Source organism: Pseudogulbenkiania sp. MAI-1 (genome assembly GCF_000527175.1).
Lineage (GTDB): Bacteria > Pseudomonadota > Gammaproteobacteria > Burkholderiales > Chromobacteriaceae > Pseudogulbenkiania.
This window is the reverse complement of sequence record NZ_AZUR01000001.1, coordinates 3,125,001-3,180,771: the sequence shown is the minus strand read 5'-3', so window position 1 is coordinate 3,180,771 and position 55,771 is coordinate 3,125,001. Positions and strand designations below refer to the sequence as shown.

47 protein-coding genes and 5 tRNA genes (1 of these 52 running past the window's edge) are annotated in these 55,771 nt (G+C 64.3%); 33 read left to right on the top strand and 19 right to left on the bottom strand.

Going from position 1 to position 55,771, the window contains the following annotated elements; genetic code table 11:
* Both PSEMAI1_RS0114810 and PSEMAI1_RS0114805 read left to right on the top strand, forming a co-directional pair.
* A protein-coding gene (locus tag PSEMAI1_RS0114810) for an EF-hand domain-containing protein (protein ID WP_024303630.1) crosses the window boundary here: on the top strand, nt 1–251 show its final stretch. It extends 394 nt beyond the left edge of the window; 251 of the gene's 645 nt are visible here — the last part of the coding sequence; its start codon lies beyond the left edge, outside the window; its stop codon occupies nt 249–251.
* A 114-nt stretch (nt 252–365) separates the two neighbouring features.
* Nucleotides 366–740, top strand: coding sequence for an oxidoreductase (locus PSEMAI1_RS0114805; protein WP_024303629.1), 375 nt, complete (start codon nt 366–368; stop codon nt 738–740).
* A gap of 132 nt (nt 741–872) precedes the next feature.
* Here the strand turns inward: PSEMAI1_RS0114805 and PSEMAI1_RS0114800 are convergent, their stop codons facing one another.
* Together PSEMAI1_RS0114800 and PSEMAI1_RS0114795 are read right to left on the bottom strand one after the other, a co-directional pair.
* Nucleotides 873–2,678, bottom strand: coding sequence for a putative nucleotidyltransferase substrate binding domain-containing protein (locus PSEMAI1_RS0114800; protein WP_024303628.1), 1,806 nt, complete (start codon nt 2,676–2,678; stop codon nt 873–875).
* A 156-nt stretch (nt 2,679–2,834) separates the two neighbouring features.
* A complete protein-coding gene (locus PSEMAI1_RS0114795; RefSeq protein WP_024303627.1) occupies nt 2,835–3,629 on the bottom strand; it encodes a class II glutamine amidotransferase in 795 nt (264 codons plus the stop codon).
* 319 nt (nt 3,630–3,948) lie between these two features.
* Between PSEMAI1_RS0114795 and PSEMAI1_RS0114790 the strand changes: the two genes are divergently transcribed.
* The 5 genes from PSEMAI1_RS0114790 to PSEMAI1_RS0114770 all read left to right on the top strand — a co-directional run bounded on the left by PSEMAI1_RS0114790 (nt 3,949) and on the right by PSEMAI1_RS0114770 (nt 7,894).
* Nucleotides 3,949–4,545 carry an MFS transporter gene (locus PSEMAI1_RS0114790; protein ID WP_024303626.1) on the top strand — a complete coding sequence of 199 codons (597 nt, stop codon included), beginning with the start codon at nt 3,949–3,951 and terminating at the stop codon, nt 4,543–4,545.
* Entirely contained in the window at nt 4,542–5,423 is an 882-nt protein-coding gene (gene hslO, locus PSEMAI1_RS0114785) for an Hsp33 family molecular chaperone HslO (RefSeq protein ID WP_024303625.1), read from the top strand. Before PSEMAI1_RS0114790 ends, hslO begins: the two co-directional genes overlap by 4 nt.
* Nucleotides 5,424–5,546: 123 nt before the next feature.
* Entirely contained in the window at nt 5,547–6,254 is a 708-nt protein-coding gene (locus PSEMAI1_RS0114780; RefSeq protein WP_024303624.1) for a GAF domain-containing protein, read from the top strand.
* Nucleotides 6,255–6,409: 155 nt separating this feature from the next.
* The gene (gene ribA, locus PSEMAI1_RS0114775) at nt 6,410–7,036 is read left to right on the top strand and encodes a GTP cyclohydrolase II (RefSeq protein WP_024303623.1); all 627 of its coding nucleotides are present in this window, start codon (nt 6,410–6,412) and stop codon (nt 7,034–7,036) included.
* 210 nt (nt 7,037–7,246) lie between these two features.
* Complete coding sequence (locus PSEMAI1_RS0114770; RefSeq protein WP_232219926.1) at nt 7,247–7,894, top strand: hypothetical protein; 648 nt, start codon at nt 7,247–7,249, stop codon at nt 7,892–7,894.
* 52 nt (nt 7,895–7,946) lie between these two features.
* Here the strand turns inward: PSEMAI1_RS0114770 and PSEMAI1_RS0114765 are convergent.
* The 5 genes from PSEMAI1_RS0114765 to PSEMAI1_RS21860 all read right to left on the bottom strand — a co-directional run bounded on the left by PSEMAI1_RS0114765 (nt 7,947) and on the right by PSEMAI1_RS21860 (nt 9,265).
* A tRNA-Ala gene (locus PSEMAI1_RS0114765) sits at nt 7,947–8,022 on the bottom strand.
* A 4-nt stretch (nt 8,023–8,026) separates the two neighbouring features.
* Nucleotides 8,027–8,102: transfer RNA gene (locus PSEMAI1_RS0114760), tRNA-Glu, on the bottom strand.
* Between the two features lie 9 nt (nt 8,103–8,111).
* Nucleotides 8,112–8,187, bottom strand: a tRNA-Ala gene (locus tag PSEMAI1_RS0114755).
* 156 nt (nt 8,188–8,343) lie between these two features.
* On the bottom strand, nt 8,344–8,988 hold the full coding sequence (locus tag PSEMAI1_RS0114750; protein ID WP_024303621.1) for a phosphoribosyltransferase: 645 nt from the start codon (nt 8,986–8,988) through the stop codon (nt 8,344–8,346).
* A 136-nt stretch (nt 8,989–9,124) separates the two neighbouring features.
* The gene (locus PSEMAI1_RS21860; protein ID WP_156943153.1) at nt 9,125–9,265 is read right to left on the bottom strand and encodes a hypothetical protein; all 141 of its coding nucleotides are present in this window, start codon (nt 9,263–9,265) and stop codon (nt 9,125–9,127) included.
* A gap of 320 nt (nt 9,266–9,585) precedes the next feature.
* On the opposite strand from PSEMAI1_RS21860, the gene PSEMAI1_RS20685 reads away from it, so the two are divergent.
* The gene (locus PSEMAI1_RS20685; RefSeq protein ID WP_024303620.1) at nt 9,586–15,867 is read left to right on the top strand and encodes an EAL domain-containing protein; all 6,282 of its coding nucleotides are present in this window, start codon (nt 9,586–9,588) and stop codon (nt 15,865–15,867) included.
* Between the two features lie 149 nt (nt 15,868–16,016).
* Here the strand turns inward: PSEMAI1_RS20685 and PSEMAI1_RS0114740 are convergent.
* Together PSEMAI1_RS0114740 and PSEMAI1_RS0114735 are read right to left on the bottom strand one after the other, a co-directional pair.
* A tRNA-Glu gene (locus PSEMAI1_RS0114740) sits at nt 16,017–16,092 on the bottom strand.
* 18 nt (nt 16,093–16,110) lie between these two features.
* Nucleotides 16,111–16,186, bottom strand: a tRNA-Ala gene (locus tag PSEMAI1_RS0114735).
* A 118-nt stretch (nt 16,187–16,304) separates the two neighbouring features.
* Here PSEMAI1_RS0114735 and hpnC point away from each other — a divergent pair.
* From hpnC to PSEMAI1_RS0114695, 8 genes are all read left to right on the top strand, one after another.
* The gene (hpnC, locus tag PSEMAI1_RS0114730; RefSeq protein WP_024303619.1) at nt 16,305–17,117 is read left to right on the top strand and encodes a squalene synthase HpnC; all 813 of its coding nucleotides are present in this window, start codon (nt 16,305–16,307) and stop codon (nt 17,115–17,117) included.
* A gap of 83 nt (nt 17,118–17,200) precedes the next feature.
* The gene (gene hpnD / locus PSEMAI1_RS0114725) at nt 17,201–18,046 is read left to right on the top strand and encodes a presqualene diphosphate synthase HpnD (RefSeq protein WP_024303618.1); all 846 of its coding nucleotides are present in this window, start codon (nt 17,201–17,203) and stop codon (nt 18,044–18,046) included.
* A complete protein-coding gene (gene hpnE, locus PSEMAI1_RS0114720; protein ID WP_024303617.1) occupies nt 18,043–19,329 on the top strand; it encodes a hydroxysqualene dehydroxylase HpnE in 1,287 nt (428 codons plus the stop codon). The genes hpnD and hpnE overlap by 4 nt, the downstream gene beginning before the upstream one ends.
* Nucleotides 19,329–20,090 carry an SDR family oxidoreductase gene (locus PSEMAI1_RS0114715; RefSeq protein WP_029770744.1) on the top strand — a complete coding sequence of 254 codons (762 nt, stop codon included), beginning with the start codon at nt 19,329–19,331 and terminating at the stop codon, nt 20,088–20,090. The genes hpnE and PSEMAI1_RS0114715 overlap by 1 nt, the downstream gene beginning before the upstream one ends.
* A 12-nt stretch (nt 20,091–20,102) precedes the next feature.
* Nucleotides 20,103–20,639 (top strand): hypothetical protein, encoded by a 537-nt coding sequence (locus PSEMAI1_RS0114710; RefSeq protein ID WP_024303615.1) that lies wholly within the window; start codon nt 20,103–20,105, stop codon nt 20,637–20,639.
* Between the two features lie 17 nt (nt 20,640–20,656).
* Nucleotides 20,657–22,018, top strand: a complete 1,362-nt coding sequence (gene radA / locus PSEMAI1_RS0114705; RefSeq protein ID WP_024303614.1) for a DNA repair protein RadA — start codon at nt 20,657–20,659, stop codon at nt 22,016–22,018.
* Nucleotides 22,019–22,046: 28 nt separating this feature from the next.
* Nucleotides 22,047–22,607, top strand: a complete 561-nt coding sequence (locus PSEMAI1_RS0114700; RefSeq protein WP_024303613.1) for a sigma-70 family RNA polymerase sigma factor — start codon at nt 22,047–22,049, stop codon at nt 22,605–22,607.
* A complete protein-coding gene (locus tag PSEMAI1_RS0114695; RefSeq protein ID WP_024303612.1) occupies nt 22,604–22,783 on the top strand; it encodes a zf-HC2 domain-containing protein in 180 nt (59 codons plus the stop codon). Before PSEMAI1_RS0114700 ends, PSEMAI1_RS0114695 begins: the two co-directional genes overlap by 4 nt.
* A gap of 230 nt (nt 22,784–23,013) precedes the next feature.
* Here PSEMAI1_RS0114695 and PSEMAI1_RS0114690 read toward each other — a convergent pair whose 3' ends face one another.
* Together PSEMAI1_RS0114690 and PSEMAI1_RS0114680 are read right to left on the bottom strand one after the other, a co-directional pair.
* Complete coding sequence (locus PSEMAI1_RS0114690) at nt 23,014–23,361, bottom strand: DUF2325 domain-containing protein (protein ID WP_024303611.1); 348 nt, start codon at nt 23,359–23,361, stop codon at nt 23,014–23,016.
* A 161-nt stretch (nt 23,362–23,522) separates the two neighbouring features.
* On the bottom strand, nt 23,523–25,205 hold the full coding sequence (locus PSEMAI1_RS0114680; RefSeq protein WP_024303610.1) for an AarF/ABC1/UbiB kinase family protein: 1,683 nt from the start codon (nt 25,203–25,205) through the stop codon (nt 23,523–23,525).
* 61 nt (nt 25,206–25,266) lie between these two features.
* Between PSEMAI1_RS0114680 and PSEMAI1_RS0114675 the strand changes: the two genes are divergently transcribed.
* From PSEMAI1_RS0114675 to PSEMAI1_RS0114615, 12 genes are all read left to right on the top strand, one after another.
* Complete coding sequence (locus tag PSEMAI1_RS0114675) at nt 25,267–26,175, top strand: C40 family peptidase (protein WP_024303609.1); 909 nt, start codon at nt 25,267–25,269, stop codon at nt 26,173–26,175.
* Nucleotides 26,176–26,254: 79 nt separating this feature from the next.
* Nucleotides 26,255–26,467 (top strand): hypothetical protein, encoded by a 213-nt coding sequence (locus tag PSEMAI1_RS0114670; RefSeq protein WP_024303608.1) that lies wholly within the window; start codon nt 26,255–26,257, stop codon nt 26,465–26,467.
* A 144-nt stretch (nt 26,468–26,611) separates the two neighbouring features.
* Nucleotides 26,612–27,859 carry a lipoprotein-releasing ABC transporter permease subunit gene (locus PSEMAI1_RS0114660; RefSeq protein ID WP_024303607.1) on the top strand — a complete coding sequence of 416 codons (1,248 nt, stop codon included), beginning with the start codon at nt 26,612–26,614 and terminating at the stop codon, nt 27,857–27,859.
* A complete protein-coding gene (lolD, locus tag PSEMAI1_RS0114655) occupies nt 27,852–28,559 on the top strand; it encodes a lipoprotein-releasing ABC transporter ATP-binding protein LolD (protein ID WP_024303606.1) in 708 nt (235 codons plus the stop codon). Before PSEMAI1_RS0114660 ends, lolD begins: the two co-directional genes overlap by 8 nt.
* Before the next feature lie 16 nt (nt 28,560–28,575).
* Complete coding sequence (locus PSEMAI1_RS0114650) at nt 28,576–29,868, top strand: mechanosensitive ion channel family protein (protein ID WP_051460232.1); 1,293 nt, start codon at nt 28,576–28,578, stop codon at nt 29,866–29,868.
* Nucleotides 29,869–29,884: 16 nt separating this feature from the next.
* Nucleotides 29,885–30,511: a response regulator transcription factor gene (locus tag PSEMAI1_RS0114645; protein ID WP_024303604.1), complete on the top strand. Its 627-nt coding sequence runs from the start codon at nt 29,885–29,887 to the stop codon at nt 30,509–30,511.
* A complete protein-coding gene (nudB, locus tag PSEMAI1_RS0114640) occupies nt 30,511–30,954 on the top strand; it encodes a dihydroneopterin triphosphate diphosphatase (protein ID WP_029770742.1) in 444 nt (147 codons plus the stop codon). Before PSEMAI1_RS0114645 ends, nudB begins: the two co-directional genes overlap by 1 nt.
* A 209-nt stretch (nt 30,955–31,163) precedes the next feature.
* The gene (locus tag PSEMAI1_RS0114635; RefSeq protein WP_024303602.1) at nt 31,164–31,577 is read left to right on the top strand and encodes a hypothetical protein; all 414 of its coding nucleotides are present in this window, start codon (nt 31,164–31,166) and stop codon (nt 31,575–31,577) included.
* Between the two features lie 342 nt (nt 31,578–31,919).
* Nucleotides 31,920–32,669: an endonuclease/exonuclease/phosphatase family protein gene (locus tag PSEMAI1_RS0114630; protein ID WP_024303601.1), complete on the top strand. Its 750-nt coding sequence runs from the start codon at nt 31,920–31,922 to the stop codon at nt 32,667–32,669.
* Between the two features lie 266 nt (nt 32,670–32,935).
* Nucleotides 32,936–33,673 carry a methionine ABC transporter ATP-binding protein gene (locus PSEMAI1_RS0114625; protein WP_024303600.1) on the top strand — a complete coding sequence of 246 codons (738 nt, stop codon included), beginning with the start codon at nt 32,936–32,938 and terminating at the stop codon, nt 33,671–33,673.
* Nucleotides 33,673–34,359, top strand: coding sequence for a methionine ABC transporter permease (locus PSEMAI1_RS0114620; protein ID WP_024303599.1), 687 nt, complete (start codon nt 33,673–33,675; stop codon nt 34,357–34,359). The genes PSEMAI1_RS0114625 and PSEMAI1_RS0114620 overlap by 1 nt, the downstream gene beginning before the upstream one ends.
* A gap of 42 nt (nt 34,360–34,401) precedes the next feature.
* Nucleotides 34,402–35,211, top strand: a complete 810-nt coding sequence (locus tag PSEMAI1_RS0114615; protein WP_024303598.1) for a MetQ/NlpA family ABC transporter substrate-binding protein — start codon at nt 34,402–34,404, stop codon at nt 35,209–35,211.
* Nucleotides 35,212–35,328: 117 nt separating this feature from the next.
* Here PSEMAI1_RS0114615 and PSEMAI1_RS0114610 read toward each other — a convergent pair whose 3' ends face one another.
* Entirely contained in the window at nt 35,329–35,538 is a 210-nt protein-coding gene (locus PSEMAI1_RS0114610; RefSeq protein ID WP_024303597.1) for a glycine zipper 2TM domain-containing protein, read from the bottom strand.
* 306 nt (nt 35,539–35,844) lie between these two features.
* Here PSEMAI1_RS0114610 and PSEMAI1_RS0114605 point away from each other — a divergent pair, with 306 nt between their 5' ends.
* The 4 genes from PSEMAI1_RS0114605 to PSEMAI1_RS0114590 all read left to right on the top strand — a co-directional run bounded on the left by PSEMAI1_RS0114605 (nt 35,845) and on the right by PSEMAI1_RS0114590 (nt 42,159).
* On the top strand, nt 35,845–36,066 hold the full coding sequence (locus PSEMAI1_RS0114605; RefSeq protein ID WP_024303596.1) for a sigma factor-like helix-turn-helix DNA-binding protein: 222 nt from the start codon (nt 35,845–35,847) through the stop codon (nt 36,064–36,066).
* A gap of 377 nt (nt 36,067–36,443) precedes the next feature.
* Nucleotides 36,444–40,277 carry a cadherin-like domain-containing protein gene (locus PSEMAI1_RS0114600; protein ID WP_024303595.1) on the top strand — a complete coding sequence of 1,278 codons (3,834 nt, stop codon included), beginning with the start codon at nt 36,444–36,446 and terminating at the stop codon, nt 40,275–40,277.
* A gap of 210 nt (nt 40,278–40,487) precedes the next feature.
* Complete coding sequence (locus PSEMAI1_RS0114595; RefSeq protein ID WP_024303594.1) at nt 40,488–40,958, top strand: YbhB/YbcL family Raf kinase inhibitor-like protein; 471 nt, start codon at nt 40,488–40,490, stop codon at nt 40,956–40,958.
* Nucleotides 40,959–41,139: 181 nt separating this feature from the next.
* Entirely contained in the window at nt 41,140–42,159 is a 1,020-nt protein-coding gene (locus tag PSEMAI1_RS0114590) for an AI-2E family transporter (protein ID WP_024303593.1), read from the top strand.
* A gap of 83 nt (nt 42,160–42,242) precedes the next feature.
* On the opposite strand, the gene dnaE is transcribed toward PSEMAI1_RS0114590, so the two are convergent.
* The 6 genes from dnaE to PSEMAI1_RS0114560 all read right to left on the bottom strand — a co-directional run bounded on the left by dnaE (nt 42,243) and on the right by PSEMAI1_RS0114560 (nt 51,501).
* Nucleotides 42,243–45,686 (bottom strand): DNA polymerase III subunit alpha, encoded by a 3,444-nt coding sequence (gene dnaE, locus PSEMAI1_RS0114585; RefSeq protein ID WP_024303592.1) that lies wholly within the window; start codon nt 45,684–45,686, stop codon nt 42,243–42,245.
* An 87-nt stretch (nt 45,687–45,773) separates the two neighbouring features.
* Nucleotides 45,774–46,019, bottom strand: coding sequence for a PhaM family polyhydroxyalkanoate granule multifunctional regulatory protein (locus PSEMAI1_RS0114580; protein WP_024303591.1), 246 nt, complete (start codon nt 46,017–46,019; stop codon nt 45,774–45,776).
* Nucleotides 46,020–46,093: 74 nt separating this feature from the next.
* Nucleotides 46,094–48,376, bottom strand: coding sequence for an NADP-dependent malic enzyme (locus PSEMAI1_RS0114575; RefSeq protein WP_024303590.1), 2,283 nt, complete (start codon nt 48,374–48,376; stop codon nt 46,094–46,096).
* Nucleotides 48,377–48,534: 158 nt separating this feature from the next.
* On the bottom strand, nt 48,535–49,818 hold the full coding sequence (locus tag PSEMAI1_RS0114570; protein WP_024303589.1) for a TRAP transporter large permease: 1,284 nt from the start codon (nt 49,816–49,818) through the stop codon (nt 48,535–48,537).
* Complete coding sequence (locus tag PSEMAI1_RS0114565; protein WP_024303588.1) at nt 49,815–50,429, bottom strand: TRAP transporter small permease; 615 nt, start codon at nt 50,427–50,429, stop codon at nt 49,815–49,817. Before PSEMAI1_RS0114565 ends, PSEMAI1_RS0114570 begins: the two co-directional genes overlap by 4 nt.
* Before the next feature lie 70 nt (nt 50,430–50,499).
* A complete protein-coding gene (locus PSEMAI1_RS0114560) occupies nt 50,500–51,501 on the bottom strand; it encodes a TRAP transporter substrate-binding protein (protein ID WP_024303587.1) in 1,002 nt (333 codons plus the stop codon).
* A 153-nt stretch (nt 51,502–51,654) separates the two neighbouring features.
* Between PSEMAI1_RS0114560 and PSEMAI1_RS0114555 the strand changes: the two genes are divergently transcribed.
* Nucleotides 51,655–53,976: a PAS domain S-box protein gene (locus tag PSEMAI1_RS0114555; RefSeq protein WP_024303586.1), complete on the top strand. Its 2,322-nt coding sequence runs from the start codon at nt 51,655–51,657 to the stop codon at nt 53,974–53,976.
* Between the two features lie 19 nt (nt 53,977–53,995).
* Here the strand turns inward: PSEMAI1_RS0114555 and nadB are convergent, their stop codons facing one another.
* A complete protein-coding gene (nadB, locus tag PSEMAI1_RS0114550) occupies nt 53,996–55,570 on the bottom strand; it encodes an L-aspartate oxidase (protein ID WP_024303585.1) in 1,575 nt (524 codons plus the stop codon).
* Between the last annotated feature and the right edge of the window lie 201 nt (nt 55,571–55,771).

Below are 55,771 nucleotides of genomic sequence, written 5' to 3'. Positions count from 1 at the left end.
CCAAGCTCGATCTGAACCACGACGGCCAGCTCAGCCGCGACGAGCTGCGCCAGGCGATGCGCGAGCGCTTCCGTCACGGCCCGGGACACGAGCACAAGCCGTTCCTGGCCAAACTCGACACCAACAACGACGGCAAGCTGAGCATGGACGAGGCCAAGGCGGCGTTCGAGCGGGCCGACGCCAACAAGGACGGCTTCGTGACCGGGGACGAGCTGCGCGCCGCAGCCGGTCCGCGCGGCTGCGGTCACTGAGCTGGCGGTGTGCCAGGATGAATGAACTTGGCTTGATGTGGCTCAAGAAAGGGGGGCAGGGATTATTTTACAGTAACGGCCTGCATGATCTTGGCATGACCACGGAGGGGCATAATGAAGAAAATCACGCTGGGAGTGATCGGGGCTGGCGAGACCGGGACGCCGTTGTTGCAGCAGTTGCTGAGCGCTCCCTTTGTCGAGGTGGTAGGGGTGGCGGACCTCAACCTGGACCTGCCCGGCATCGCCCTGGCGCGTCGACATGGCGTGCCGGTCACCCACAATTTCATCGAGATCGCCGAGCAGGGCAGCCGCGTCGACATCATCATCGACATGACCGGCTCGCGTAAGGTGCGCGACGATTTGCGGCGCTTCATGCAGTTTTCCGGCAATCAGCACACGGTTATCGTGCACGAGCGAGTGGCTTTGCTGATGCTGTCGTTGTGCGCGGGGGAGTACGTCGAGACCCGCCACGGCGAGCAGGCCTACTGAGCGAGGGCCATCCGCCCGGACGAGGGCGCGAATTTGCAGGAACGAGAGCTTGGCCGGGAGATCGAACGATCCCCGGTCTTTTTTTGCTCAGCCGAAGCCGCGTCGCCATCCGGCACGGCCAGCGTTTCCGTATCAGAAGCTGGCCAGCCGGAAATGATGGCGCAGCATGCCCTTGAAGCGCTTGACCACGCCCAGCGCGTCCTTCAGCAAGTCCCGCTCCATCGTCGAGAGGCGCGCCGGGCTGATCAGGTTGCCGGCCGGACGGCCTTCGGCCAGGGCCGTGAGACCCTGGCTCAGGCGCAGCTGGAACAGGAAGGAGAGCGCCTCGGCCGTGTCGTTGGCCAGCTCCCGGTCGAGCCGGCCAATTTCGACCAGGCGCGCCAGCCGCTCGAAGGTGTTGCGCTCCTGCAGGCCGTACTGCAGCGCCAGCGCGCGCGCGCCGTGCACGATGGGGAAGATGCCGCCCTTTTTCAGGTCGAGCATGGCTTGGCCGTCCTTTTCCTTGGTCAGCAACTGGGAGAACAGCCCCAGCGGGGTGTTGAACTGTTCGATGGCGCGGGCAAAGCGGTGATAGAAGCTGTCATCGTCGCGCAGCAGCTGCTGCAGGTAGTCGTGGCAGCGTTCGAGCAGGATGGCGTCGCCGGCCACGGCCTCGGCATCGACGAAGATGGCGAGATTCAGCTGCGCATCGTTTTCCGGCAGGTAGACCCAGTGGTAGAGGCGGTCGCGCATGGCGGCCTCGGACAGGCGCCAGTCCGGGTTGTTCACCATGATGCGGCCGGGGCAGGGCGGGTAGCCGAAGCGGGCCAGCGCCTCGGAGAAGGCCTGGCAGGCGCGGTCCAGCTCCAGGCTGGTGTAGCCGTCGCGCAGGATCAGGGCGTTGTCCTGGTCGGTCTTGAGGACCTGTTCGCCGCGTCCCTCCGACCCCATGACCAAGAGACAGCTGTTGGCGATCAGCTCGGGCGGGGCGAGCAGGCGCCAGGCGCGTTCGAACAGCCGCGCGTTCAGCGTCTGCACCAGCCGCCCCAGCTGGACGGCCTTGACGCCGTGGCCGGTCAGAATCTCCACCAGCCGGGTGATCTGCGCGGCGATGTCGGCCAGCTCGTCGAGCGAGCCGGCCCGCTCCAGACGCTGGGCGATCAGGTGCGAGTGGTTGGAGAAATAGGACAGCAGGTCGACCTGTTCCAGGATGCCGACCGGGCTGCCGCCCTCGGTGACCACCACGCGCTGGATGTTCTTCTGCGTCATGGTCAACAGGGCGTTGAACAGGTAGTCGTCGATATCGCAGCAGATCAGGTCGAAGCGGCACAGCGTCCCCAGCGCCGTGTCGGACCGGGTGCCGTCGATGATCAGGTCGCGAAAGTCGCTGGCGGTGAAGATGCCGACGCGCCGGCCGTGGCGCACCAGGATCGACTTGGCCTTGTGCTGCTTCATCAGCCGGGCGGCGTCCAGCACACTGTCCTCGCTGTCGAGGAACAGCGGCTTCTTCGCGTAGACGTCGCGTACCCGCGCGGTGAGCAGCGTCTGCCATTCGCGGTTGCCACCGCGTTCGGCCAGGGCGCCGAATTTCTGCGATATGCTGGCGTAGAAGAACGCGCCGAAGCGCGCGTTCAGTTCGGTGAGCGCCAGCACCGCGGTGCGCGGCAGCGCGTAGACCAGCGCCTCCTCGTGGACGACGAAACGGTGAGCGGTGTGTCCGGCCACCAGGGCGCGGGCGTCGAAGGTGTCGCGTTCGCGGTAGACGGCGATGACTTCGTCGCCGGCCATCTCGCGCACCAGGCCCTTGATCATCACGAACAGCGTGTCGACCGGGGTGCCCGGTTCCATGATCAGTTCTTCGTCGCCGTAGAACACGATGTCGGCAGCGGCTTCCAACGTGTCCCGCTCGCTACTGGTGAGACTGTCGAAAGGCGGGTGGGTGAAGTCGAAACGGCTCATGCTGGCTCCGCGGTCAGGGCGCTGGCTGCGGCCAGCGTGCCGTCCTGTTTGTCCACATTCATGGCAGGGCTATAGCAACAGCATAACGCCTTGTCGCGGTCACGTGTTGGTTACGCGGCGGCGCGTGACACGCGAGGGGCGAGGGCACGCCGGGCGTCACGTGGCCGCCACGTGGTGGGCCGTCGTCGTCAGCAGCGGTGCGCCGTCGCGGAACAGCACCAGCTGACCCGGCGCCAGCGGTGTCCAGTGCTCGTTGTCGGTCAGCGGCAGGGTGGCGATGATCGCCACGCGGTCGCGCGGGGTGGTGACGGTGGAGAAGTCGACCGTCACGTCGTCGTCCACCAGGTGGGCGGTGGGAAACGGCGCTTGGCGCACGATGTAGTGCAGCTTGGTGGAACAATGGACGAACAGCATCTCGCCGTTGCTCAGCATGAAGTTGAACACGCCCTTGGCATGGAGTTCTGCGGCCAACCGGGCCACTTCGGCAAACAGCTCTTCCAGCGCCGGCGGCTGGCACCATTTCTGGCGCAAGGATTCCAGGATGTAGCAGAAGGCTCGTTCCGAGTCGGTGCTGCCCACCGGGTTGTAGTAGCAGCCGGGGGGCGTAGTGAAGTTCTCCAGGTTGCCGTTGTGGGCGAAAATCCAGTACTGACCCCACATCTCGCGCATGAAGGGGTGGGTGTTGGCCAGGCTGATCACGCCCTGGGTCGCCTTGCGGATGTGGGCGATGACGTTTTCCGACTTGATCGGATACTGGCGTACCAGCGCCGCCACCGGGGATTCGACCGAGGGCTTGTCGTCCAGGAACAGCCGGCAGCCCTTGCCCTCGAAAAAGGCGATGCCCCAGCCGTCGGCATGATGGTCGGTCAGGCCGCCGCGGCGGTGAAAGCCCTCGAACGAGAAGATGATGTCGGTGGGGGTATTGCAATTCATCCCCAACAGCTGGCACATGGCGGTCGATCCGAATTAAGCGTTGATTGCGGTGTCTGACCCTTGCGGGACGGTGTAACAAGATGGAAGTCATTGTTTCATGTTAGGCCGCGCCACACCAGACGCTGGGTTAAGCGGGCGGCATGGCGGTTTTCGACCCTGCCAGGCGGGATGGCGTGGCCTGGCTAGGGGAGGAAACCGGAGGGCATTCCGCCATCGACCCTCGTGGTCCGCCCGGCAGCGCGGTTTTGTCCCGCCCTGCGCCGCTGGAGAGCACCGGTGGCCTTGCGTTTTGTGAGAAAATCCCCATTTGTGCTGTTTTCCCGGAAAAGACGCAAACATGACGACGATCGTGGTGGTAAAAAAGGGCACGCAGATCGCCATTGCGGCCGACAGTCAGACCACCTTCGGCGACGACCAGAAACTGCTCGCCGGCTACGACCCGCATCACAACAAGATCTTCCGCCAGGGCGACAGCTATCTGGCGATCGCCGGTTCGGCGGCGCACGACCTGGTGCTGCAGAGCGTGCTCAAGGGGGTCCACAACAAGGATTTCAGCTCGCGCCAGGGGCTGTTCGATACCTTCCGCAAGCTGCACCCCAAGCTCAAGGAGCAGTTCTTCCTTCGCCCGGAGGAAGAGGAGGACGACCCGTACGAGTCGAGCCAGATGATGGTGGTGGTGGCCAACGTGCACGGCATCTTCGGCGTCTACCCGATGCGCGAGGTGTATGAATTCTCGCGCTTCTGGGCCATCGGCTCGGGGCGCAAGTTCGCCATGGGCGCCATGTACGTGGCCTACGACCAGGACCTGAGCGCCGAACAGATCGCCCGCATCGGCATCGCGGCCGGCTGCGAATTCGACGTCAGCTCCTCGCTGCCGATGACTCTTTACACGATTGATACGGCCGGACACGCGGCCAAGGACGGAACCGCATGACCCAACACGATACCCTGCAACGCTTCCTGTTCGACGGCGCCCCGGTGCGCGGCGCGCTGGTGCGGCTCGACGGCGCCTGGCAGCAGGTGCTGGCACGCCGCCGTTACCCGCTGCCGGTGCGCACCGTGTTGGGCGAAATGATGGCCGCCGCGGTGCTCCTGGCCGCCAACCTCAAGTTCGACGGCACGCTGATCCTGCAGATGCACGGCACCGGCCCGCTGCGGCTGGCCGTGGTCGAATGCAACAACGACCGCACCGTGCGCGCCACCGCCAAGTTCGACGAGGCGCTCGACGAGCGGCTGACGCTCGCCCAGATGCTGGGCGAGGGTGGCAAGTTCGTGCTGACGCTGGAACCGCGCGTCGACAAGGCGCAGACCTGGCAGGGCATCGTGGCGCTCGAGGGCGACAGCGTCGGGCAGATGCTGGAAAACTACATGCGCCGCTCCGAGCAGCTCGACACCCGCCTGATCCTGGCCGCCAGCGACGCCACCGCCGCCGGCCTGCTGCTGCAGCGGCTGCCGGATGGCCATGGCGACGCCGAAGGCTGGCCGCACGTGCTGACCCTGGCCGAGACCCTGCAGCGCGAGGAACTGCTGACGCTGTCGGCCGACGACATCCTGTATCGCCTCTACCACGAGGAAGCGGTACGCGTGTTCGACGCCGAATCGGTGTCGTTCGCCTGTACCTGCAGCCGCGAGCGCGTCGGCGGCATGCTCAAGATGCTGGGCGGCCAGGAGGTGGGCGAAGTGATGCTGGAACAGGGCAGCGTCGAAATCGCCTGCGATTTCTGCAACCAGCACTATGTCTTCGACGAGGACGACGTCAACGCCCTGTTCGAATACGACGTGATGGCGGCGGTGCGCGAAGCGCGCCACTGAGCCGTCACCGCCTCCACCCGGTCGCCGAGGGAGTGTGGCCGGGCGCGGGGCGGATGTGCCCTGATTTACCGGCTTTTGCCGTTTTACGGCGCCCGCCCCGGGCCGGCGCCGCGAGGAGTATCCATGATTCCAGCCAGTCGTCTGGCCGCCTATCTCAAGGAACAATCGCTGTCGCTCGACAAGGTGGAGCTCCAGATCGCCGCGTTGACGCTGGGCGCCGTGCTGAGCGTCGACAAGCCGGCGCCGCGCACCGACCTGTTCCGTTACCCGGTGCCGCTCTTGAGCGACGACGGCGCCTGCTCGCTGGTCGACGAGCTCGCCGCCGAGCCCTACGACCTGTCGCCGCTGTTCGGCGGCGAAAGCGCCGAGGCCCGCGCCTCGCTCACCGATCTCAATGCCTTGGTCGATTCGACCAACAGCCGGGTCGGCGCCGACTGGCTCGGCATCTACTGCGCGATCGGCAGCAAGGAGCAGGCCCGCCTCGTCAAGCTGGCCTATCGTGGCGCCCCCAGCCGGGCCGAGTTCCCGCTGACCGAGTGTTTCGCCGCCGGCAGCAACAACAGCCGGGTCGGCCTGACCGGCTGGGGCGTGGTGATCGACGATGTTGCCGCGTGGCGCGACATGGGGGGCAGCTACTACGAATGCGATCCCAAGGTAAAGAGCGAGGTCTGCCTGCCGGTGCTGGACGAAGAGGGGCGGGTGCTCGGCATCATCGATGCCGAATCGGCCGAGGCCGGCTTCTTCACGCCGGAGCGCCAGGTGTGGCTGGCGGCGCTGGCGCTGGTGCTGGCCGCCCCGCTCGCCGCGCTGCCGCTTGTTGAAGAAAATTGATTAGATCGATTAAAACCTTTTACTTTCTCTTGTAGAGTGGGCGGAGTAGCATCCCACCATCTGGAGAAGGATCCTGGCCTGTCGCGCCCCCGCGCCCGGGCCTGCCGGCGGGCTCAGCCATGGGTGAGGCGACCGGTTTTTGATGCGGAGTAACCATGTCGATTGAAGCAAGCGCACCGCCCCGCCTGGCGGCGGTTGCGCACGTGGCGAGTTGTCGCCTGCCCACGCCGTGGGGCGAATTCACCATGCACGGCTTCGAGGAAGTGGCGGGCACGCGCGAGCATGTGGCGTTGACCATGGGCGACATCGCCGACGGCCAGCCGGTACTGGCGCGCCTGCATTCGGAATGCCTGACCGGCGACGGCCTGTTTTCGCTGCGCTGCGACTGCGGTTTCCAGCTGGAGGCGGCACTGGAGGCCATCGCCCGCGAAGGCCGCGGCGCGCTGCTCTACCTGCGTCAGGAAGGGCGCGGCATCGGCCTGATCAACAAGATTCGCGCCTACCGGCTGCAGGATGGCGGGGCCGATACCGTGGAAGCCAACGAGCAACTGGGGTTTCCGGCCGACATGCGCGACTTCGGCATCGCTCGCGACATGCTCGATGAGTTGGGCATCGACCGGGTGCGCCTGATGACCAACAACCCGCGCAAGCTGCAGACGCTGCGCGACACCGGCATTGAAATCATCGAGCGGGTGCCGCTGATGGTCGGTCGCAACCCTCACAACGACGGTTATCTGGATACCAAGGCCGCCAAGCTGGGACACCTGTTCCACGGACTCTGAGCCGGCTTGCCCGATGTAGAGACAGGGCCGCGCCTGGATGGCGCGGCCCTGTCTTTTTTGTCTGGTCTCCCGTACTGGTGGGCTATGTTTCAAAAGGGAAGGGCGACCGACAAACGATTGAGAACACGTCGGGATAGGGGCAGTCCAAGGGGAAGTGGCAAGGGAGGACGCGACATGAAGGTCACCCCGAAGATGAGCGTGCATTTTGATGTGCCGCATGGTGCTCGTGAGCAGGACGTCTACCTGCCGCCGCGCCCCGGCGGGGCGAGTGTGGCGGCCATGCCGCCGGAGGCCTTCAGCCAGGCCGTCGCGGAGTACCGGCAATGGGCGCACTACCTGGACGAACTGGCGCAACGGGCCAGGCAGGGCCAGGACGAGGAGGCGCGCGCGCTGGCGCGGGGCAAGCTCAAGTTCCTGCGCCGGCGGGTGGAACTGCTGCGGGAAGAGGCGTTGCTGTCGGCGGTGCGGGATCGCCTGCCCCTCGTCCAGGCGCTCTATCGGCTGACGGAAGAGTTGGAGCAGGTGGTGATGGAGCTGACCGGACGGGTGGTGACGGCGGTGGACGAATGGCCGCTGCCTTACCGGCTCTACAGCCGGGGCCGGCAGGCGATGGCGGATGGCACGGCGACGCCGGCTGCGCAGGAAAGCCAGCCTGCCGCCCCTGCGGTGGAGCGTCGGGCCGCGGCGCGCAAGGAAGGCAACCGTCTGGCCGAGGAGGAACGGCAGGACGTGGGCTATATCGTCGCCGGCGTACGTTTCATTCATGCCCTGGTCCAGGGCTGGCACGGTGTGGAGCAGGCGGCCGGCATCGGCGATATCGAGCAGAGTCTGCTGCGGATCGAGCAGTTGGCCGCCTGAGGAATGGGCCGGAAAGCAAAAAACCGACGTCGATGACGTCGGTTTTTTGTCTTGGTGGAGGTAAGCGGGATCGAACCGCTGACCTCTTGCATGCCATGCAAGCGCTCTCCCAGCTGAGCTATACCCCCAAAATGGCGTCCCCACGGGGATTCGAACCCCGGTTACCGCCGTGAAAGGGCGATGTCCTAGGCCTCTAGACGATGGGGACAGGAAATCGTGGTGGAGGTAAGCGGGATCGAACCGCTGACCTCTTGCATGCCATGCAAGCGCTCTCCCAGCTGAGCTATACCCCCACTGAACAACCTGTCTCGTTCTGCTTGAAGCATCGCGAGAGAAACGAACTATACCGATAGACTTTTGGCGCGTCAAGCGACAAGTGAATATTTTTTGCCGGACGACTCGCCGCGCCGTGTGTCCGATCGGCTGGGACCTGGCCCCAGACTGAGTTGTCAGCCGTCCTTCCGTGGCCCCCGGTTCTCCAGTATCTCGATCACCTCCTCGTCGCTGACCTGAGGGAAGTGCTCGTAAAACTGCCCGACTGCGCCGAAGTTGAGCGGCGCCTCCAGGCATACCATCTCGTCGGCATAGGCAGAGACCTGTTCCAGGGTGTCCGGTGGCGCCACGGGTACTGCGCAGACCAGCTTCTTGGGGTGTTTCATGCGAATCGCACGCAGTGCGGTGATCATGGTCGCGCCGGTGGCCAAGCCATCATCGACGACGATCACCACCCGCCCGGCCGGGTCGGCCGAGGGGGCGATGCCGGTATAGCGCTGGCGGCGCTGGCGCAACAGTTCGAGCTGGGTCTCTTTTTCCCGTTCGATGTAGTCGGCGGAGGCTCCGGCCAGCCTGGCGACCTCGGAAATGTAGGTCCAGCCGGACTCGTCGATCGCGCCGATCGCTAGCTCGGGCTGGAACGGCGCGCCCAGTTTGCGCACCAGCACCACGTCCAGTTCGCCCTCCAACGCCTCGGCAATCACGTCGGCCATCGGGACGGCTCCTCGAGGAATGGCCAGGATTAAAGGGTTCTGGCCGCGGTAGCCGGCCAGTTGCGAGGCGAGCCGTGTCGCTGCCTGCTCTCGATCACTAAACCGCATGATGATCTCCATCGTCGAGGCTAGAGCGCGATCCTCAGGCGGCTGTGGCGTGGGAATGGCGCCTTTGGGGACAACCGGGCGGCACCGGTCGGTCGTGGCGAGGGGGCTGGGAGCGTCGAACCAGACACCGCCATCGTCATTCAACATAGACCGTTTTACGGTGCTCGGCGTTCCATCCGCCGCACCACGAACGGCTGGTGATGCTGCAATATGCCTGAACTGTTTCATGAGCCGTGATGGCAAACGTGATAATTGTCAATGCTGATTGCATCAGCATGGATTATGCTTCAAGTGGGCAGGGACGTCGGAGCTGATCGTCCATATCACTGAAATATCGCCGAAATAGGATATGTTTGTTGATGAAATCGCCCTTTGGCCATTTTTTATTGCCGTTTTTCATCGCATGACGTTGTGCTTGCCCAGGTTTGCCAAGGGATGGTGTGGGTGCAGTTGGCAGCAAATTGTCAAAAGCCATAGAATGACTTCGTCATCGTTTGTGCCGCAAGTTGTGCTGACAAGAACCGGCTAAGGGGCGTTTGGGGAGGTTCCGGTTGCTGTCGCCCGGCTTAGTGCGTCAATCGCCCATAAGGGGGGTTCATGCTTGCCATTCCTGGCCTCAGGATTCACGAAAAGCTGTATGACAGCCCGAGCACCCTCGTCTATCGTGCCCGCCGGGAAGAGGATGGCAGTCCCGTCATCTTGAAAATCCTGAAGGAGGATTTTCCCCATCCGGCGGAAATCACTCGCTACAAGCGGGAGTATGAGATCACCCACCGCCTCGACCTGAAGCAGGTGATCCATTCGTACCAGCTCGAGTACCTGCGGAATACGCCGCTCATTGTGCTCGAGGACATCGGCGGAATCTCGTTGCAGCAGCTGATGGCGTCCCGCGACCTGCCATTGAATGAGCGTCTGGAACTGGCCATCGCCATCGCCGAAGGCCTGGCCGAAATCCATGCGGCGCATATCATCCACAAGGACATTTCGCCGTTCAACATCGTCGTCAACCCCGAGACCGGCGAGCTCAAGATCATCGATTTCGGCATCTCCTCGGTGCTGTCGCGGGAAAACCCGTCGTTGCGCAATCCGGAGGTATTGGAGGGTACCCTGGCCTATCTCTCCCCGGAGCAGACCGGGCGCATGAATCGGGCGGTCGATTTCCGCAGCGACTTCTATTCCTTCGGGGCGACGCTGTACGAACTCTTCACCGGCGAGCCGCCCTTTACCGGCAGTGACCCCCTTGAGCTGGTCCACCGCCACCTGACCCAGGCTCCCGTACCGATGCATGAGCTCGATGCGCGGATTCCCCCGGCGCTGTCGGCCATCGTGGCCAAGCTGCTGGCCAAGACCGCGGAGGAGCGCTACCAGAGCGCCTGGGGGATCAAGGCCGATCTGGAAACCTGCCTCGACGAATGGCGCCGCCATGGCCGGATCGAGTCGTTTCCGTTGGCGCGGCAGGATGTTCCCAGCCATTTCCAGCTGCCGCAAAAGCTATACGGCCGCGAGCAGGAGGTCGCCCTGCTGCTGGAGGCGTTCGAGGGCGTCAGCAAGGGGGCGCGGCAACTGGTGCTGGTCGGCGGCTATTCGGGCATCGGCAAGACCTGCCTGGTGCGGGAGCTGTTCAAGCCGCTGACCAAGTCGCGTGGTTACCTGATCAGCGGCAAGTTCGACCAGTTCCAGCGCAACATTCCTTACAGCGCCCTGGTGAACGCCTGTCAGGAACTGGTCAGGCAACTGCTGACCGAGAACGAGGCCCGGCTCCAGCACTGGCGGGCCGAGCTGGCGGCGGCGCTGGGGCGCAACGGCCAGCTCATTGTCGACGTGATACCCGAGGCCGGCCTGATTCTCGGTCCCCAGCCCGCCGTGCCGGAGCTGCCGCCCCGTGAGGCGCGCAACCGGTTCAACCTGGTGTTCCAGGCGTTCATCCGGGTGTTCTATCGGGAGGAGCATCCGCTGGTGATCTTTCTGGACGACCTGCAGTGGGCCGACGCGGCGACCCTCAGTCTGCTGGAGGCGCTGCTGGGCGACGAGGGCGCGCGTTATCTGCTGCTGATCGGCGCCTATCGCGACAATGAGGTCGGCTCAGGCCATCCGCTGGCGCTGGCGCTCAACAGCCTGGGCCGGCAGGGAGCCCCGATCCGCCACATCATGTTGTCGCCGATGACGCTGGCCCACACCACGCGGCTCGTCGCCGACACGCTGTATCGCGATGAGGCGAGCGTGCTGCCGCTCGCCCGTCTGGTACAGGGCAAGACCGGCGGCAATCCCTTCTTCCTCGGCCAGTTCCTCACCATGCTGTACCAGGAAGGACTGATCCGTTTCGGTGTCGGCGATGGCGAGAGCAGTCGACCATGCTGGCAGTGGGACATGGAGCGCATCGCCGAGGCCAACTTCACCGACAACGTCGTCGACCTGATGATCGGCAAGCTCAGGAAGCTGCCGGTGCCGACCATCGAGGTGCTGCGCCTGGCCGCCTGCCTGGGGGACCACTTCGATCTCCCCTCGCTGGCGATCATCTCGGAGCAGGCGGTGCTGCCGACGTATCAGCAGCTGTTCCCGGCGATTGCGGAGGGCATGGTGCTGCCGGCCTCGAGCCTGGAGCTGCTGGAGGCTGGGCGGGCCGATGCGCCGCTGATCCATTTTCATTGCCGGTTTCTGCACGACCGGGTCCAGCAGGCCGCCTACGCCCTGATCGAGGAGGAACTGCGGCCCGTCCTGCACCTCAAGATCGGACGCTTGCTGCTGGCCAGCGCCGGCGAGATGGAACTGGCCCAGAAGTTGTTCGAGCTGGTCGATCACCTGAATCTGGGAAGGGCGCTGATCACCTCGTCCGAGGAGAGGATCGAACTGGCCCGGCTCAACCTGGAAGCGGCGCGCAAGGCGCGGCTCTCGGCGGCCTACGACGCCGCCCGGAGCTATCTGCAGCTCGCCATGAGCGTTTTCAGCGGCGATTGGGAGCGTCACTATGCGCTGACCCTGGCGTTGCACAAGGAGAGCGCCGAGGCCGAGTACCTGAACGGCAACTATGAGCGGGCCGAGTGGCTGATCAACGAGGTGTGGGAGCAGGCGCAATTGCTGGACCGGGCCGGGGTGTACGCGCAGCTCGTGACCCAGCGCACCATGCTGGGCAAGAACGAGGACGCGATCATGGCCGCGGCCAAGGCGCTGCAGCTGTTGGGCATGGGGTTTCCCGCGGAGGACGACCTGGCCGGTGCCCTCGAGCGGGAGCTGGCCGACATCGAGCAGGGCTTGCAGGGGCGGCCGGTCGAGTCGTTGCTCGACCTGCCGGCGATGCAGGAGCCCACCATCCAGGTGGCGATGAAGGTGCTGATGACGGTGCACACCACGGTCTATTTCGCCAATCGCTATCAGCTGTATTGCTGGGTGCTGGCCAGGATGACCTCGCTGTCGATCCGTTACGGCAACGTGCCGGAGTCGGCCAAGGGCTACGCCAGCTTCGGCAATACCCTGGCGGCCAACCTGGGGCGTTACCGGAGCGGTTACGAGTTCGGCATGCTGGGTCTGCGCCTGGCCGAGAAATACGGCGATCAAAGCCTGAAGTGCAAGGCCAGCCTGATTCTCAGCATGTTTCTCAACCACTGGATCCGCCCGCTCGGCGAGAGCGAGCATTTCGACGAGGAAGGCCAGCGAGCCGGCATGGAGTCGGGCGAGTTCCAGTTCGTCGGCTACCTCCTGTTCTACGGACGGACGCTCCGGCAGTTCCATCATGGGGAGAACCTCGTTCAGCTCGCTCCCGAACTGGACGGGTACCTGGCGTTCACGCGCAAGGTCAAACATCATCTGTCGACCGACAACCTGCTGGGCGCCCGTCAGATCGTCGCCGTGCTGGCCGGGGAGCCGTCCGACGTGGTGTCGTTCGACAGCGACGAGCTGGATGAGGCGGCTTACCTTGCGCAGTGCCGTGAGAATGGCAGCATGGCCGCGATCTGCTTCTATCAGACGGTCAAGGCCTTCACGCTTTACCTGTTGGGCGAGCCCGCGGCGGCCCTGCCGTGCATCGAGCAGGCCGGGGAGCTGCTCGGCTACGTCAAAGGGGGGCTGACGCAGGCCGAGCACAATTTCTACCATTCGCTGATCCTGGCGGCTTTGTCCGGTCAGGCGGACGACCCGCCGGCACTGTGGGCGCAGCTGGAAGCCAATCAGCGCCAGATGCTGGTGTGGGCCGAGCATGCGCCGGCCAACTTCCTGCACAAGCATCTGCTGGTGGCCGCCGAGATGGCCCGTCTTGCCGGGCGGCCGGTCGAGGCCATGGAGTTCTACGATCAGGCCATCGAGGCTGCCGGTTCCCAGGGTTTCATGCAGTACGAGGCGTTGGCCAACGAACTGGCCGCCAGGTTCTGGCTGGGGCGCGGCAAGCCGGACTTTGCCGTGCGCTACCTGAACCGGGCTCGCCTCGGCTACCGGGCCTGGGGGGTGAAACGCAAGGAGGCGGCGTTGCAGCAGGCCTACCCGCAGCTGATTGCCGAACTGTCCTATGCCCCCGAGGCGACGCACATCACGACAGAAGGGCCATGGACGGAAAGCGTCGGCGCCTTGCGCTACAGCCAATATGTCAAGCTGACCGGCTATAATCCCGGCAGTCAGCTCGACCTGGCCGCCGTCTTGAAGGCGTCCCAGGCCATTTCCGGGGAGATCGTCCTCGAGAAGCTGCTGGACCGCCTCCTGCGGGTGGTGATAGAGAACGCCGGCGCGCAGCGCGGCAGTCTGATCTTGCGGCGGAATGGCTGTTGGCTGGTGGCGGCGTCCATCTCCGTCTCCGAGGTCCAGGCAATGCTGTTTCTCGATACGGCCTGCGCGGTCGAGGCCTCGACCGAGGTAGCGGCGCAGATCGTCCAATACGTCGTCCGGACCCAGCAGAGCGTGGTGCTGCGCGATGCGGCCACGGAAGGCATGTTTACCCGTGATCCGTATGTCCTGGAGAGGCGGCTCAAGTCGGTCCTGTGCCAGCCCATTCTGCATCAGGGGGACTTGATCGGGGTCCTGTACCTGGAGAACGGCCAGGCGCCCGGCGTGTTTTCTCCCGACCGCGTCGAACTGTTGGGGATGCTGTCCTCGCAGGTGGCGATCTCGCTTCAGAATGCCTTGCTCTATGCCAGTCTGAGCACCGAGATTGCCGAGCATACGCGGGCGGAAGAAGAGCTCAGGGTGGCCGAAGCCAAGTACCGTGACATCTTCGACAACGCCACCGAGGGGATTTTCCGTACCCGCGGCGACGGGCAGCTGCTGATGGCGAACCCTTCGATGGCCAGGATACTCGGCTATGACTCCCCGGACGAACTGATCCGGCATTGCCGCGAAAGGCTGAGCGGGCACTTCGTCCAGACCGAGTCGATGGAGGAGCTGCTGAGGCTGATCCGTCGCCAGGATGCCATACGCAATTTCGAATTCCGCGGCCGCCGCACCGATGCCTCCGAAGTCGAACTCTCGCTCAGCGCCCATGCGATCCGCGATGCCAGCGGCGCGGTGCAGTACTACGAGGGCATGCTGCAGGACATCTCCGAGCGCAAGCGGCTCGAAGCCCAGCTGCACCACCAGGCCACCCACGATGCCTTGACCAGCCTGCCCAACCGGAATGTCCTGCTGGAGCGGCTGTCGCAAGCCATCGCGTATGCAAAGCGTCATGGCGAACAGTGCGCGGTGTGCTTCATCGACCTGGACCGTTTCAAGTGGATCAACGACAGCTTCGGCCACGATGTCGGCGACGAGCTGCTGAAAATCGTGGCGCAGCGCATGTCGGCCTGCCTGCGTGAGTCGGATATGATCGCGCGCATCGGCGGCGACGAATTCATCCTCCTGTTGCAGAAACTCGGCGATGCGGCGAGCGTGTCGCACATCGTTGAGCGGGTGGCGGCGTGCCTTACCGAACCGCTGCTGCTGGCCGGCCGCTCTCTCACCATTACCTGCAGCATGGGGTATAGCGTTTACCCGACCGACGGCAAGAGCGCGACCGAACTGCTGCGCTTCGCCGACATGGCGATGTTCCATGCCAAGGAGCGGGGACGCAACAACGCCCAGCCCTACCGCCAGGAGCTGAGCCAGCGGATCAGCGAAAAGGTGAAGATGGAGGCCGAGCTGCGTCACGCCATCGACCGCCAGCAGCTCGTTCTGCACTACCAGCCGCAGATCGATCTGCAGACGGGCGCGGTGGTCGGGGTGGAGGCCCTGTTGCGCTGGGAGCATCCCGAACAGGGATTGATCCTGCCATCCCGTTTCATCCCGCTGGCCGAGGAAACCCGCCTGATCGAACCGATCGGCGAGTGGGTCATCCGTCAGGCCTGCTGGCAGGGCAAAGCCTGGCAGGAAGCCGGGCTGCCGCCCATCCCGATGTCGGTCAACCTGTCCGTGGTGCAGTTGCAGGGGCTGGGACTGGAGAAGATGGTGGCGCAATCGCTGGCGGACTCCGGGCTCGACCCGCACTGCCTGGAACTGGAACTGACCGAGAGCGCGTCGATGAGCGATCCGGAAAAGAACATCCGGTTGATGCACCGCCTGAAAGAGCTGGGCATCGGTTTGTCGATCGACGATTTCGGCATCGCGTATTCCAATATGTACTATTTGAAGAGTTTCCCCGTGGACAAGCTGAAGCTCGACGGTTCGTTCGTCCGGGAAATCACCAGCGATGTGCGCAATCTGGCGATCGTCGACGCCATTACCGTGATGGCGCACCGGCTGGGGCTGAAGGTGATCGCCGAAATGGCCGAGACGGCAGAGCAGGTGGCGCTGCTAAAATCGCACGATTGCGATCAGATCCAGGGGCATTACTTCAGCCCGGCATTACCTGCCGACGCCTGCGCCCAATTGCTGCGGGCCGGACCGATGCGGCTGCCGGAGGCGGGGGTGTCTGTCGAGAGCGGGTAAGGTTCGGCGTGGGGAAAAGCGGAGGCCGCCCTTGTGGGGGAACTGATCCGCCGCTGGAGAAACAAAAAGCGCCTGAAGTCGTTCTGACCGTTTCAGGCGCTTTCAGCTATTCGGATGCCGCACATCGCGCTACGACGACGGGCTTCAAGTGGCGTCCCCACGGGGATTCGAACCCCGGTTACCGCCGTGAAAGGGCGATGTCCTAGGCCTCTAGACGATGGGGACCTAGCCGGAACGCGAGGGTGGTGGAGCTAAGCGGGATCGAACCGCTGACCTCTTGCATGCCATGCAAGCGCTCTCCCAGCTGAGCTATAGCCCCGACACATGCGTTCAAGTGCGGCGGATTATAAGAAGGCGGTGCGAGGCTGTAAAGAGGGCCGACGAAAAAATAGCCGTAGCGCTATAATTCGCCGTTTCGCATTCGTCGCAGGGGTGCCATGTCGGTCGATCACTACGAAAACTTTCCGGTCGGGTCGATTCTGCTGCCGCGGCGCTTGCGCCGCGCGGTGCACGCCATCTACCGCTTCGCCCGCTACGCCGACGACGTGGCCGACGAAGGGGAGCGTGCGCCGCAAGAGCGGCTGGACGAACTGGCGGCGCTGCGCGCCGAACTGGACGTGATCCGCGACGGCGGAGAGCCTTCGATGCCGCTGATGCGCGCCTTGGCCGAGGCCATCCGCGTGCATGGCCTGCCGTTGCCGCCGTTCTACGACCTGCTGTCGGCCTTCAGCCAGGACGTGGTCAAGGGGCGCTACGAAAGCTTTGCCGAAGTGGTGGACTATTGCCGGCGCTCGGCCAACCCGGTGGGGCGGCTGATGCTGGCGTTGTACGGGGAAACTGATCCCCGCAGCCTGGCGATGTCCGACGGCATCTGCACCGCGCTGCAGCTGATCAATTTCCTGCAGGACGTGGCGATCGACTGGCGCAAGGACCGCGTCTACCTGCCGCAGGAGGATCTGCGGCGTTTCCGGGTGAGCGAGGCGCAGATCGCCGCCGGGGACACGGGAGGGCGGTGGACGCCGCTGATGCTCAAGCAGATCGAGCGCGCGCGCAAGATGCTGCAGGCTGGTGCGCCGCTGGGCAAGAAGCTCAAGGGGCGTATCGGGCTGGAGCTGCGCCTGATCGTCATGGGCGGCGAGCGCATCTTGCAGAAGCTGCACGCCTCGGGCGGCGACGTGTTCCGGCAGCGTCCGGTGCTGACCCGGCGCGACTGGGCCTATATGCTGTGGCGCGCCATCCGGGCCAACTAGAGTCTATCTGCCCCGGCTCGTTCGCCAACTGGGATAGACTCTTGCCCTGAACACGACTGAGCAACCTTTTTCAGGAGAGGCGCGTGACGCCCGACCAATACTGCCAAGACAAGGCCGCGGCCAGCGGCTCCAGCTTCTACTACAGCTTCCGCTTCCTGCCGGAGGCGCGGCGGCGCGCGATCACCGCGCTGTACGCCTTCTGCCGCGAAGTGGACGACGTGGTCGACGAATGCCACGACGAGGGCGTGGCGCGCAGCAAGCTGGCCTGGTGGCGCGCCGAACTGACCCGGCTCTACGCCGGCGAGCCCCAGCACCCGGTGACGCAGGCCCTGCTGCCGCACGTGGCGGCCTACGAGCTGCCGCAGAAGCTGCTGGCAGAGATCATCGACGGCATGGAGATGGATCTCGACTACGCCCGCTACGACCGCTTCGCCGACCTCCTGCTGTACTGCCATCGCGCCGCCGGCGTGGTGGGGCAGTTGTCGGCCCGGATTTTCGGCTACACCGACAGCCACACGCTGCAGTACGCACACGAGCTGGGCGTGGCGTTCCAGCTCACCAACATCATCCGCGACGTCGGCGAGGACGCCCGGCGCGGCCGTATCTACCTGCCGGTGGAAGAACTGCGTCGCTTCAACGTGCCGGCGTCGGACATCCAGAACTACCGGGAAACCGAGGCGTTCCGCCAGTTGATGGATTTCCAGATCGAGCGCGCCGAGCAGTATTACCGCCAGGCCTGGGAACAGTTGCCCAAGAGCGACGTCAAGGCGCAGCGCCCCGGCCTGCTGATGGCGGCGATCTACCGCGCCACCCTGGCCGAAATCAAGCTCGACGGCCCGCAGAAGGTGCTGAACCAGCGCCTGTCGCTGACCCCGATCCGCAAGCTGTGGCTGGCGTGGAAAACCTGGGTGTTCGGCTACCAGCCGTGAGCCGCCCGCGTGTTGCCGTCATCGGCGCCGGCTGGGCCGGGCTCGCCGCCGCCGTCGAACTCGCCGGCTTTGCCGAGCTGACGCTGTTCGAGGCCGGGCGCGAACCCGGTGGCCGGGCGCGGCGGGTGCGCGAGGCCGAACTGGCGCTCGACAACGGCCAGCACATCCTGATCGGCGCCTACCGCGAGTGCCTGCGGCTGATGGCGCGGGTCGGCGTCGATCCCGACGCGGTGCTGCTACGCCAGCCGATGAACTGGCACCGGCACGGCGGCCTGCGCCTGCACTGCCCGCCGCTGCCGGCGCCGCTGCACGTGGCGTGGGGGCTGCTCGCGGCGCGCGGCATCGGCTGGCGCGACAAGTGGCGCCTGAGCCGGGCGTTGGAAACCCTCAAACGGCAGGGCTGGCGACTGGCCGAAGACTGCACGGTGGCCGACTGGCTGGCGGTACACGATCAAAGTACGGCGCTGGTGGGCGGCTTCTGGCGTCCGCTGGTGCTATCGGCCCTGAACACGCCGTTGGCCGACGCCTCGATGCAGATCCTGGCCAACGTGCTGAAGGACAGCCTCGGCGCGGCCCGTGCCGACAGCGACCTGCTGCTGCCGCGGCACGACCTGTCGGCGCTGTTCCCGCAGCCGGCCTGGCACTGGCTGGCCGGGCAGGGCGCACAACTGCGGGCGGGCTGCCGGGTGCGGGACGTGGCGTTTGCCGACGGCGCGGCGTGGGTGGATGGCGAGCGCTTCGACGCCGCCATCGTGGCGGTGGCGCCGCACCATGCCGGCGCGCTGCTGGACGACGCGGCGCTGAGGCAGCGGCTTCAGCTTTTGCGCTACCGGCCGATATGCACGGTATACCTGCGCTTCGGCCAATCGCTGCGCCTGCCGCGCGTGATGACCGGCTTCGCCGGCGGCACCGCCGACTGGCTGTTCGACCGCGAGGCGCTGAGCGGCGAGCGCGGCCTGGTGGCGGCGGTGATCAGCGCGCCGGACGAGGCCATCCTGGCGTTGCCGCCGGCTCAGTTGGTGGCGCGGGTGCTGGACGACCTGCGGCGGCTGCAGCCGACATTGCCCGAGCCGCTGTGGTCGCGCGTGCTGGTGGAGAGGCGCGCTACCTTTGCCGCCGTGGCCGGACTGGCGCGCCCCGGGACGCGCATCGGCGTACAATGCGGCTATCTGGCCGGCGACTGGGTGGATTCGCCCTATCCGGCCACGCTGGAAGCCGCCGTGCAGAGCGGGGTCAACGCCGCGCACGTGTTCAAGCAGGATTGGATGAAACAGAAAAACTGATGATGACAACTGAACCGAACAACGCAAGTCTGGCCGGCCGGGTGATCCTGGTGACCGGCGCCACTCAGGGGATAGGCCGCGAGGTGGCGCTGCATTACGCCCGCTACGGCGCCACCGTGGTGCTGCTGGCGCGCAGCGTGAAGCGCCTGGAAGCCGTGTACGACGAGATTGTGGCCTTGGGAGCGCCCGAGCCGGTGGCCATTCCGCTCGACCTGTTGACCGCCACCGACGATCAGTTCAACAACCTGGCCTTTCAGATCAAGCAGACTACCGGCCGACTCGACGGCATCGTCCACTGTGCCTCGCATTTCTACGCGCTGTCGCCGCTCTCCAACCAGTCGGTGGACGAGTGGATGAACCAGTACCGCATCAATACCGTGGCCCCGTTTGCGCTGACCCGTGCCTGCCTGCCGCTGTTGACCGCCGCCCCGGATGCCGCGGTGCTGTTCGTCGGCGAAAGCCACGGCGTCAAGCCGGGGGCCTACTGGGGCGGTTTCGGCGCTTCCAAGGCCGGTCTGCATTACCTGACCGCGGTGGCCGCCAGCGAGTGGGACGTCTACCCCAACCTGCGCGTCAACCTGCTGATTCCCGGCCCGGTCAACGCGCCACAGCGCAACCGCACCCACCCGGGCGAGGCCAAGACCGAGCGCGCCGAGATCGCCGCCCTGCTGCCGCACTTCCTGTACTGGATCAGCGAGGCCAGCCAGGGGCAAAGCGGGCAGGTCATCGAACTGGACCTGCGCCCGCAACTCGCCTCCTAAGGAAGGAGTCCCATGCGTTCCCTGCTCGTCGTCCCCCTGCTGCTGACGCTGGCCGGCTGCAACTGGCTCAGCAACGTGTCCGGTCTGTCCAAGGACGCCAACAAGGCGGTCGGCGCGGCCTGCCGCCAGAGCGGCCGCTCGCTGGAGGAGTGCTACCTGCGCAATCCCGACGCCGACAAGGCGCAGATTTACGCGGGCTGGCGGGAAATGCACGAGTACATGGTCAAGCAGAAGCTGGAAACCATCGCGCCGCCGCCCGACCCGGTGGCTCCGCCAGTGGCCGCCAACGGCGCCCACAAGCCCGAGGCCAGCGCCGCTGCCGCCCAGCCGGAGAGCAAGCCCCACGCCCAGCTCACCCCGGCCGAGGCGGACCGGGCGATGCGCAACGATCCGCAGGTGGCGGCGGTGCTGGCGGCCATCAAGCGCGGCGGCCTGCCGCCCGCGCCGGCGGCAGGGAAAGGCCCGTCCGAGGAGGAAAAGCAACTGCTCGACGTCATCCAGCAACTCAACAAGAAGAGCGGCAGCGCCGCCTCCTCTCCCGCCGGCTGAGCGCCGGCGTCACGTGCATGGCCAAAATCAAGACCGTTTACAGTTGTACCGAATGCGGCGGGCAGTCGCCCAAGTGGCAGGGGCAGTGTCCGCACTGCCAGAGCTGGAACACCCTGGTCGAAACCGTCCAGGCGCCGGCCTCGGCCAATCCGCGCTTCCAGGCCTGGGCCGACACCACCAGCCAGGTGCAGATGCTGTCCGAGGTCGAGGCGGTGGAAGTGCCGCGCGAACCGTCCGGCATCGGCGAACTCGACCGCGTGCTGGGCGGCGGCCTGGTGCGCGGCGCGGTGATCCTGATCGGCGGCGACCCCGGCATCGGCAAGTCCACGCTGCTGTTGCAGGCGCTGTCCGAAGTCGGCGTCCGGCGCAAGGTGCTGTACGTCTCCGGCGAGGAATCGCCGCAGCAGATCGCGCTGCGCGCCTCGCGGCTGGCGGTCGACCCGGCGCGCGTGCGTTTCCTGGCCGAGATCCGTCTCGAGGCCATCCTCGCCACGCTGAAGCAGGAGGCGCCCGAGGTCGCGGTGATCGACTCGATCCAGACGCTGTACACCGAGCAGGTCACCTCGGCACCGGGCTCGGTGTCGCAGGTGCGCGAGTGCGCCGCCCAGCTGACGCGCATGGCCAAGCAGACCGGCACCACCATCCTGCTGGTCGGCCACGTCACCAAGGAAGGCTCGCTGGCCGGCCCGCGCGTGCTGGAGCACATGGTCGACACCGTGCTGTATTTCGAGGGCGAGTCGCACTCCAGCCACCGCATGATCCGCGCCATCAAGAACCGCTTCGGCGCGGTCAACGAGCTGGGCGTGTTCGCCATGACCGACAAGGGCCTGAAGGGCGTGTCCAACCCGTCGGCGATCTTTTTGTCCTCGTACCGCGACGACGTGGCCGGCTCCTGCGTGCTGGTGACGCAGGAGGGCACCCGCCCGCTGCTGGTCGAGGTGCAGGCGCTGGTGGACGACGCCCACGGCTTCCAGCCCAAGCGGCTCACCGTCGGGCTGGAACAGAACCGGCTCGCCATGCTGCTGGCGGTGGCCCATCGCCACGCCACCGTGGCCTGCTTCGACCAGGACGTGTTCCTCAACGCCGTGGGTGGGGTCAAGATCGCCGAGCCGGCGGCCGACCTGGCGGTGATCCTCGCCATCGTGTCGTCGTTGCGTAACCGCCCGCTGCCGGAAAAGCTGGTGGTGTTCGGCGAGGTCGGCCTGGCCGGCGAGGTGCGCCCGGTGTCGCGCGGCCAGGAGCGGCTCAAGGAAGCCGCCAAGCTCGGCTTCACCCGCGCCATCGTGCCCACCGCCAACCGTCCGCGCCAGCCGATCGAGGGGCTGGAGATCGTCGCGGTCGACCGCCTGGCCGACGCCATCGACTACTGCAAGGCATGACAAGCCAACAAGAAAGGGTGGGAGCCCGATGATCACCCCCGAGCTGATCGAGGCGGAACGGCCCTACCTGCTGCGCTACGCGTTGGCGCAGCTGCGCGACCGCCAGGCCGCCGACGAGGTGGTCCAGGAGACGCTGCTGGCGGCGCTGGAGTCGCGCGAATCGTTCGCCGGCAAGTCGACGCCGCGCACCTGGCTCACCTCGATCCTGCGCTTCAAGCTGATCGACGCGCTGCGCCGCCAGTCGCGCGAGGTCGCCGTCGAGTCGTTCGAGGACACGCTGGACGATAGCGACATCGACGCGCTGTTCGACGCCAGCGGCCACTGGCGGCAGGCCATCCGCGAATGGAGCGGACCGGAGCAGGAACTGGTCGCCAAGCAGTTCTGGGAGGTGTTCGAGCGCTGCTCGCAGGTGATGCCGCGCCGCACCGCGATGGCCTTCGTCATGCGCGAGGTGATCGGCATGGAGATCGCCGACATCTGTAATAACCTCGGCATTACCGCGACCAACTGTTCGGTGCTGTTGTACCGGGCGCGCATGAGCCTGCGCGAGTGCTTGGAAATCCGCTGGCTGGGAGGAGGTGCCACATGAGGATCAACTGCAAACAGGCCAGCCGGCTGATTTCCGACGCGCTCGACCGGCCGCTGAGCAAGACCGAGTACCTGCGGCTGCGCATCCACCTGTTCCTTTGCGGCAACTGCACCGAGTTCTCGCGCCAGTTGCAGTTGATGCAGCAAGCGGCGCGCAAGGCCGGGCGCGGGGAATAAGAGCCGCTAACAAAACCCTCTTGGCGTTGTTGCGTTCGCGTGCGAATCTCTCGCAGAGATTCGCTCAGCAAGCACTTGCCGTACGACTTGTACTGTCTTCGGCTGCGCGCCTAGCTAAGACCGTTGCACTGGGTTTTGTTAGCGGCTCTAAGCCGGTTGCCTGCCGATTGGGCATAATGAGCGAGGCCGGAATTCTCCGGCCTCGATGGTTTTTGTCGCGCCCCTCGGCTTCAGTGCTTGCCCTTGCCGCGCTTGGCGGCATTGGGACAGCTGGCGCAGGCGCTTTGCTCGCAAAGGCCGACGCCGGTGAGCGACTGCTTCAGCGCGCACACCGAGCGGCGGCAGGCGATGAAGCGCACGTTTTGTTCCGAGGCCAGCTCGCGGAAGTGGCGCATCACGTTGTGGCCGAGGAAGTCGGTGAACAGGATCAGCATGTCGGTGCCGGCGGGCAGGCGGTCGAGCTTGCGCTGATGCGAGCTGTTGCGGCCGCTCAGGTGGCGATGGATGGAGATGCCGAAGCTCTCCAGCACGGTGGGGATGTTGCCCAGGGTATCGGCTCCGACCAGCATGGCGTTCATGGGGTTTCCTCGTGATCTTGTTGTGATGTTGAAAATGATAATGATTATCATTGGCATGGTCAACACGGCAGAGTCCCTCCAGGCTGCATCTGTCTCATGGCTACAACGGTGGTATCAAGAGGCCTGACCGACCGGGCATGGCCCCGGCGCGGGCGACCGCCTCACCACTCCTTGCCGGCACGCCAGATCGACCAGATCAGCCACAGGCTGTTGAAGAAGGCCACCATGAAACCCATGAAGCCGAAGAAGGGCAGGCCGAACAGCTTGGGTCCGGCGTCGACGGTCATCACGATGGACGAGCCGATGATCAGGCAGCCGGTGACGATGCCCATCGTCAGCCGGTTGGCGGTGCGGTCGATCTGGCGGCCGAAGCTATCCAGCCGCTGCAGGTCGAAGTTGATGCGGAACTTGCCGTGGCGGATGTCTTTGCCGAGCCGGATCAGGTCGCGCGGCAGGTCGCCGATGATGCTCGCGGCTTCGACCAGCGTCTGCTTGCCGCGCTTGAGCAGGGTCTGGGGTGTGTAACGGTTGAGGATCAGCTCGCGCACGAACGGCGTCAGGTGTTCCACCAGCTGGAAATCCGGGTTGAGCTGGCGCCCCAGCCCTTCCAGCGTGATCAGCGCCTTGAACAGCATGGCCATGTCCGGCGGCAGCACGATGCCGTGGTCGCGGATCAGCGACATGATGTCGATGATCAGCTGGCTGATGTTGAGATCCTTCAGCGGAATGTGCTCGTACTGGAACATGAACTCGCTGATGTCGTCGGCGAACTTGTCTTCGTCCACCGGGGTGGTGCCGGTCCACTCGATCAGCACGTCGATCATCGCTCGCTCGTCGCGTTCCGAGAGCGCCGCCAACAGGTCGACGATCTCGTCGCGGCGCGTATGGCTGATGCGGCCGACCATGCCGAAATCGATGAAGGCGATGCAGTTGTCGGGCTGGAAGATCACGTTGCCGGGGTGCGGGTCGGCGTGGAAGAAGCCGTTGATCAGGATCATGCGCAGCACCGCGTCGGCACCGCGGTCGGCCAGCGTGGTCGGGTCGAGGCCGGCCTCCCTGAGCATGTCGACCCGGGTGGCGGCATGGCCGTCGATGAAGTCCTGCACGTTGACGGCCGGGTTGGTGTAGTCCCAATACACGCCGGGCACATGCACGAACGGGTCGTCGGCGAAATCGCGCCCGAAGCGTTCCATATTGCGCGCCTCCACCGCCAGGTTCATCTCGCGGTTCAGCGAACGGGCGAACTCGTTGACGATTCCGGTCGGCTGGTAGCGCCGGGCGTCGGGAAACTCCAGCTCGATCAGCCCGGCGATGTGCTCGAGGATGCGCAGGTCGGCCTGCACCTTGGGCACGATGCCGGGGCGGCGCAGCTTGACCGCCACCACGGTACCGTCCTTGAGCGTGGCACGGTGCACTTGGGCGATCGAGGCCGAACCGATCGGCTGCATCTCGAATTCGTCGAACAGTTCCTCGATGGAACTGCCCAGTGCGTGCTTGACCAGTTGCGGCACCTGTTCCGGGTGCAGCGGCGGCACGTGGCTTTGCAGCTTCTCGAACTCGGCGATCCATTCCGGCGGAAAGACGTCGACGCGGGTGGACAAGATCTGCCCCAGCTTGATGAAGGTCGGGCCGAGTTCTTCGAAAGCCAGGCGCACTCGGACCGGCGGCGGTAGCCCCTCGTCCCCCTCCGGCAGCGGCAGATTCAGCCAGGCGCCGGCCTTGGCCAGGGCACGCGGCAGCTTGAGGCGTTGGGCGAACTGGCCGAGGCCGTGACGGAACAGGATTCCGGTGATTTCCTTCAGGCGCGGCAGGTCGCGCATGGCGATCAGGGTTTCTTTCAGCATCGGGCATCCCGCATTTTGGGTTGGCTTTACACTCCACGCCTCGTCCGATAGAGTGCGGCCTATGAAATTGCATCTGCACCTGTTGGCTTGGGTGCTGGCTACCTTTATGGTATTGGCTTATGCCGCGCCAGACAAAGCCCCCCCGGAAAATCACCCCGCCGCCGAAACTCAGGAAGACCCGATCGGCAAATTCGCCGCGCCGGGCGAAGAGGCCGTCGGCGACTTGTTGCTGCAGGCCATGAGCCTGCTTGGTGTGGCCTATCGCTTTGGCGGCAGCACGCCGTCGGCAGGGCTGGATTGCAGCGGTTTCATTCAGTATGTATTCAAAAAGTCATTGCGGGTGAATCTGCCGCGTACCGCGGCGGAAATGGCCAATGCGGGGCGCCCGGTAGAAAAAAGTGAACTGGCGCCGGGCGATCTGGTCTTTTTCAACACCCGCGGCTTCCAGTATTCCCATGTCGGCATCTACATGGGGGGCGGCAAGTTCATCCATTCCCCTCGCACCGGCAAGTCGGTCGAGGTGTCCAACATGAACCAGAGTTACTGGACGGCGCGCTACAACGGCGCCCGGCGCGTGAGCCGCGGCTCGGCGGCGGGTGTCGTGCGCGACGACAGCGAACCGACGCCAAAGCTGCTGGCGAAAAACAGCGTCAAGGCGGTGGAGGGCAAGGAGCCCGCTGCCAAGGTCGTGTGCCGCAAGGGTCGGCGCTGCAAGCAGGAGATTACCGCTGCCGAGGAGCCGAAAGCCAAGGTTGCCTGCCGCAAGGGGCGACGCTGCAAGCAGGAAGAGGTGGCGGAAGCCAAAGGGCGGCGGAGCAATGGCGACAAGGCGGTGTCGTCCAAGGCAGGCAAGTCTTCCCGCAGCAAGAAGGCCGAGGAGACGAAACCCTCCCGCAGCAAGTCGTCCGATGCAGGCCGGTCCGGCAAGGAGGCGCGCAAGAAAAAAGAGGCGTCGTCCCGGCACTCCTGATGCGGTGACTGACTCCCGCTCGACTGTCGATGCCCGCCCTGGCGGGCATCGTGTTTTTGAAAAACAAACGGAACGTCCTATGAAACTGCAACAACCGGTGTGGCTCGATCCGGAGGGCAACGTCGTGGCCTGCGTCGAAAAGATCAAGGTGATGAACGAGAACCTCGAAGAACTGGCGCAAATGGCGCAGGATGCCTTCGAAGACGCCATCCTGATGGGGTGCGACGAGCGCCAGGTGCGCGCGTTCCTGGTGGCGCTGATGCAGAACCTCGACAACCCCTACCAGGGCTGAGCAGCGAGTGAGTACCTCCGCTGTGCGGCGCTATCCCGGCTCTGCGATGCTGCCGTGCTTGTCGTACGGTTGCGCGGCTCGAACCGGCGTCGAGTTGTCCGCAACGATTTTGCTCACCCCCTCCTCGCTCCAGGAAAACATGGCATGGCCCTTCCTTTTGAAGCCCTGATCGGCTTCCGCTACCTGCGCGCCAAGCGCCGCAACGGTTTCATTTCCTTCATCTCGCTGGTGTCGGTGGTCGGCATCGCGCTCGGCGTGGCCGCGCTGATCATCGTGCTGTCGGTGATGAACGGTTTCCAGAAGGAAATCCGCAGCCGCATTCTCGGCGTCGCCTCGCACGTCGAGATCAGCACCTACGAGGGCAAGCTGTCCGACTGGCCGGCGGTGGCCAGGCTTGCCGCCAAGGAGCCGCACGTCATCGCCACCGCGCCCTTCGTCAACGCCCAGGGCCTGATGTCGGCCGGCGGCAACGTGCGCGGCACCCTCGTCCGCGGCATCGACCCGGTCAGCGAGGACCGCGTGGTCGACGTCGGCAAACACATGGTGAGCGGCACGCTCGCCTCGCTCAAGCCGGGCGAGTTCGGCATCCTGCTGGGCGTCGAGCTCGCGCGCCAGCTCAACGTCGTCACCGGCGACAAGGTTACCGTGATCACTCCGGAGGGCAACGTCACCCCGGCTGGCATGCTGCCGCGTCTCAAGCAGTTCACCGTGGTCGGCCTGTTCAAGGTCGACATGTTCGAGTACGACTCGTCGCTGGCGATGATCCACCTCAGGGACGCCCAGGTGCTGTTCCGCATGGGCGACAAGGTGAGCGGGGTGCGGCTGAAGCTGGACGACCTGTTCGCCGCACCGCTGGTCAAGGCCGAACTGCGCAACAAGCTGTCGGCCAACGCGTTCACTTCCGACTGGACCGACATGAACGCCAACTACTTCCGCGCGGTGCAGATCGAGAAGCGCATGATGACCATCATCCTGACGCTGATCGTCGCCGTGGCCGCGTTCAACCTGGTGTCGTCGCTGGTGATGGTGGTGACCGACAAGCAGGCCGACATCGCCATCCTGCGCACGCTGGGGGCGGCGCCGGCCAGCATCATGAAGATCTTCGTGATCCAGGGGGCGGTGTCCGGCGTGCTGGGCACCTTCTGCGGCGTGGCCGGCGGCGTGCTGGTGGCGCTGAACCTGGACGTGATCGTGCCGCTGATCGAGCGCCTGATCGGTACCAAGATTTTGTCGAGCGAGGTCTACATGATCGATTACCTGCCGTCCGACGTGCAGTGGGGCGACGTCTCCACCATCACCGTGATCTCGCTGCTGCTGGCCCTCTTGGCCACGCTCTACCCGAGCTGGCGCGCCGCGCGCACCCAACCGGCGGAGGCGCTGCGCTATGAGTAAGGTATTGCGTTGCCATGACCTGTCCAAGGTGTACGACGAGGGCGGGCTGAATGTCGAGGTGCTGTCCGGCGTGTCGCTCGAGGTCGAGAAGGGCGAGCGGCTGGCCATCGTCGGCGCCTCCGGCTCCGGCAAGAGCACGCTGCTGCACCTCCTGGGCGGGCTCGATACCCCGACTTCGGGCGAGATCGAGGTGATGGGCCAGTCGCTCTCGAAGCTGAACGAGCGCCAGCGCGGTGAGCTGCGCAACCGCTCGCTCGGTTTCGTCTACCAGTTCCATCACCTGCTGCCGGAGTTCACCGCGCTGGAGAACGTCATGATGCCGCTGCTGATCCGGCGCATGAGGCGTGCCGAGGCGGAGCAGCAGGCGGCCGAGATGTTGGGCCGCGTCGGCCTGGCGCGCCGTCTCGCGCACAAGCCGGGTGAGCTGTCCGGCGGCGAGCGCCAGCGCGCCGCCATCGCCCGCGCGCTGGTGACGAAGCCGGCCTGCGTGCTGGCCGACGAGCCGACCGGCAACCTCGACCGAGGCAACGCCGACGCGGTGTTCGAGCTGATGCTGGAACTGAACGCGAGCCTCGGCACCAGCCTGGTGATCGTCACTCACGACGACCGTCTGGCGAACCGTACCGGGCGTGTCTTGCGCCTGACCGACGGCGTGCTGTCTGCCGACACGCCGCAACCGATTCTTACCGCAACCCATTAAGGAGGGAGTTCTCTGCATGCTGGTCGACGGCGACAAACTGCTCACCCTGGATAAACTCATGCTGGCGCTGGAGACGCCTTCCGGTTGGCTGGAGCTGGCCTTGGCGCTGGCCGCGTTCATGATCGGCCTGTATGTGGCGAAGCGGGTGTTCCGCCGGCTGTTCGCCGAGCATCCGGAGCGTTACGAACGCTTCCTGCCTTACGCGGGCTTCCGCCTGGTGCTGCCGCTGGCAGCGCAGTTGCTGGTGATCGTGAGCGGCGTGCTGTGGCGCCTGATCCTGGGTGAGGCGCCGCAGCTGCTACCCATCGCCAGCGCCATGCTGTTCTGGCTCGGCCTGATCCGCGTCGCCACCGCCATGGTGCGCCAGGCCTTGCCGAAGGGGCGCTTCGAGCGCACCACCGAGCACTTCCTCGCCACGCTGTTCTGGCTCGGCTTCGTCAGCTGGGCGATCGGCGTCGATACCCTGGCGGTGGAGTGGCTGGAGTCGATCCGTTTCCACGTCGGCAAGGTCGAGGTCAACCTGTACATGATCCTGACCGGCTTGCTGTGGGTGGCCATCATCCTGGTGGGCTCGCTGTGGGTGAGCCGGATCATTGAATCGCGCGTGATGAAGCTGGCCGACATCGACCTGAGCCTGCGCATCGTGTTCACCAAGCTGACGCGGACCGTGCTGCTGGTGGCCGGGGTGATGGTGGCGCTGCCGATCATCGGCATCGACCTGACCGTGCTGTCGGTGTTCGGCGGCGCGCTCGGCGTCGGCCTCGGCTTCGGCCTGCAGAAGATCGCCAGCAACTACGTGTCCGGCTTCATCATCCTGCTCGACCGTTCGATCCGCATCGGCGACCGGCTGATGATCGACAACCGCACCGGCTACGTCACCAAGATCACCTCGCGCTACGTGGTGCTGAAAACCGCCGACGGCTCGGAAGCGCTGGTGCCGAACGACACGCTGATCGCCAATACCGTGGTCAACCAGTCCTACTCGGACAAGAGCATCTGGACCAGCGTGACGGTGCAGGTGGGCTACGACAGCAACCTGGAGCTGGCCTTGCAGCTGGTGCGTGAGGCGGCAATCCACCCGCGTGTGCTGAGCGATCCGGCACCGGCCTCGTTCGTGACGGCCTTCGCCGACAGCGGCATCAACCTGGAGCTGGGCTTCTGGGTGGCCGATCCGGAAAATGGCTTCCTCAACCTCAAGTCAGAGATCAATCTGGCCATCTGGCGCGCTTTCAAGCAACATGGCATCAACATTCCGTTCCCGCAGCGCGAGGTGCGCATCCTGGCCCCAGCCGGTGGGGACGCTGCCTGACCACGAGAGGGAGAGCATGTCGGAAAAACAGCTTGCCGTGATAGACGACGACGAGGCGGTACGGACCTCGCTGATCTGGCTGTTCGACGGGCAGGGGTTCCACACCACCGGCTTCGACAGCGCCGAGGCGTTCCTGGCCGGCCCCGGTCCGGCGGCCTTCAATGCCCTGATCGTCGATTTGCGCTTGTCGGGCATCAGTGGCATCGTGCTGCTCGAACGCTTGGCCGAACACCCTTACTGCCCGCCGGTGATCATGCTGACCGCGCACGGCGACGTGCCGCACGCGGTGGCGGCGCTCAAGCTCGGTGCCATCGATTTCATGGAGAAGCCGTTCGACGATGGCCGCCTCTTGGCCATGGTCGACCAGGCGCTGCAGCGCGACCAGCAGGAGCGCGACCGCTTTGCCCGGCTGAGCCGGCTCCACCAGTCGCTCGGCTTGCTGACCGAGCGCGAGCGCGAGGTGATGCAGCTGATCCTGGTGGGCAAGCTCAACAAGCAGATCGCCGACGAGCTGGCCATCAGCATGAAGACGGTGGAAGTCCACCGCGCCCGGGTGTTCGACAAGATGGGCGTCAAGTCCGCCGTCGAGCTGGCCGGGCTGATGGCGGCGCTCGACAAGCCCGATGCCGGGAGCAAGGGCTGATGGGCAACAAGCAACCGGTATCGGTGCTGGTGGTGATCCATACCGCCGACGGCCAGGCGCTGCTGATCGAACGCGCCGACCGGGCCGGCTTCTGGCAGTCGGTGACCGGCAGCCGCGAAGGGCAGGAGGCGCTGATCGACACGGCGCGGCGCGAGGTGCGCGAGGAAACCGGGCTCGACGCCGATGCCTATCAGCTGAGCGACTGGCACATCACCAACCGTTACGAGATCTACCCGCACTGGCGTCATCGCTACCCACCCGGCGTGACCGAGAACGAAGAGCACGTGTTCGGCTTGCTGCTGCCCGCGCCGCTGCCGGTCACGCTGGCGCCGGACGAGCATAGCCGCTACCAGTGGCTGCCCTGGGCGGAGGCCGCCGACAAGGTCTTTTCCCCCTCCAACGCCGAAGCGCTGCGCCTCTTGCCGCTGCGGCTGCAGCCGTGATCTTCCGTCATCCTTGCTGGGCTGAACTGCCCCCATGTATCTCCCTCGGTAGCGGCCGTCTCTGCGGTTTGCTTTAATGGATTTCCAGCGGGAGACGCAAGGACCGCCCTGTCCGGAAAGTTGTAAGAAATCCTTAAAATTGTCCCGGCTAAGGCCATGTTAAAATCTAATGACATGTAATTTTCCCTCTTAAAGAGCAAGGATTGACGATGAACGCTGCCAAGAAAATCAGGAAGTACATCGAATCGGGCGAGAACCCGGAACAAGTGCAGGTGCTGAAGGACTTGGCGGCCGCACTGGAACTGGGGCAATCGTTCGACCTGAAGGCCCTGTACGAGATCGATATGCGCTACTTCGAGGCGGCGATCCAACTGATGAACGATTGGCGTTTCGACCGGCGCATTTCCGCCCGTAGCAAGCTGCTCGAACGGCTGCTGATCGAAACGGCTCCCGAGGCCAAGGTCGAGGTGCCCGCCGAGGCTGTCGTGGCCGAGGCCCCGGCCGTGAGCGTGACCGAACCGGTGGCCGTGGCGGCAGCGGCCGCCGTGGCCGAAGTGAAGGAAGCGGCCGGGCCCAAGGAGGCGAAGGCCCCTCGTTCCTCCAAGGTGACGGCCAAGAAGTAAGCCGTTCGAGCCCTCCGCGCCGTTGGCGCGCAGATCACGGACACAGCCCCGCCCAGAGCGGGGCTGTGTCTTTCATGCCGCAGCACACCGTCGCCGGCGCCTACGGTAGCAAATGGAACCGCGGCCGCGCTGTCGTTCAACGAGGGGGCGGTGCTACGGTCGCGTCCCGGCACCGGCGGAAGTTTTTGGCGCAGAGGCGATATCAGGGCTCATGAAAAGGCTATAAATGACATATCAACGTGGTGCGCGCCTGGCGTTGCAAGCCGTTGATCCTCAATGATCGGAAGGGTGTCCAAGTTCCGTCATTTTCATCGAAAAATTTCGTTAATCGCCGATAACTACATGGAACCGCTGAAGGTTGCCACCTACAACATCCACAAGGGGATGTCGATACTCAATCGGCATGTCAAGGTGGAGGACATGGCCAAGGCGCTGGGCTCGCTGGCTTCCGACGTGATGTTCCTGCAGGAAGTGCAGGGCAAGAACCTGCTGCGCACCCTGAGCCATCAGGAATGGCCGCGCATCCCGCAGCACCAGTACCTGGCGCGCCAGCTCGGGCGCAAGGCCGCCTACGGCCTCAACGCCAGCTACGGCCACGGCCATCACGGCAACGCGGTGCTGACCCGCTTCCCGATCCGCTCCTGGTGCAACCTCGATATCTCGGTCAACCGCTTCGAGAGCCGTGGCGTGCTGCATTGCGTGCTGGAGCCGCCCGGCTGGAGCACGCCGGTCATCGCGCTGTGCGCCCACCTCAATCTGCGCGCAGGTGACCGACGCAAGCAGTACGCCACGCTGGCGCGCTACATCCGCGACAACGTCCCGCATCACTATCCGCTGATCCTGGCCGGCGACTTCAACGACTGGCAGGGCGAGGCGACCGACCGCCTGCTGGCCGAGAACGGGCTGCACGAAGTGTTCCAGAACCTCTATGGTCAGCATGCCCGCAGTTTTCCCTCCCGCTTGCCGTTCCTGACGCTCGACCGCATCTACGTGCGCGGCCTGCGCCCGGTCAGCGCGGTGGCGCATCACGGCGCGCCGTGGAGCGAGTTGTCGGATCATCTGCCGCTGTCGGCCTCGCTGCTGCCGGCCTGAAGCGATGAATTCCTGGCTTCTCGAATTTCTGCCGTGGCTTTGACTGGAAGAGGGGATGTCCGCTAGTGAAGATCGGTGCGATTGTGCTTGACCGCAAAGGAAAAAGCATGTTCAATACAGAAAATTATCGCCGATTTGAACACAGCTTGCGGGCGTAAAATAGCTAAAGCGTGGACAGCCCATCAGGCTGTAACGATTTTCGAATCCGAAGATTTCCATGTGCAAAGCCCGCCGTGTCCACGGCGGGCTTTGTCTTTGGAGCTTCCATGATTCATCTGCAGAACGTGTGCAAACGCTACCGCCGTCCCGACGGCGGCTGGTTCGAGGCGGTGGCGCCGACCTCGCTGTCGGTCGGCGCCGGCGAGATCTTCGGCCTGATCGGCTACTCCGGAGCCGGCAAGTCCACCCTGATGCGCCTGATCAACCTGCTGGAGCGCCCGGACGCGGGCAGCGTCATCGTCGATACCCAGGACCTCACCAGCTTGTCCGCGCGCGAGCTGCGCCGCGCCCGCCAGAACATCGGCATGGTATTCCAGCAGTTCAACCTGCTCGCCAACCGCACCGTGGCGGGCAACGTCGCTTTTCCGCTGGAAATCGCCGGTTGGTCCAAGGGCGACATCGAGCGCCGTGTCGCCGAGTGCCTGGAGGTGGTGGGCCTGACCGACCGCGCCGGTCACCATCCGGCGCAGCTGTCCGGCGGCCAGAAGCAGCGCGTCGGCATCGCCCGGGCGCTGGCGCCCAATCCCAAGGTGATCCTGGCCGACGAGGCCACCTCGGCGCTCGACCCCAAGACCACCCAGAGCATTCTCGACTGCCTGCAGGACATTAATCGCCGCTTCGGCGTCACCGTGGTGGTGGTGACGCACGAGATGAACGTGGTGCGTTCGATCTGCCACCGTGCCGCCGTGCTCGAGGACGGCCGGGTGGTGGAGGTGCTGGACATCGTCGATGGCCGGACCGAGGCGCAGTCCGAACTGGCTCGCTCCCTGTTGGAGGCCGCGTGATGGAAGCACTCACTTTTGCCGACGCCCTCGCCAACCTGAGCATGATGGGGCCGGAAATCTGGCAGGCGTGCAAGGAAACCGCGCTGATGCTGGCCATCGGCCTGGCTGCCGCCTTTTTGTTCGGCGGCCCGTTGGGCTTCCTGCTCTACCTGAGCCAGCCGGGGCAGATTTTCGCCCACCGCATCGTCAACGCGGTGCTGGGCTGGCTGGTCAACCTGGTGCGCTCGTTCCCGTTCATCATCCTGATGGTGTCGCTGGTGCCGCTGACGCGCTTGCTGGTCGGTTCCACCATCGGCCCGGTGGCGGCGGCGGTACCGCTGTCGTTCGCGGCGATCCCGTACTTCGCCCGCCTGGTCGAGCAGACCCTGCGCGAGGTGCCGCGCGGCGTGGTGGAGGCGGCCGAGGCCATGGGCGCGAGCCCGCTGCAGATCATTGCCAAGGTGCTGCTGGTCGAGGCCCGTTCCGGGCTGATCTCCAGCGTCACCATCCTGACCATCAGCTTCCTGTCCTACTCGGCAGTGGCCGGCGTGGTGGGCGGCGGCGGCATCGGCGACCTGGCCATCCGCTACGGCTACTACCGCTTCCAGACCGAGGTGATGATCGCCATGGTGCTGCTCCTGGTGCTCATCGTGCAGATCATCCAGTTCGCCGGCAACCGGCTGGCGGCGCGGCTGGACAAACGTTAATCCCCCATCCCTTACCTAATACAACGCGACAAGGAGTTCATCATGCGTAGATTCGTCATCAAGGCGCTGGCCGCCTCCGTGCTGGGCCTGGCCGTGGCCGGTTCCGCCCTGGCCGCCGACCCGTCCAAGAAGGAAATCGTCATCGGCACCACCGTCGGCGATTTCGGCGACATGGTCAAACAGTCGATCAAGCCGATCCTGGAAAAGCAGGGCTACAGCGTCAAGCTGGTGGAGTTCACCGACTACGTGCGCCCGAACCTGGCGCTGCAGGAAGGCTCGCTGGACGTCAACGTGTTCCAGCACAAGCCCTACCTCGACAACTTCGCCAAGGAGCACAAGCTGACGCTGGCACCGGTGTTCCAGGTACCGACCGCGCCGCTGGGCATCTACCCGGGCAAGCTGAAGTCGCTGAAGGACGTCAAGCCCGGTTCCTCGCTGGCCGCCCCGAACGACCCGAGCAACTTCGCCCGCGCGCTGGTGATGCTGAACGACCTGGGCTGGATCAAGCTGAAGCCGGGTATCGACCCGCTGACAGCGTCCGAGCATGACATCGCCCAGAACGTGAAGAACATCAAGATCGTGCCGCTGGAAGCCGCCCAGCTGCCGCGCTCGCGCAACGACGTGGACTTCGCCGTGATCAACGGCAACTACGCCACCAGCTCCGGCATCAAGCTGACCGAGGCCGTCTACCAGGAAAAGAGCTACGCCTACGTGAACTGGGGCGTCGTGCGTGCGGCCGATGCGAAGAAGGCCTGGGCCAAGGATGTGGTGGCCGCCTACAACTCCAACGAGTTCAAGGCCTGGGCCAAGCAGAAGTACGTCGGCTACAAGCTGCCGGCGAACTGGAAGTAAGCGGTTTTTATTACTTCAAGGCATTCGGGAGGGCTTCGGCCCTCCTTTTTTTACGTCCATCCAGCGTGAACCGCCCCGTCCGGGCATGCCTGGGCGGGGCGTTCACCGCTGAAATGCTTACTTGCCGCCCTCGTGGCCGATGAAGCCGCCGATGGCCGCGCCACCCAGCGTGCCGAGCGTATCGCCGCCGGTCAGCACCGAACCGGCCACGCCGCCGACCGCCGCACCGACAGCGGTGTTCTTCTGGCGCTGGGTCATGCCGGCGCAGCCGCTCAGGGTGGCCACGACCAGCAGGATGATGGTCGAACGAGTCAGGGTTTTGTACATCAGAAACCTCGCGTAACGCTGCCGGACGGGACATGCCCGGTCAGCAGAGTCTGTGACAGTGGTATAGACCCCGTCATTCCCGCATGAGTTCCGCCGAGCGGCCGGGTGGGCAAGGGGCCGTGCCGGCCGATGGGAGCGGAGCGGCCTCTTGCCACGGCCTCAAGCGCCATCGCCGGCATGCATTTTTTACCTGCATTTTTTTTGCAAGCAACTATGCTGAAGGTAGGCAGGGTAAGAATGGTTTCTCAATGTGCCTGTGGGTGGTCATACCCAAGGGGCTTTGCGATAACGCAGGAGGACAGACACATGAAACTCGAACAGTTCAACCACGTCGCCGACCTGATCGGCCTGAAGAAGCAATCGCGCGAAGCCGTCTGGCTGATGGAGATCGACGGCATGACCGGCTACGCCGCCGCGAAGCAGCTCGATATCAGCGAATCGACCGTCTCACGCGCTCACGCGCGCTTCCGCCGCGCCATCAAGGAAATCAACGCGATGGCGAGCCACCTGCCGCTGGAAACCCGCTAGCTAGCGGGCTGAAACAAGCCGGCGGCTAGGCCGGCTGATCGTAACAAAGGCTGGTCGAAGCCCTCGAAAGGGGGCTTCGGCCAGCTTTTTGTTTGGGCTTTTGGCAGGCCTGCAAACCGTTGCCGGCATCCGCGTGCAGCTCCCCGGCATTCCGGGGCGGATGGCTTCTGGCGGGAGAAGCAGGACATCGGATATGACGGATGAGGGGGAAGAAGTTTAGTCCATCACCATCTCTTTTGCCGGAAAAAAGAGGGTGTACCGAAGGGCAATAGACCAAATTCTTTTTAAAACTATTATTCGAAATGGTTAGCGACTTCAGGGCCATTGGAGCAGCGCCATGGCCTGACGGCAGGTTCAATTCATGGGGAGAAATCATCATGGCCATTAGCGGGACCGACAGCAGTGAAACCATCGTTGGAACGAACAAGGACGATACAATTTGTGCTGGGGCCGGCGATGACGTTGTGAATAGTGGCAATGGCGATGATAAGGTCTATGGAGGTGATGGAGACGACATCCTGAATGGTGGTGCGGGGAGTGACACCCTTGACGGTGGCAGTGGTGATGACCGGCTCAATGGTGGATCGGGGAGCGACACGCTGATCTACACGCTGTCAGAAAATGGGGGCTCTACTGACCTCTACACGGGAGGGTCGGGCATTGATACGGTGCGGCTTAATCTGAGCAGTACAGAGTGGCTCAGCACGACGGTGCAGAATGAAGTCGCCCGTTATGTACAGCACCTTGCCAGCGTCAAGACTAATTCCACGACTGGTGAAGTGTCTAATGGCACCGCCAGTGATTTCACCTTCGATTTCGGCAATGGCACCAAGCTGACCGTGTCGATGATGGAGAACCTGGATGTCTGGGTGGATGGCGCCGCCATCGACTTTCACCGACCAGTCATCAGCAACGCCGACTCGAGCGGTAGTGTTATCGAGGACGCCAGTAATCCGATGCTGTCGACCTCCGGCAACATCAGTTTCTTTGATGTCGACTTGAGCCAGACCCACAGCGTGAGTGTGCAATCTCATTCTGGCAACAGTCTCGGCGGCGCGCTCACCGCGACGTTGACCGACTCTGCCCTGGGAGATGGGGCAGGTAAAGTCACTTGGAGTTATTCTCTCGCGGACGGCACCGACGGTGTTGCCGGGACAGTCCAGTCGATGGCAGCAGGAGAAAGTGCCACCGAAACCTTTACCATTGTCATTACCGACAGTAGTGGCAAGCAGGTGACCCAGGACGTCACCATTACCCTCTCTGGCACCAACGATGCACCCACGGTGTCCGGGCACGTCAGCGGCCAGGGCGTCGAGGATGGCAACAGCTTCTCAATCAACCTGCTGGCCGATGCTTTGGATATCGATCATGGGGCGGCATTGCATGTGGAAGGGCTTAACTCGCTGCCTGACGGTGTGTCTTTGTCCGGTTCCACCCTGACGGTGGATCCAGGCAATGCGGCATTCCAGCATTTGGCTGAGGGCCAGGTGGAGCTCATCACCCTCAACTACAAGGTGGTCGATGAGCATGGTGCCTGGGTTTCCGAGACGGCGGAGATTACAATCACCGGCACCAACGACGTGCCGACCGGCAGCGCCACGGCAGTGCTGGCGGGCGGCACCGAAGACACTGCCTACATCGTCTCCGCCTCCAGCCTGCTGGCGGGGTTCAGCGACGTCGACGGCGACACGCTGATGGTGGCCAACCTGACGGCCGATCACGGCAGCGTGACGGACAACCTGGATGGCACCTACACGATCACCCCGGACGGCAACTACAACGGGACGGTGAGCCTGAGCTACGACGTGACCGACGGCAGCCTGAGCGTGGCGGCCAGCCAGAGCTTCACGCTGACGGCGGTCAACGACGCGCCGATCCTGACCGGCTCGGCGGCGACGCTGGTGGACGGAACCGAAGACGTCGCCTACATCGTCTCCGCCGCCAGCCTGCTGGCGGGGTTCAGCGACGTCGACGGCGACACGCTGACGGTGGCGAATCTGTCGGCCGATCACGGCAGCGTGACGGACAACCTGGACGGCACCTACACGATCACCCCGGACGGCAACTACAACGGGACGGTGAGCCTGAGCTACGACGTGACCGACGGCAGCGTGAGCGTGCCGGCCAGCCAGAGCTTCACCCTGGCGGCGGTCAACGACGCGCCGACCGGCACCGCCACGGCGGTGCTGGCGGGCGGCACCGAAGACACCGCCTACATCGTCTCCGCCGCCAGCCTGCTGGCGGGGTTCAGCGACGTCGACGGCGACACGCTGACGGTGGCCAACCTGACGGCCGATCACGGCAGCGTGACGGACAACCTGGACGGCACCTACACGATCACCCCGGACGCCAACTACAACGGGGCGGTCAGCCTGAGCTACGACGTGACCGACGGCAGCCTGAGCGTGGCGGCCAGCCAGAGCTTCACCCTGGCGGCGGTCAACGACGCGCCGACCGGCACGGACAACACCGTCACCCTGCTGGAAGACGGCAGCCACACCTTCAGCGCGAGCGACTTCGGCTTCAGCGATGCGGCGGACGGCAACAGCCTGCTGGCGGTGAAGATCAGCACGCTACCGGGAGCGGGCAGCCTGACCAATAACGGTGTCGCGGTGACGGCCGGGCAATTCGTCAGCGCGGCGGACATCGCCGCCGGGCACTTGGTGTTCACGCCGGCAGCCGACGCCAACGGCAGCGGCTACGCCAGCTTCACCTTCCAGGTGCAGGACGACGGCGGCACCGTCAACGGCGGGGTCGATCTCGATCAAAGTGCCAACACGCTGACGCTCGACGTGACGGCGGTGAACGATAGTCCGGCGGCAAAAAACGACGTTCTGTATGTGTCAAACAGCACGACGGTTACGCTGCCAATCAGCATGCTGTTGGCGAACGATGGGGATGTTGACGGCTTGTCACTTAGCGTTAGCAGTATCAGCGTTGTGAGCGGGACTCTTGGCAGTTCAGTTGTGGTCAATCCCGACGGCACCTTTACGTTTACCACTGGATCAGTTGGTGGAACGGTAGCCAGCCCGAGTACCGTCACACTGAGCTATACACTTAGCGATGGTGTAGGTGGTACGGCGACGGGATTAATCACGCTGAATGTATTGGATACTAATGGCCCCGGCGCACAAACTATTGATCTCACTGGGGTCGGGAGCTATCAGGGGGCATTCCTAGACGGCAAGGCTGGTGCAGATGTGCTCACGGATGGCGCATCGCAATCTGTGCTGGTCGGCGGGGTCGGTGCCGATACTCTTACCGGCAGTGCCGGCGCGGATCTTTTGATTGGCGGTGACAGCAACGACAACCTTCAAGGTGGCGAGGGGAACGATGTGTTGCGAGGTGGCCTCGGCAACAATGATGTCATGGATGGGGGCGCTGGAACGGAGGATCTGTTGGATTTCTCAGATGGGACGGTAGCTATTGGGACGGTGGCTACTCCCTTTACTCTTGTTCAGAGCAACGTGCTGACCGTTATGGCCAATGGCACCGGTGGCCTCGGCAACAACGATAGTTATGTAAACATGGAAGGCGTTATCGGTACCCGCTTCGACGACACGATCACCGGCAGTAGCGGCAATGACATCCTGCGTGGTGGCGGCGGAAGCGACACAATTGATGGTGGTGCCGGCATTGATCTGATCGATTTTTCGGATGCGACCAGTGGCCTTACTTTTACCCTTACCCAAAGTAGCTCATCAACATCATTCAGTGCTTCAGGCCTTGGCACCGATAGCTACAAGAATATGGAAGGAGTAATCGGCTCGGCCTTTAATGACACGCTTACAGGCTCTAGCAGTAACGATATCCTGAGAGGAGGGGATGGCAATGATCTACTCTCAGGGGGGACCGGAAACGATACCTTAGTTGGTGGCTCCGGAGCAGACAACATGACTGGTGGAGGGGGGAGCGACACCTTCGTACTCCTCGCCAAGGATGCAGCGGCTGTGGACACCATCACCGATTTCACTGTCGGAATTGGCGGCGATGTGCTGGACATTGCTGACCTGCTGGTAGGCTACAGTGCGGGTACCAGCGATTTGAACAATTTCCTGCATGTCAGGGAAAGTGGGGGCAATACCGTTGTCAGTGTCGATCGCGATGGCACAGGTGGAAGTTACGGTTTTCAGGATATTGCAATCCTGCAAGGGGTGACATCGGTGACGGTCGATCAGTTGAAAACGGATGGTAATGTTCATCCTATTTAGTGGAGATTGCCGAAGTTGGCTGATCATGACTTTTACCTATGTCTGGCCAACAGCGGCAAAGAAATGTTAGAGAGCGTTATCCTGCATAGCCTCGTGGGAATCGGGCGTGCTACAACACAAGCAAGACCGCATCTTGCATCATCAGGAGCGAGACACGGCCGCTTGTAGTGGCTGGCCGCTCTGGCCGGCATGGCGATGGAGGTGGAAGCGATGGGACTGCAGTTGCACTCGCCGGCGTTCGCGCCGGGGGCGAGCGTGCCGGCGCGCTATACCTGCGACGGGGCGGATGTGTCGCCGCCGCTGGCGTGGCAGGGTGAGCCGGCCGGTACCCGCTCGTTCGCGCTGATCGTGGACGATCCGGATGCGCCGGACCCGGCGGCACCGAAGATGACCTGGGTGCATTGGGTGCTGTACAACCTGCCGGCGGATAGCCACGAGTTGGCCGAAGGAGCGTCGCGGCACCTGCCGCCGCACACCGGCGAGGGGCTGAACGACTGGCAGCGCACCGGTTGGGGCGGGCCGTGTCCGCCTATCGGCCAGCACCGCTATTTCTTCAAGCTGTACGCGCTGGATACCGTGCTGCCGGACCTCGGTCATCCGAGCAAGCAGCGGCTGGAGCAGGCGATGCACAGCCATGTGCTGGGGGAGGCGCAGCTGATCGGGGTGTACCGTCGGCCGTGAGGGGGGCCCGGTTCGCGTGTTTACCGTGGCTCCGCCTGCCTGCCCATGGCGGCGTGCGTCCGGCGACGGCTGACCTGTCCCGTAAGCCGATCTAGTCCCCATTGTGTTTCCACCATTCCGCCCACATACTGCGGTCATTTCCGCCTGCCATCCCCGGCGGGCAGTGACTGCAGAGGACGGCATGCCCACTAGCTTGAACCGAACCGCCCCCATCGAGCTGGCCAGCTATCTGCTGGCCGGCGCCGCGTTGGTCGTGGTGCTGCAATTCCACTTGCTGGCGGCCTTGATCGCCGGGCTGCTGGTGCACGAGATGGTGGCGCTGGCCGCCTCGCAGACCCACCTCAACCGGGTGGCTGGGCGGCGTGCCCGTGCGGTGGCCGTGGTGTTGCTGTCGATCCTGACCATCCTGTTGCTGGTCGGATTCTCGGCCGGGGTGATGTCGATCTTCCACGGCGAAACCGGGGCGGTGCCCGCCATCCTGCAGAAGTCCGGGGAGATCGCGGCGCTGCTGCGACAGCATCTGCCCGCCTGGCTGGCCGAGCATCTGCCGAGCAGCGGCGAGGAGTTGAGAGGCATGGTGAGCCGTTGGCTGACCCAGCACCTGGAGGAACTGCGGCTGGTCGGCGGGGCGGCCGGGCGCGGCGTGGTGCTGGTGCTGCTGGGTATGGTGATCGGGGCCATCGTGTCGCTGTCCGAGTCGCTGCGTCGCGCCGGCAGCGGGCCGCTGACGCTGGCGCTGCTGCGGCGCACCGGTTGCCTTGCCGAGTCGTTTCGCAAGGTGGTGTTCGCCCAGGTGCGCATCGCCGCACTCAACGCCTTCCTGACCTGGCTGTTCCTGGCGGTGGTGCTGCCCTTGGCCGGTGCGCCGTTGCCGCTGACCAAGACGCTGGTCGCCATCACCTTCATCGCCGGCTTGTTGCCGGTGATCGGCAACCTGATCTCCAATACCATGATCACGGTGGTGGCGATGTCGCAGTCGCTCGGGCTGGCGGTGGCAGCGCTGGTCTTCCTGGTGACCATCCACAAGCTGGAGTATTTCCTCAACGCCAGGATCGTTGGCTCCCGCATCCAGGCGCGCTCCTGGGAAATCCTGCTGGCGATGATCGTGCTGGAGGCCATATTCGGCCTGCCCGGCGTGATCGCGGCGCCGATCTATTATGCCTATCTCAAGGCGGAACTGAAGGCCGCCGCGCTGATCTGAGGGGCTGCAAACAAAAACCGGGCTGTCGAGATAGCCCGGTCCGGTTTGTGTTCAAGGTCTGGCCGAAGTGGGCCCTCGGCCGCTTACCATAGCACCTTGACGGCCTTGTCCCCCAGCCAGTCCTGCAGCGCCAAGAGCAGGCCGTCGTCCAGACGCACCCCCCATTCCGGCGGCAGCAGCAGATCGCCCTTGGCCTGGCCGTTGCTGTAGCTGAGGCGCACCGGGCAGCCGGCGTCCTCGCTGCGGAACGGGCTCAGGGTGGTGCGCAGCTTCGCCACGTCGGCGTTGCCGTTGATCTGCAGCGCCAGGCTGCGGGCGTAGCGGCTGCGCGCCTCGCCCAGCTCGTAGATCTTGTCGGCGATGATCCTCAGGCCACCGTTGAAACTGTCCTCGCTGACCTTGCCTTCGATCACCAGCACCGTGTCCTCGCGCAGTTTGGTGCGGTTGGCGTCGAAGCTTTCCGAGAACACGCTGACCTCGCGCTTGGCGCTGCCGTCGTCGAGCTGGATGAAGGCCATCTTGCCGCGGTTGCCAACCTTGGTGCGCAGGCCGGTGACGAAGCCGGCGATCAGCTGCGGCTCCTTGCGCGGGGTGAGGCGGGAGAGCGGCGTCTTGATGAAGCCGCGCACTTCCTTCTCGTAGGCCGAGAACGGGTGGCCAGACAGGTAGTAGCCGATGGCGAGCTTTTCTTCGGCCAGCTGCACCGCCGGCGGCCACGGCTTGGCCTCGACCATCTCCACCGTCGGTGCGCTGTCGGCGTCGAACATGTCGAACAGCCCGCCCTGGTTGGCGTTGGCGGCTTCCTGTTCGGCCGCTTCCATGGCCAGGCCGACGTTGGCGAACAGCTTGGCGCGGTTGGGCTCGATCGCGTCGAAGGCGCCGGCGCGGATCAGCGACTCGATGGTGCGCTTGTTGACGGTGCGTTTGTCGGTCCTCCGACAAAAATCGAACAGATCGGTGAACGGCCCCGACTCGTTGCGCACCGCGATGATGTGCTCGACTGCCGCCTCGCCGGTGCCCTTGATCGCGCCGAGGGCGTAGCGGATGTGCTGGCGGTCCACTGGCACGAAGCGGTAGAAGCTTTCGTTGACGTCCGGCGGCAGGAACTTGAGCTTGTTGGCCAGCGAGTCGTCGTAGAACACCTTGAGCTGGTCGGTGTTGTCCAGTTCCGACGACATGGTGGCGGCCATGAAGGCGGCGCAGTGGTGCGCCTTCAGCCACGCGGTCTGGTACGACACTACGGCGTAGGCGGCGGTGTGCGACTTGTTGAAGCCGTATTCGGCGAATTTCGCCATCAGGTCGAACAGTTGCTCGGCCAGCGCCGGGTCGTAGCCCTTGGCCTTGGCTCCCTCGGCGATCTTCTCGCGGTGGGCGGCCATTTCTTCCGGCTTTTTCTTGCCCATCGCGCGGCGCAGCATGTCGGCGCCGCCCAGCGTGTAGCCGCCGATGATCTGCGAGATCTGCATCACCTGTTCCTGATACACGATCACGCCGTAGGTCGGGTCGAGGCAGGCCTGCAGGTCGGGGTGGAAGTAGTCCACCTCCTGCTTGCCGGCCTTGCGCAGGATGAAGTCGTCCACCATACCGGAACCGAGCGGACCCGGGCGGTACAGCGCCAGCACGGCGATGATGTCTTCGAAACGGTCGGGCTTGAGCTTTTCCAGCAGCCGCTTCATGCCGTCCGATTCCAGCTGGAACACGGCCGTGGTGTTGGCTTTCTGCAGGATCTGGTAGGCGGCGGGGTCGGTGAACTCGAGCAGGTTGAGGTCGGTGTCGAAGCTCGGGTCCAGGTCTTTGATGTACTTGACCGCCAGATCGATAATCGTCAGGTTGCGCAGGCCCAGAAAGTCGAACTTCACCAGCCCGATCTGTTCGACATCGTCCTTGTCCAGCATCGAGACCGGTACGGCGTCGTCGCCGGCGGCCTGGTAGACCGGGCAGAAGTCGGTGATCTTGCCAGGAGCGATCAGCACGCCACCGGCGTGCATACCGATGCCACGCGTCAGGCCTTCCAGTTTTTTGGCGAGCTCCCACAGCTCACGCAATTCTTCCTCGTTCTCCAGCCGCTCCTTCAGCACCGGCTCCATCTCGACCGCGTCGTCGAGCGAGTACTGCTTGCCCGGCGCCGCCGGAATCAGCTTGGACACCCCGTCGCAGAACATGTAGGGCAGGTCGAGCACGCGGCCGACGTCGCGCACCACGGCCTTGGCGGCCATGGTGCCGAAGGTGGCGATCTGGCTCACTGCCTCGGCGCCGTACTTCTGGCGCACGTACTCGATCACGCGGTAGCGGTTGTCCTGGCAGAAGTCGACGTCGAAGTCCGGCATCGACACCCGCTCCGGGTTCAGGAAGCGCTCGAACAGCAGGGCGTAGGCCAGCGGGTCGATGTCGGTGATGCCGAGTGAGAAGGCCACCAGCGAGCCGGCGCCGGAGCCTCGCCCCGGCCCCACCGGGCAGCCGTTGTTCTTGGCCCAGACGATGAAGTCGGCCACGATCAGGAAGTAGCCGGGGAAGCCCATCTGGATGATGGTGTTACACTCGATCTTCAGACGCTCGTCGTAGCGCGGGCGTTCGGCGGCACGCACCTCCGGGTCGGGGTAGAGCTTCTCCAGCCGCTTCTCCAGGCCCTCCTTGGAGAGATGGACCAGGTAGTCGTCCAGCGTCATGCCTTCCGGGGTGGGAAAGTCCGGCAGGTAGTTCTTGCCCAGTTGCACCGTGATATTGCAGCGGCGCGCGATCTCCACCGAGTTCTCCAGCGCTTCCGGGATGTCGTGGAAGCGCTCCGCCATCTCCTCGGCCGACAGGAAGTACTGGCACTCGGCAAAGTTCTTGGGCCGGCGCTTGTCGCCCAGCGTGTAGCCTTCGGCGATGCATACCCGCGCTTCGTGCGCCTTGAAGTCGTCGGCTTCCATGAACTGGATGGGATGCGTCGCCACCACCGGCAGCCCGGTCTCGCCGGCCAGCCACAAGGTCTGCTGCACCACGCTTTCGATCTGCGGGTTGTCGAGCCGCTGTACTTCCAGGTAGAAGTTGTCCGGGAACAGCCCGGCCCAGTAGCGTGCACGCCGTTCCGCCACGTCGCGCTGGCCGTTGGCGAGCGCCAGGCCGATGTCGCCCAGGTGGGCGCCGGACAGGCAGATCAGCTGGCTGTTGTCGCCGTTTTCCAGCCACTCGCGTTTCAGCTCGGCACGGCCGCGGTACTGGTTGTGCAGCATCGCCTGCGTCAGCAGGTCGCACAGGCGCAGGTAGCCGGCGCGGTTCTTGGCGGTGAGCAGCAGGCGCCAGGGCTTGTCGCGGTCGTCTTCATTGCTGATCAGCACGTCGACCGAGACGATGGGTTTGATGCCATTGCCGCGGCAGGCCTTGTAGAACTTGACCATGCCGAACAAGTTCATCAGGTCGGACATGCCGATTGCCGGCATGCCCGCCTTCTTGGCGCGCTTGACGGCGTCGTCCAGACGCACGATGCCGTCGTGGATGGAGAATTCGGAGTGGAGTCGCAGGTGGACAAAACTGGGAGGAGTCATCCCGGCATTTTAACGGTTGCCGGCGCGCGGCACCATGCCGGGAGGCCGCCCGGTTTGGCGGCGGGACCGTCAGCCCCGCGCCGCCGTTCAGTGATCCTTCGGTTTCATCGCGGCCAGGCCGGCCTTCTGCATCTCCAGCGCCTTGATCTGCATCGACAGCATGCCCAGATTCATCGTCAGCCAGCCTTCCACCACGCGCAACTCGGCCATCTTGCGGTCGATCTCCTCCTCGGTCAGCGGCGGCATGAAAGGCTGGGCGGAAGAGGGGGTGGCGCTCTGCCAGAACTGGCGGAACATGGCGAAGGGGTCGGCAGGATTGAAATCGGCGCTCATGGGGGCTCCTGTATGACGAAAACAAAAACGGGCGACACCAGGTCGCCCGTTCAGTATAAGCCAGTTGAACCGGATTAGTTCTTGCTGGCGGCCTGCGCATCCACGGCGGCCAGGGCCACCATGTTGACGATGCGGCGCACCGACGAGATCTGGGTCAGGATGTGGACAGGCTTCGACATGCCCATCAGGATCGGGCCAATGGTCACGCCATCCGACGCCGAAACGCGCAGCAGGTTGTAGGAGATGTTGGCGGCTTCCACGTTCGGCATCACCAGCAGGTTGGCCGCACCCTTGAGCGTGCTGTCCGGCAGGGCCTGTTGACGGATGGCTTCCACCAGCGCCGAGTCACCCTGCATTTCGCCGTCCACTTCCAGATCCGGATGCGCGGCCTGGATCAGCGACAGCGCCTCGCGCATCTTGCCGGCCGATTCGATGTTGCTGGTGCCGAAGCTGGAGTTCGACAGCAGCGCCACCTTCGGCGCGATACCGAAGCGCTTGACCGACTCGGCGGCCATCGTGGTGATCTCGGCCAGCTGCTCGGCGCTCGGGTTCGGGTTGACGTAGGTGTCGGTGATGAAGATGTTGCCGGTCGGCAGCATCAGCGCGTTCATGGCGCCGGCCACCTTCTTGGCGTTGGCGTAGCCCAGCACGTTCTCGACGATCTCGAAGTGCTGGCGGTAGGCACCGTAGGTACCGCAGATCAGGGCGTCGGCCTCGCCGCGGCGCACCATCAGCGCTCCGATCAGCGTGGTGTTGCCGATCACGCGGCGACGCGCCTGTTCCTGCGACACGCCCTTGCGCTTCATCAGCTGGTAGTACTCGTTCCAGTACTCGTTGAAGCGCGGGTCGGATTCGTTGTTGACCAGCTCGAAGTCCTTGCCCGGCACCAGTTTCAGGCCCAGCTTCTCGATACGCTTCTCGATCACGGAGGGGCGGCCGATCAGGATCGGGAAGGCCAGACCCTGCGACACGATCTCCTGGGTGGCGTGCAGCACGCGCTGATCCTCGCCCTCGGCCAGCACCACGCGCTTCTTGTCCTTCTTGGCCTGGGAGAACACCGGCTTCATGAACAGGTTGGTCTTGTAGACGAACTGTGCCAGTTGCTCGGCGTAGGCGTCGAAGTCGGCGATCGGGCGGGTAGCCACGCCGGACTCCATGGCCGCCTTGGCCACGGCCGGAGCAATCTTGACGATCAGACGCGGATCGAACGGTTTCGGAATCACGTATTCCGGGCCGAACGACAGCTCCTGGTCACCGTAGGCCGAGGCCACCACGTCGCTCTGCTCGGCCATGGCCAGGTCGGCGATGGCGCGCACGCAGGCCAGCTTCATCTCTTCGTTGATGGTGGTGGCGCCCACGTCCAGCGCGCCACGGAAGATGAACGGGAAGCACAGGACGTTGTTGACCTGGTTCGGGTAGTCGGAGCGGCCGGTGCCGATGATGGCGTCCGGGCGGACTTCCTTCACCAGTGGCGGCAGGATTTCCGGTTCCGGGTTGGCCATGGCCAGGATCACCGGGTGAGCCGCCATCGACTTCACCATGTCCTGGGTCACCAGCTTGGGACCGGACAGGCCCATGAAGATGTCGGCGCCGACCATGGCGTCGGCCAGTTTGCGCTGGCCGTTGTCCTTGATGGCGAAGCGCTTCTTCGATTCGTCCATCTTGTCGTCACGGCCTTCGAAGATCACACCCTTCGAGTCGCACACGGTGATGTTCTCGCGCTTCACACCCAGCGCCACCAGCAGTTCCAGGCAGGCGATGGCGGCGGCGCCGGCACCGGAGGCCACCACGCGCACGCTGCCGATTTCCTTGTTGATCAGGCGCAGCGAGTTCAGCACCGCGGCGGCGGCCACGATGGCGGTACCGTGCTGGTCGTCGTGGAACACCGGGATACCCATGCGCTCGCGGCACTTCTTCTCAATGTAGAAGCACTCCGGCGCCTTGATGTCTTCCAGGTTGATGCCGCCGAAGGTGGGCTCCATCGAGCAGATGATGTCGACCAGCTTGTCCGGGTCGTTTTCGTTCAGTTCGATATCGAACACGTCGATGCCGGCAAACTTCTTGAATAGCACCCCCTTGCCCTCCATCACCGGCTTGCCTGCCAAGGGACCGATGTTACCCAGACCCAGTACGGCGGTACCGTTGGTGATCACGGCGACGAGGTTGCCGCGCGCGGTGTACTTGTAGGCGTTCAGCGGGTCTTCGACGATGGCGTCACACGGAGCGGCCACGCCCGGCGAATAGGCCAGGGCCAAGTCGCGCTGGGTGGCCAGCGGCTTGGTCGGGGAGACCTGGATCTTGCCCGGCTGCGGGAACTGGTGGAAATCGAGTGCGTTTTGACGCAATTGCTCATCCATCTGGGAGCTCCTGATTTTCTTAGGTATCGAGAGGGTGTGTGTCGTGTCGTGTGGTCCGACATTATAAAGGCACTAGGGCTAACCCTGTAAACGGGATGTAGTGGCGTCATGCAAATACGCGATGGAGGGGTCTCCATCGCGTTGTCAGACAAAATACATTACATCATGCCGAGGGCCTTGGGTAGCCACAGCGAGATGGCCGGCACGTAGGTCACCAGGCCGAGGAAGGCCAGCATCGTCAACAGCCACGGCCACACCGCCACGGTCAGCTCGGTGATGCCCATCTTGGTGATGCCCGAGGCCACGTACAGGTTCAGGCCCACCGGCGGGTGGCACATGCCCACTTCCATGTTGACCACGATCAGGATACCGAAGTGCACCGGGTCGATGCCGAGCGCGGTCGCCACCGGGAACAGGATCGGCGCCAGGATCAGCACGATCGACGACGGTTCCATCACGTTGCCGGCCAACAGTAGCAGCACGTTCACCACCAGCAGGAAGGCGATCGGGCCCAGGCCCATATCGATCAGCCAGCCGGCCATCGCCTGCGGAATGCCTTCCGAGGTCATCAGGAAGGAGAACAGCACGGCGTTGGTGATGATGTAGAGCAGCATCGCCGACATGCTGGCCGAGTCGAGCAGCACCTTCGGCACCTGCTTCAGGCTCATGTCCTTGTAGACGAACACGGCCACGATGAAGGCGTACACCGCGGACATGGCGGCGGCTTCGGTCGGGGTGAAGATGCCGGTGTAGATGCCGCCGATCACCACCACGATCAGCAGCAGGCCCCAGATGCTTTCACGCAGTGCCTTCATGCGCTGGCCGAAGCTGGCCTTCTGCAGGCGCGGGTAGCCGAACTTGCGGGCGCGGTACCAGGTGGTCAGGCCCAGAAAGCCCGCCAGCATCAGGCCCGGAATCACCCCGGCCATGAACAACTGGCCCACTGAGGTATTGGTGGCCACCGAATACATCACCATCACGATCGATGGCGGAATCAGGATGCCCAGTGCGCCGGAAGTGGTGATGACGCCGGCGCCGAAACGATCCGGGAAGCCTTGTTTCACCATCGCCGGCAACAGGATCGAACCGATGGCGACCACGGTGGCGGGGCTGGAGCCGGACACGGCGGCAAACAGGGCGCAGGCCAGCACGCCGGCCAGACCCAGGCCGCCGTACCAGTGGCCGACCATGCTGGTGGCGAAGTTGATCATGCGCCGCGCCACGCCGCCGTGGGTGAGGAAGTTGCCGGCCAGGATGAAGAACGGGATCGCCATGATCTCGAACTTCTCGATACCGGTGAACAGCTTCAGCGCCACCGATTCGATCGGTACGTCGGTCATGGTGAACAGGAAGGTCAGTACCGTCAGACCCAGCGAAATCGAGATCGGCATGCCGGTCAGCATCAGCACGATCAAGAGCCCGAAAATAATCAGTGTGCTCATTGTTTTTCACCCCCGTGCTTCAGTCCGTGCGGGTGCAGGTTTTCCTCCACCACATCCCAGTCGGCTTGTGCCGTCTCATCGTCCATGCCTTCCACGTGGGCATGGTCGTGCTTGGGCAGGTCGCCGGTCTTGATGAACGACCAGGTCACCTGCAGGAAGCGGAAGCTCATCAGGTAAGAGCCGCACGGCACCGCCAGGTAGACCAGCCACATCGGCAGTTCCAGGTCGACCGAGGTCTGCTCGGTGTGACCGATTTCCCAGACGAAGGTCGCGCCCAGCGTACCGATGATGCCGGTGAACAGCGCGCCGGCCAGCAGGCCGAACACGATGAATACGGCACGGTTCTTGTCGTTGAGCTTGTTGATCAGCACGTCGACGCCAACGTGGATGCCGGTGCGCACGCCGTAGGCGGCACCGAACTTGGCCATCCAGACGAACAGGTAGATGGTCAGCTCCTGCGCCCAGGACATGTGGATGTTGGCCAGGATGGGTTGGAGGGCATCGACGCCGGAACCGTAGCGGTGCACCACGGACGCGAAGGTGATGAGGGTGGCCGCCCCCATCAACGTAGCGATCAGCCACTCCTCGAGATGATCGAGGACTTTCAGCATAATATTGTGTCTCCCTGTAAAAAGAGCGCCTCCCTGGTCTATCCCGGGAGACGCTCCATCACGTGGCGGCTTAGTTGGCGGTGAAGCCGGTTTGCGTGTAGATGGCCTTGATCAGGTTGGGGCCGATGCGGTCGGCCATCTTGGCGTGGACCGGCGTCAGAGCCTTCTTGAAGGCGGCGCGCTCGGCGGGAGTCGGATTGTAGACCTGGGTCTTGCCGGACTTGGCGATGTCGGCCAGGTCCTCGTCGTTCTTCTGCTTGGCGATCTTGTTGGCGTAGATCGTGGCGTCCTTCATCGCGCCCTCGAGCTGGCCACGCACGTCGGCCGGCAGGCCGTCCCAGAACTTCTTGTTGACGATCACGGCATAGCCCAGGTAGCCGTGGTTGGTCATGGTCAGGTTCTTCTGCACTTCATGCATCTTCTGGGTGTACATATTGGACGGCGGGTTCTCGGTGCCGTCCACCACGCCGGTTTGTAGCGCCTGGTACACCTCGGAGAACGCCATCACCTGCGGCAGGGCGCCCAGTGCACGCATCTGCTCTTCCAGCACCTTGGACGACTGGATGCGCATCTTCAGGCCCTTGAGGTCGGCCGGGGTCTTGATCGGCTTGTTGGCCGAGAACGACTTGAAGCCGTTGTCCCAGAAGGCCAGGCCCTTGATGCCCTTCGGCTCCAGCTTGGCCAGCAATTGCTGCCCGATCGGACCCTGGGTGACCTTGTGCAGCTCTTCGTAGTTGTCGAAGATGTACGGCAGGTCAAACACTTCGAATTCCTTGGCGCCCAGCGGGCCGAACTTGGCCAGGCTTGGGGCCAGCATCTGCACGGCGCCCAGCTGCAGCGCCTCCAGCTCTTCCTTGTCCTTGTACAGCTGGCTGTTCGGGTAAACCTGAACCTTGACCTTGCCCTTGGTGCGCTCTTCGGCCAGCTTCTTGAAGTACTCGGCGGCCTGGCCTTTCGGGGTGTCTTGTGCCACCACGTGGCTGAATTTGATGACGATTTCGCCGGCGGCGTGGGCCATGCCGGTCATGCCGAAAGTGGCGCCGACAATCAGGGCAGCAATTTTCAGTTTCATTGACAGTGTCTCCATTGAGATGCGTTGACTTTATGAATGCAACCCTTGTTGCCGGGTTGTCATTACGGTGTAAAGTAGAAGGCAACTCACTCTTGATCCATTGGGGAATTCAGCATTAGGGAAATCCCTTATCCCCTCTCGTTGCCCCTTGCCATGCCCAAACTCCGCTCTCCCCGCTACTTGCTGCTGACCACCGTGGGCTCGCTGCTGGCCCTGATCACCGCCCTGTCCGGCATCGTCTACCTGGTATACCGCGACTGGCAGGAGGGGCAGCGCGACAGCCTGATCCAGGAAGTGCTATGGCTGGATCAGTCGCTGCGGCTGCATCTGGAGACGCATCGGGAGTGGGCCGAAAATACCGCCAACGATGTGTCGGCCTTGCGGATCAACGGCGACCAGTTTCAGCAGAGTGCCCGCCTGCTGTTGAGGGAAAATCCCGAGCTGCTCGAGGCGGAGCGAGTCGATGCGCGCGGCAGCATCCTGTGGGATACCCGCCGCGTCAACTTGCCTGGCGAGGTGCTGAGTGGTGCAGCCCATGACGCCCTGTGGCGTGCCAGCAAGCTGATGCGTGCCGCGTACGGCGAGCCCTACCGAGGCAGGGACGGCAAGTACCGCTTCGACATGGCGGTGCCGATCATCGTCGAGGGCGAATACGTCGGCGGCATCCGTCTGGTCTATCAGATAGAGGGATTGCTGTATCACCAGGTGCCGTGGTGGATCGCCTCGAAATACCTGATCAGTATCCAGGATCTGGGGGGCAAGGTGCTGGCCAGCCGTTTCGACGAGGCAGAGAAGCCGGGAACGCTGGGACATCAAATCAGTTTCGATCCACCCGGCCATGGTCTGACCCTGCGGGCGGTGGAATACCGCAGCGCCATGGGGCTGGCACTGCCGGTGCTGGTGGTGGCCGTCGTGACCCTGGTGCTGGCGCTGCTGTACTCGGTGTGGCGCATCCGCCGGCATATCCGCGAGCGCTCGGCGGCCGAGCGGGCGCTGGAGCTCGAAATGTCCCTGCGCCAGGCGATGGAAGACAGCATGAAAAGCGGCCTGATGGCGTTGAGCGCGAGCGGGGAGATCGTGCGCGTCAACCGCGCGTTCTGCGCCATGTCCGGCTTCAGCAGCGAGGAACTGGTGGGGCAGTCTCCTCCGCACAGCTTCTGGCCCAAGGCGGAATACTCCTTGCTGCACGACACCATCACCGCCGTGCTGAAGGGTATCCAGCCCGAACACGGCTTCGAGGTCCCCTTCGTGACCAAGAGCGGCGAGCCGTTCGAAGTCCGGCTCTATGCCACCCCGCTGGTCGAGCGTGACGGCAGCCAGCGCGGCTGGATCTGCTCGATGTACGACATCACCGAGCTGAAGAAAAAGCGCCTGGCGCTCAATGCCTCGCACCAGCGCTTTCTGACGGTACTCAATGGTCTGGATGCAGGGGTGTGCGTCACCGACAAAGGAGGAAGCCAGCTGCTGTACGCCAACCCGACCTTCAGCCACCTGTGGATGAAGGACGAGCCCGATGCCGACTGCTGCCTGCTGTTGCCGCGGTCGCCGGATGGTGAGGGGGAGGGGATGGAGAACCAGCACCTGGAGTTCAGCTCGGACGGAGGCAACCGCTGGTTCCAGATCCACCGCCGGCGGATCGAGTGGGTCGACGGGCAGGAGGCGTGGCTGGCGATCCTGACCGATGTTACCGAGTTGCGTCAGCGCGAAGAGAGGGACAGGGCACAGGAAGAGCGCTTCCAGAATACCTCGCGCCTGATCGCCATGGGCGAGATGGCCTCCAGCCTGGCGCACGAGCTGAACCAGCCTCTGTCGGTCATCAATACCTATTCGTCCGGGCTGCAGCGCCGCCTGCCGGCGGATCTCGAACTACCCAAGGGCGTGCGCGAAGCGATCCAGGCCATCTCCGAACAGGCGCGCCGCGCCGGTCAGATCGTCAACAGCATCCGCGCCTTCGTCAAGAAGCACGCGCCGCAACTGGAGCTGGCCGATCCGGCCAAGGTGGTCGGCCGTGCCGTCGGGCTGGCCGAACCGATGGCGGTCAAGCACGGCGTCAGCCTGCTGCTCGAACCATCCGGCGCCGCCGCTTGTCGGCTGGAAATGGACCCGGTACTGATCGAGCAGGTCCTGCTCAACCTGATCAAGAACGCGGTCGAAGCGATGCGCGACGCCGACACCCGCCGCCCGCAGGTGACGGTCCGCTATGGCACCGAGTCCGGCTATTGGCGCGTCGAGGTAGCCGATAACGGGCCGGGCCTGTCGGACAGCATTCGCAGTAACCTGTTCACGCCGTTCTACTCCAGCAAGCCCGAGGGGCTGGGCATCGGTCTCAACATCTGCCGCTCCATCGTCGAATTCCACCGTGGCCAGTTCGGTGTCGACAGCCCGGCCGGCGGCGGTTGCGTGTTCTGGTTCACCCTCCCGCTGGCCTCTCTGGAGCAGGAAGAAAAAACGGCGCCTGCCGGCGCCGTCAGATGAGAGGTGAACTGACCGGGCTTCAGTCAGGCGTCAGCACGGTCTCATGGCCTTCGGCCAAGGTGTCGGGGTAATCGCGGCTGTAGTGCAGACCACGGCTCTCCTTGCGCAACAGCGCCGACCGCACGATCAGCTCGGCCGTCTGCACCAGGTTGCGCAATTCGATCAGATCGTTGCTGACATGGAAGTGGCTGTAGTACTCGTTGATCTCCACGCTCAGCAGCTTGATGCGGTTCAGCGCCCGCTCCAGCCGCTTGTTGGTGCGAACGATGCCCACGTAGTCCCACATCGCGCGGCGCAGTTCATCCCAGTTGTGCGAGATCACCACCTCCTCGTCCGGGTCGGTCACCCGGCTGTCGTCCCAGTCCGGAATATTCGGCAACGCGAGCGTCTGTGCGGCCAGGATGTGTTCGGCGGCCGCCTTGCCGATCACCATGCACTCCAGCAGCGAGTTGCTGGCGAGCCGGTTGGCGCCGTGCAGGCCGGTGCAGGCCACTTCGCCCACGGCGTACAGCCCCTCCACGTCGGTCCGGCCTTTCAGATCGGTAATGAGACCGCCGCAGGTGTAGTGTGCAGCCGGCACCACCGGGATCGGCTGCTGGGTGATGTCGATGCCCAACTCCAGGCAGTGCGCGTAGATGTTCGGGAAGTGCTCCTTGATGAAGCTGGCCGGCTTGTAGGAAATATCCAGGTGCACGCAATCCAGACCATGCTTTTTCATCTCGAAGTCGATGGCGCGCGCCACCACGTCACGTGGCGCCAGTTCGGCGCGTGGATCGTGCTTGGGCATGAAGCGCGTACCGTCCGGCAAGCGCAGGATGCCGCCCTCACCGCGCACCGCCTCTGTAATCAGAAACGACTTGCTATGCGGGTGGTACAGGCAGGTCGGGTGGAACTGGATGAACTCCATGTTCCCTACCCGGCAGCCGGCGCGCCAACCCATGGCGATGCCGTCACCGGTCGCGGTATCCGGGTTAGTGGTGTAAAGGTAGACCTTGCCGGCGCCGCCGGAAGCCAGGATGGTGTGCTGGGCCGCAATCGTCACCACCTCGTCGGCCTCCTTGTCCAGCGCGTAGGCGCCATAGACCCGCTTGTCCTCCAGCCCCAGCTTGGCCGAGGTGATCAGGTCGATCGCGATGTGCTCTTCCAGCAAGGTGATGTTCGGATGCGCCTTGATCTTCTGACCCAGCGTCGAAGTTACCGCCGCGCCGGTCGCGTCCGCCGCATGAATGATGCGGCGATGGCTATGCCCACCCTCGCGGGTCAAATGGTAGCCCGTCTCGTGCGTCTCATCCTTGGTGAAGGGCACGCCCAGCGCGATCAGCCAATCGATGGCTTCTTTGGAATGCTCGACGATGTAGCGCGTCGTCTCCTCGTTGCAAATCCCGGCACCGGCGATCAGGGTGTCCTGGATGTGTTCCTGCACCGAATCGTCGGTATCGAGCACGGCGGCGATGCCGCCCTGAGCGTAGGTCGAGCTGCCTTCCAATAGATCCCGCTTGGTGATCAGCCCCACCTTGCGGCGCTCGGCAAGGTGCAAGGCGAGGGTCATGCCTGCCAAGCCGCTGCCAATGATAAGAACGTCAAACTTCAACATAAGAGCGTCATCCACCCCGCGTATGTGTGTGTGCACAATCAAAAGACCAAGCCTAGCAGAATCGATGCCGTTCGCGCAGCCGCTTTGCGCGACATGGCCGGATGGAACGTCTCCAGCTAGGTGCCAGACGAGCAGACACATTACAAGCACGTGCCTGTCCCACCTACAGGTGTCCCCCTCCGGGGCTTTGCGGAGGATTGT

What these genes read in the sequence shown, in the direction of transcription:
- PSEMAI1_RS0114660 (WP_024303607.1), top strand. Translation starts at nt 26,612, where the DNA reads ATGGCCCTTCCTTTTGAAGCCCTGATCGGCTTCCGCTACCTGCGCGCC.
- PSEMAI1_RS0114555 (WP_024303586.1), top strand. Translation starts at nt 51,655, where the DNA reads ATGCCCAAACTCCGCTCTCCCCGCTACTTGCTGCTGACCACCGTGGGC.
- PSEMAI1_RS0114625 (WP_024303600.1), top strand. Translation starts at nt 32,936, where the DNA reads ATGATTCATCTGCAGAACGTGTGCAAACGCTACCGCCGTCCCGACGGC.
- PSEMAI1_RS0114595 (WP_024303594.1), top strand. Translation starts at nt 40,488, where the DNA reads ATGGGACTGCAGTTGCACTCGCCGGCGTTCGCGCCGGGGGCGAGCGTG.
- PSEMAI1_RS0114750 (WP_024303621.1), bottom strand. Translation starts at nt 8,988, where the DNA reads ATGCGGTTTAGTGATCGAGAGCAGGCAGCGACACGGCTCGCCTCGCAA.
- PSEMAI1_RS0114695 (WP_024303612.1), top strand. Translation starts at nt 22,604, where the DNA reads ATGAGGATCAACTGCAAACAGGCCAGCCGGCTGATTTCCGACGCGCTC.
- PSEMAI1_RS0114600 (WP_024303595.1), top strand. Translation starts at nt 36,444, where the DNA reads ATGGCCATTAGCGGGACCGACAGCAGTGAAACCATCGTTGGAACGAAC.
- PSEMAI1_RS0114565 (WP_024303588.1), bottom strand. Translation starts at nt 50,429, where the DNA reads ATGCTGAAAGTCCTCGATCATCTCGAGGAGTGGCTGATCGCTACGTTG.
- PSEMAI1_RS0114610 (WP_024303597.1), bottom strand. Translation starts at nt 35,538, where the DNA reads ATGTACAAAACCCTGACTCGTTCGACCATCATCCTGCTGGTCGTGGCC.
- PSEMAI1_RS0114680 (WP_024303610.1), bottom strand. Translation starts at nt 25,205, where the DNA reads ATGCTGAAAGAAACCCTGATCGCCATGCGCGACCTGCCGCGCCTGAAG.
- PSEMAI1_RS0114710 (WP_024303615.1), top strand. Translation starts at nt 20,103, where the DNA reads ATGCGTTCCCTGCTCGTCGTCCCCCTGCTGCTGACGCTGGCCGGCTGC.
- PSEMAI1_RS0114590 (WP_024303593.1), top strand. Translation starts at nt 41,140, where the DNA reads ATGCCCACTAGCTTGAACCGAACCGCCCCCATCGAGCTGGCCAGCTAT.
- PSEMAI1_RS0114630 (WP_024303601.1), top strand. Translation starts at nt 31,920, where the DNA reads ATGGAACCGCTGAAGGTTGCCACCTACAACATCCACAAGGGGATGTCG.
- PSEMAI1_RS0114715 (WP_029770744.1), top strand. Translation starts at nt 19,329, where the DNA reads ATGATGACAACTGAACCGAACAACGCAAGTCTGGCCGGCCGGGTGATC.
- PSEMAI1_RS0114580 (WP_024303591.1), bottom strand. Translation starts at nt 46,019, where the DNA reads ATGAGCGCCGATTTCAATCCTGCCGACCCCTTCGCCATGTTCCGCCAG.
- PSEMAI1_RS0114615 (WP_024303598.1), top strand. Translation starts at nt 34,402, where the DNA reads ATGCGTAGATTCGTCATCAAGGCGCTGGCCGCCTCCGTGCTGGGCCTG.
- lolD (WP_024303606.1), top strand. Translation starts at nt 27,852, where the DNA reads ATGAGTAAGGTATTGCGTTGCCATGACCTGTCCAAGGTGTACGACGAG.
- PSEMAI1_RS0114700 (WP_024303613.1), top strand. Translation starts at nt 22,047, where the DNA reads ATGATCACCCCCGAGCTGATCGAGGCGGAACGGCCCTACCTGCTGCGC.
- PSEMAI1_RS0114805 (WP_024303629.1), top strand. Translation starts at nt 366, where the DNA reads ATGAAGAAAATCACGCTGGGAGTGATCGGGGCTGGCGAGACCGGGACG.
- PSEMAI1_RS20685 (WP_024303620.1), top strand. Translation starts at nt 9,586, where the DNA reads ATGCTTGCCATTCCTGGCCTCAGGATTCACGAAAAGCTGTATGACAGC.
- radA (WP_024303614.1), top strand. Translation starts at nt 20,657, where the DNA reads ATGGCCAAAATCAAGACCGTTTACAGTTGTACCGAATGCGGCGGGCAG.
- PSEMAI1_RS0114645 (WP_024303604.1), top strand. Translation starts at nt 29,885, where the DNA reads ATGTCGGAAAAACAGCTTGCCGTGATAGACGACGACGAGGCGGTACGG.
- PSEMAI1_RS0114570 (WP_024303589.1), bottom strand. Translation starts at nt 49,818, where the DNA reads ATGAGCACACTGATTATTTTCGGGCTCTTGATCGTGCTGATGCTGACC.
- PSEMAI1_RS0114670 (WP_024303608.1), top strand. Translation starts at nt 26,255, where the DNA reads ATGAAACTGCAACAACCGGTGTGGCTCGATCCGGAGGGCAACGTCGTG.
- PSEMAI1_RS0114790 (WP_024303626.1), top strand. Translation starts at nt 3,949, where the DNA reads ATGACGACGATCGTGGTGGTAAAAAAGGGCACGCAGATCGCCATTGCG.
- PSEMAI1_RS0114800 (WP_024303628.1), bottom strand. Translation starts at nt 2,678, where the DNA reads ATGAGCCGTTTCGACTTCACCCACCCGCCTTTCGACAGTCTCACCAGT.
- PSEMAI1_RS0114675 (WP_024303609.1), top strand. Translation starts at nt 25,267, where the DNA reads ATGAAATTGCATCTGCACCTGTTGGCTTGGGTGCTGGCTACCTTTATG.
- PSEMAI1_RS0114575 (WP_024303590.1), bottom strand. Translation starts at nt 48,376, where the DNA reads ATGGATGAGCAATTGCGTCAAAACGCACTCGATTTCCACCAGTTCCCG.
- PSEMAI1_RS0114560 (WP_024303587.1), bottom strand. Translation starts at nt 51,501, where the DNA reads ATGAAACTGAAAATTGCTGCCCTGATTGTCGGCGCCACTTTCGGCATG.
- PSEMAI1_RS0114635 (WP_024303602.1), top strand. Translation starts at nt 31,164, where the DNA reads ATGAACGCTGCCAAGAAAATCAGGAAGTACATCGAATCGGGCGAGAAC.
- hpnC (WP_024303619.1), top strand. Translation starts at nt 16,305, where the DNA reads ATGTCGGTCGATCACTACGAAAACTTTCCGGTCGGGTCGATTCTGCTG.
- nudB (WP_029770742.1), top strand. Translation starts at nt 30,511, where the DNA reads ATGGGCAACAAGCAACCGGTATCGGTGCTGGTGGTGATCCATACCGCC.
- PSEMAI1_RS0114605 (WP_024303596.1), top strand. Translation starts at nt 35,845, where the DNA reads ATGAAACTCGAACAGTTCAACCACGTCGCCGACCTGATCGGCCTGAAG.
- nadB (WP_024303585.1), bottom strand. Translation starts at nt 55,570, where the DNA reads ATGTTGAAGTTTGACGTTCTTATCATTGGCAGCGGCTTGGCAGGCATG.
- ribA (WP_024303623.1), top strand. Translation starts at nt 6,410, where the DNA reads ATGTCGATTGAAGCAAGCGCACCGCCCCGCCTGGCGGCGGTTGCGCAC.
- PSEMAI1_RS0114650 (WP_051460232.1), top strand. Translation starts at nt 28,576, where the DNA reads ATGCTGGTCGACGGCGACAAACTGCTCACCCTGGATAAACTCATGCTG.
- PSEMAI1_RS0114690 (WP_024303611.1), bottom strand. Translation starts at nt 23,361, where the DNA reads ATGAACGCCATGCTGGTCGGAGCCGATACCCTGGGCAACATCCCCACC.
- PSEMAI1_RS0114795 (WP_024303627.1), bottom strand. Translation starts at nt 3,629, where the DNA reads ATGTGCCAGCTGTTGGGGATGAATTGCAATACCCCCACCGACATCATC.
- hslO (WP_024303625.1), top strand. Translation starts at nt 4,542, where the DNA reads ATGACCCAACACGATACCCTGCAACGCTTCCTGTTCGACGGCGCCCCG.
- dnaE (WP_024303592.1), bottom strand. Translation starts at nt 45,686, where the DNA reads ATGACTCCTCCCAGTTTTGTCCACCTGCGACTCCACTCCGAATTCTCC.
- PSEMAI1_RS0114620 (WP_024303599.1), top strand. Translation starts at nt 33,673, where the DNA reads ATGGAAGCACTCACTTTTGCCGACGCCCTCGCCAACCTGAGCATGATG.
- PSEMAI1_RS21860 (WP_156943153.1), bottom strand. Translation starts at nt 9,265, where the DNA reads ATGCTGATGCAATCAGCATTGACAATTATCACGTTTGCCATCACGGCT.
- PSEMAI1_RS0114780 (WP_024303624.1), top strand. Translation starts at nt 5,547, where the DNA reads ATGATTCCAGCCAGTCGTCTGGCCGCCTATCTCAAGGAACAATCGCTG.